At 40.6% G+C, this 57,671-nt stretch carries 56 protein-coding genes (1 of these 56 only partly in view); 8 read left to right on the top strand and 48 right to left on the bottom strand.

Annotated elements, in window-relative coordinates; all coding sequences use genetic code 11:
- Positions 1–17: 17 nt before the first annotated feature.
- The 10 genes from G4417_RS05895 to G4417_RS05850 all read right to left on the bottom strand — a co-directional run bounded on the left by G4417_RS05895 (position 18) and on the right by G4417_RS05850 (position 10,254).
- Entirely contained in the window at positions 18–1,571 is a 1,554-nt protein-coding gene (locus G4417_RS05895; RefSeq protein ID WP_173682948.1) for a peptidoglycan DD-metalloendopeptidase family protein, read from the bottom strand.
- 109 nt (positions 1,572–1,680) lie between these two features.
- Positions 1,681–3,138: an AI-2E family transporter gene (locus G4417_RS05890; protein ID WP_173682947.1), complete on the bottom strand. Its 1,458-nt coding sequence runs from the start codon at positions 3,136–3,138 to the stop codon at positions 1,681–1,683.
- Between the two features lie 245 nt (positions 3,139–3,383).
- Entirely contained in the window at positions 3,384–4,022 is a 639-nt protein-coding gene (locus G4417_RS05885) for an AAA family ATPase (protein WP_173682946.1), read from the bottom strand.
- Positions 4,023–4,088: 66 nt separating this feature from the next.
- Positions 4,089–5,003, bottom strand: a complete 915-nt coding sequence (locus G4417_RS05880) for an RluA family pseudouridine synthase (protein WP_173682945.1) — start codon at positions 5,001–5,003, stop codon at positions 4,089–4,091.
- Between the two features lie 4 nt (positions 5,004–5,007).
- On the bottom strand, positions 5,008–5,532 hold the full coding sequence (gene lspA / locus G4417_RS05875) for a signal peptidase II (protein ID WP_173682944.1): 525 nt from the start codon (positions 5,530–5,532) through the stop codon (positions 5,008–5,010).
- Positions 5,529–6,620, bottom strand: coding sequence for a 3-dehydroquinate synthase (gene aroB / locus G4417_RS05870; RefSeq protein WP_173682943.1), 1,092 nt, complete (start codon positions 6,618–6,620; stop codon positions 5,529–5,531). The genes lspA and aroB overlap by 4 nt, the downstream gene beginning before the upstream one ends.
- 27 nt (positions 6,621–6,647) lie before the next feature.
- A complete protein-coding gene (locus tag G4417_RS05865; RefSeq protein WP_173682942.1) occupies positions 6,648–7,400 on the bottom strand; it encodes an RNA-binding protein in 753 nt (250 codons plus the stop codon).
- A 6-nt stretch (positions 7,401–7,406) separates the two neighbouring features.
- Complete coding sequence (locus G4417_RS05860) at positions 7,407–8,066, bottom strand: cell division protein SepF (RefSeq protein ID WP_173682941.1); 660 nt, start codon at positions 8,064–8,066, stop codon at positions 7,407–7,409.
- Between the two features lie 19 nt (positions 8,067–8,085).
- A complete protein-coding gene (locus tag G4417_RS05855) occupies positions 8,086–8,787 on the bottom strand; it encodes a YggS family pyridoxal phosphate-dependent enzyme (RefSeq protein ID WP_173682940.1) in 702 nt (233 codons plus the stop codon).
- A gap of 15 nt (positions 8,788–8,802) precedes the next feature.
- Positions 8,803–10,254 carry an HlyD family efflux transporter periplasmic adaptor subunit gene (locus G4417_RS05850; RefSeq protein WP_243268865.1) on the bottom strand — a complete coding sequence of 484 codons (1,452 nt, stop codon included), beginning with the start codon at positions 10,252–10,254 and terminating at the stop codon, positions 8,803–8,805.
- 304 nt (positions 10,255–10,558) lie between these two features.
- On the opposite strand from G4417_RS05850, the gene lexA reads away from it, so the two are divergent.
- The gene (gene lexA, locus G4417_RS05845; protein ID WP_173682939.1) at positions 10,559–11,179 is read left to right on the top strand and encodes a transcriptional repressor LexA; all 621 of its coding nucleotides are present in this window, start codon (positions 10,559–10,561) and stop codon (positions 11,177–11,179) included.
- A gap of 195 nt (positions 11,180–11,374) precedes the next feature.
- Here the strand turns inward: lexA and rsfS are convergent, their stop codons facing one another.
- The 14 genes from rsfS to G4417_RS05775 all read right to left on the bottom strand — a co-directional run bounded on the left by rsfS (position 11,375) and on the right by G4417_RS05775 (position 24,041).
- Entirely contained in the window at positions 11,375–11,734 is a 360-nt protein-coding gene (rsfS, locus tag G4417_RS05840; RefSeq protein WP_118330926.1) for a ribosome silencing factor, read from the bottom strand.
- Between the two features lie 170 nt (positions 11,735–11,904).
- Positions 11,905–12,495, bottom strand: a complete 591-nt coding sequence (yqeK, locus tag G4417_RS05835; RefSeq protein ID WP_173682938.1) for a bis(5'-nucleosyl)-tetraphosphatase (symmetrical) YqeK — start codon at positions 12,493–12,495, stop codon at positions 11,905–11,907.
- 7 nt (positions 12,496–12,502) lie between these two features.
- On the bottom strand, positions 12,503–13,138 hold the full coding sequence (gene nadD, locus G4417_RS05830; protein ID WP_118409229.1) for a nicotinate-nucleotide adenylyltransferase: 636 nt from the start codon (positions 13,136–13,138) through the stop codon (positions 12,503–12,505).
- Positions 13,139–13,151: 13 nt separating this feature from the next.
- On the bottom strand, positions 13,152–13,448 hold the full coding sequence (yhbY, locus tag G4417_RS05825; RefSeq protein ID WP_008703127.1) for a ribosome assembly RNA-binding protein YhbY: 297 nt from the start codon (positions 13,446–13,448) through the stop codon (positions 13,152–13,154).
- Between the two features lie 82 nt (positions 13,449–13,530).
- Positions 13,531–14,826 (bottom strand): GTPase ObgE, encoded by a 1,296-nt coding sequence (gene obgE, locus G4417_RS05820; protein ID WP_020993902.1) that lies wholly within the window; start codon positions 14,824–14,826, stop codon positions 13,531–13,533.
- Positions 14,827–15,062: 236 nt separating this feature from the next.
- Entirely contained in the window at positions 15,063–15,350 is a 288-nt protein-coding gene (gene rpmA, locus G4417_RS05815; protein ID WP_008703124.1) for a 50S ribosomal protein L27, read from the bottom strand.
- Between the two features lie 4 nt (positions 15,351–15,354).
- On the bottom strand, positions 15,355–15,675 hold the full coding sequence (locus G4417_RS05810; protein ID WP_118566057.1) for a ribosomal-processing cysteine protease Prp: 321 nt from the start codon (positions 15,673–15,675) through the stop codon (positions 15,355–15,357).
- 12 nt (positions 15,676–15,687) lie between these two features.
- The gene (gene rplU, locus G4417_RS05805) at positions 15,688–15,993 is read right to left on the bottom strand and encodes a 50S ribosomal protein L21 (protein ID WP_020993901.1); all 306 of its coding nucleotides are present in this window, start codon (positions 15,991–15,993) and stop codon (positions 15,688–15,690) included.
- A gap of 263 nt (positions 15,994–16,256) precedes the next feature.
- On the bottom strand, positions 16,257–17,486 hold the full coding sequence (locus tag G4417_RS05800; protein WP_330598179.1) for a ribonuclease E/G: 1,230 nt from the start codon (positions 17,484–17,486) through the stop codon (positions 16,257–16,259).
- On the bottom strand, positions 17,470–18,177 hold the full coding sequence (locus tag G4417_RS05795) for a TIGR03936 family radical SAM-associated protein (protein ID WP_118566058.1): 708 nt from the start codon (positions 18,175–18,177) through the stop codon (positions 17,470–17,472). Before G4417_RS05795 ends, G4417_RS05800 begins: the two co-directional genes overlap by 17 nt.
- The gene (locus tag G4417_RS05790; protein WP_173682937.1) at positions 18,161–20,032 is read right to left on the bottom strand and encodes a TIGR03960 family B12-binding radical SAM protein; all 1,872 of its coding nucleotides are present in this window, start codon (positions 20,030–20,032) and stop codon (positions 18,161–18,163) included. The genes G4417_RS05795 and G4417_RS05790 overlap by 17 nt, the downstream gene beginning before the upstream one ends.
- 121 nt (positions 20,033–20,153) lie before the next feature.
- Complete coding sequence (locus G4417_RS05785) at positions 20,154–21,578, bottom strand: ATP-binding protein (RefSeq protein ID WP_173682936.1); 1,425 nt, start codon at positions 21,576–21,578, stop codon at positions 20,154–20,156.
- A 178-nt stretch (positions 21,579–21,756) separates the two neighbouring features.
- Complete coding sequence (locus G4417_RS05780) at positions 21,757–22,131, bottom strand: RidA family protein (protein ID WP_008703111.1); 375 nt, start codon at positions 22,129–22,131, stop codon at positions 21,757–21,759.
- A gap of 161 nt (positions 22,132–22,292) precedes the next feature.
- Positions 22,293–24,041 carry an alpha-amylase family glycosyl hydrolase gene (locus tag G4417_RS05775; protein WP_173682935.1) on the bottom strand — a complete coding sequence of 583 codons (1,749 nt, stop codon included), beginning with the start codon at positions 24,039–24,041 and terminating at the stop codon, positions 22,293–22,295.
- A 371-nt stretch (positions 24,042–24,412) separates the two neighbouring features.
- Between G4417_RS05775 and G4417_RS05770 the strand changes: the two genes are divergently transcribed.
- Genes G4417_RS05770 through G4417_RS05760 form a run of 3 tightly spaced genes read left to right on the top strand, consistent with a single transcriptional unit; the run spans position 24,413 to position 27,592 of the window.
- Complete coding sequence (locus tag G4417_RS05770) at positions 24,413–24,931, top strand: hypothetical protein (RefSeq protein ID WP_173682934.1); 519 nt, start codon at positions 24,413–24,415, stop codon at positions 24,929–24,931.
- A gap of 41 nt (positions 24,932–24,972) precedes the next feature.
- Positions 24,973–26,451, top strand: coding sequence for a helix-turn-helix domain-containing protein (locus G4417_RS05765; RefSeq protein ID WP_173682933.1), 1,479 nt, complete (start codon positions 24,973–24,975; stop codon positions 26,449–26,451).
- Between the two features lie 13 nt (positions 26,452–26,464).
- Positions 26,465–27,592, top strand: coding sequence for a ComEC/Rec2 family competence protein (locus G4417_RS05760; protein WP_173682932.1), 1,128 nt, complete (start codon positions 26,465–26,467; stop codon positions 27,590–27,592).
- A gap of 33 nt (positions 27,593–27,625) precedes the next feature.
- On the opposite strand, the gene G4417_RS05755 is transcribed toward G4417_RS05760, so the two are convergent.
- Positions 27,626–28,105, bottom strand: coding sequence for an acyl-CoA thioesterase (locus tag G4417_RS05755; RefSeq protein ID WP_008703099.1), 480 nt, complete (start codon positions 28,103–28,105; stop codon positions 27,626–27,628).
- A 367-nt stretch (positions 28,106–28,472) separates the two neighbouring features.
- Here G4417_RS05755 and G4417_RS05750 point away from each other — a divergent pair, with 367 nt between their 5' ends.
- Complete coding sequence (locus tag G4417_RS05750; protein WP_020993894.1) at positions 28,473–29,858, top strand: citrate/2-methylcitrate synthase; 1,386 nt, start codon at positions 28,473–28,475, stop codon at positions 29,856–29,858.
- A gap of 189 nt (positions 29,859–30,047) precedes the next feature.
- Positions 30,048–31,904 carry a serine hydrolase domain-containing protein gene (locus tag G4417_RS05745; protein WP_173682931.1) on the top strand — a complete coding sequence of 619 codons (1,857 nt, stop codon included), beginning with the start codon at positions 30,048–30,050 and terminating at the stop codon, positions 31,902–31,904.
- A gap of 125 nt (positions 31,905–32,029) precedes the next feature.
- Here G4417_RS05745 and eno read toward each other — a convergent pair whose 3' ends face one another.
- From eno to G4417_RS05695, 10 genes are all read right to left on the bottom strand, one after another.
- Entirely contained in the window at positions 32,030–33,334 is a 1,305-nt protein-coding gene (gene eno, locus G4417_RS05740) for a phosphopyruvate hydratase (RefSeq protein WP_044952547.1), read from the bottom strand.
- Positions 33,335–33,835: 501 nt separating this feature from the next.
- Entirely contained in the window at positions 33,836–35,137 is a 1,302-nt protein-coding gene (locus tag G4417_RS05735) for a M56 family metallopeptidase (protein WP_173682930.1), read from the bottom strand.
- A 13-nt stretch (positions 35,138–35,150) separates the two neighbouring features.
- Positions 35,151–35,537, bottom strand: coding sequence for a hypothetical protein (locus G4417_RS05730; protein WP_173682929.1), 387 nt, complete (start codon positions 35,535–35,537; stop codon positions 35,151–35,153).
- Positions 35,538–35,831: 294 nt separating this feature from the next.
- Entirely contained in the window at positions 35,832–36,092 is a 261-nt protein-coding gene (locus G4417_RS05725) for a heavy-metal-associated domain-containing protein (protein WP_022380708.1), read from the bottom strand.
- Between the two features lie 72 nt (positions 36,093–36,164).
- Positions 36,165–37,667, bottom strand: a complete 1,503-nt coding sequence (locus G4417_RS05720) for an FMN-binding protein (RefSeq protein WP_173682928.1) — start codon at positions 37,665–37,667, stop codon at positions 36,165–36,167.
- A gap of 131 nt (positions 37,668–37,798) precedes the next feature.
- A complete protein-coding gene (locus tag G4417_RS05715; RefSeq protein WP_173682927.1) occupies positions 37,799–39,688 on the bottom strand; it encodes a penicillin-binding Tp47 domain C-containing protein in 1,890 nt (629 codons plus the stop codon).
- A 99-nt stretch (positions 39,689–39,787) separates the two neighbouring features.
- A complete protein-coding gene (locus tag G4417_RS05710; protein WP_243872080.1) occupies positions 39,788–40,705 on the bottom strand; it encodes an FAD:protein FMN transferase in 918 nt (305 codons plus the stop codon).
- 248 nt (positions 40,706–40,953) lie between these two features.
- The gene (locus G4417_RS05705; protein WP_173682925.1) at positions 40,954–41,724 is read right to left on the bottom strand and encodes a 4Fe-4S binding protein; all 771 of its coding nucleotides are present in this window, start codon (positions 41,722–41,724) and stop codon (positions 40,954–40,956) included.
- Positions 41,721–42,317 carry an FMN-binding protein gene (locus G4417_RS05700; protein ID WP_173682924.1) on the bottom strand — a complete coding sequence of 199 codons (597 nt, stop codon included), beginning with the start codon at positions 42,315–42,317 and terminating at the stop codon, positions 41,721–41,723. Before G4417_RS05700 ends, G4417_RS05705 begins: the two co-directional genes overlap by 4 nt.
- 213 nt (positions 42,318–42,530) lie before the next feature.
- Complete coding sequence (locus G4417_RS05695; protein WP_173682923.1) at positions 42,531–44,507, bottom strand: Ig-like domain-containing protein; 1,977 nt, start codon at positions 44,505–44,507, stop codon at positions 42,531–42,533.
- 386 nt (positions 44,508–44,893) lie between these two features.
- Here G4417_RS05695 and G4417_RS05690 point away from each other — a divergent pair, with 386 nt between their 5' ends.
- Positions 44,894–45,376 (top strand): Gx transporter family protein, encoded by a 483-nt coding sequence (locus G4417_RS05690; RefSeq protein WP_008703072.1) that lies wholly within the window; start codon positions 44,894–44,896, stop codon positions 45,374–45,376.
- Positions 45,377–45,427: 51 nt separating this feature from the next.
- Here G4417_RS05690 and G4417_RS05685 read toward each other — a convergent pair whose 3' ends face one another.
- From G4417_RS05685 to G4417_RS05675, 3 genes are all read right to left on the bottom strand, one after another.
- Positions 45,428–45,790, bottom strand: a complete 363-nt coding sequence (locus G4417_RS05685; RefSeq protein WP_008703071.1) for an ArsR/SmtB family transcription factor — start codon at positions 45,788–45,790, stop codon at positions 45,428–45,430.
- Between the two features lie 59 nt (positions 45,791–45,849).
- Positions 45,850–47,715: a heavy metal translocating P-type ATPase gene (locus G4417_RS05680; protein WP_173682922.1), complete on the bottom strand. Its 1,866-nt coding sequence runs from the start codon at positions 47,713–47,715 to the stop codon at positions 45,850–45,852.
- Between the two features lie 114 nt (positions 47,716–47,829).
- Positions 47,830–48,048, bottom strand: coding sequence for a cation transporter (locus tag G4417_RS05675; protein ID WP_008703069.1), 219 nt, complete (start codon positions 48,046–48,048; stop codon positions 47,830–47,832).
- A gap of 323 nt (positions 48,049–48,371) precedes the next feature.
- Here G4417_RS05675 and G4417_RS05670 point away from each other — a divergent pair, with 323 nt between their 5' ends.
- Positions 48,372–48,746 carry a metal-dependent transcriptional regulator gene (locus G4417_RS05670; protein ID WP_173682921.1) on the top strand — a complete coding sequence of 125 codons (375 nt, stop codon included), beginning with the start codon at positions 48,372–48,374 and terminating at the stop codon, positions 48,744–48,746.
- 95 nt (positions 48,747–48,841) lie between these two features.
- Here G4417_RS05670 and G4417_RS05665 read toward each other — a convergent pair whose 3' ends face one another.
- From G4417_RS05665 to G4417_RS05620, 10 genes are all read right to left on the bottom strand, one after another.
- Positions 48,842–50,938, bottom strand: coding sequence for a heavy metal translocating P-type ATPase (locus tag G4417_RS05665; protein ID WP_173682920.1), 2,097 nt, complete (start codon positions 50,936–50,938; stop codon positions 48,842–48,844).
- Positions 50,938–51,273, bottom strand: a complete 336-nt coding sequence (locus tag G4417_RS05660; protein WP_008703066.1) for a DUF6110 family protein — start codon at positions 51,271–51,273, stop codon at positions 50,938–50,940. Before G4417_RS05660 ends, G4417_RS05665 begins: the two co-directional genes overlap by 1 nt.
- A 355-nt stretch (positions 51,274–51,628) precedes the next feature.
- Complete coding sequence (locus G4417_RS05655) at positions 51,629–52,039, bottom strand: transcriptional repressor (protein WP_008703065.1); 411 nt, start codon at positions 52,037–52,039, stop codon at positions 51,629–51,631.
- A 149-nt stretch (positions 52,040–52,188) separates the two neighbouring features.
- Positions 52,189–52,320 carry a FeoB-associated Cys-rich membrane protein gene (locus tag G4417_RS05650; RefSeq protein ID WP_008703063.1) on the bottom strand — a complete coding sequence of 44 codons (132 nt, stop codon included), beginning with the start codon at positions 52,318–52,320 and terminating at the stop codon, positions 52,189–52,191.
- A 213-nt stretch (positions 52,321–52,533) separates the two neighbouring features.
- Complete coding sequence (gene feoB / locus G4417_RS05645; RefSeq protein ID WP_173682919.1) at positions 52,534–54,693, bottom strand: ferrous iron transport protein B; 2,160 nt, start codon at positions 54,691–54,693, stop codon at positions 52,534–52,536.
- Between the two features lie 165 nt (positions 54,694–54,858).
- The gene (locus tag G4417_RS05640; protein WP_022380698.1) at positions 54,859–55,080 is read right to left on the bottom strand and encodes a FeoA family protein; all 222 of its coding nucleotides are present in this window, start codon (positions 55,078–55,080) and stop codon (positions 54,859–54,861) included.
- Between the two features lie 97 nt (positions 55,081–55,177).
- Positions 55,178–55,387: a FeoA family protein gene (locus G4417_RS05635; protein ID WP_008703058.1), complete on the bottom strand. Its 210-nt coding sequence runs from the start codon at positions 55,385–55,387 to the stop codon at positions 55,178–55,180.
- 193 nt (positions 55,388–55,580) lie between these two features.
- Positions 55,581–55,856 carry a DUF2325 domain-containing protein gene (locus G4417_RS05630; RefSeq protein WP_008703057.1) on the bottom strand — a complete coding sequence of 92 codons (276 nt, stop codon included), beginning with the start codon at positions 55,854–55,856 and terminating at the stop codon, positions 55,581–55,583.
- A gap of 333 nt (positions 55,857–56,189) precedes the next feature.
- Positions 56,190–57,134, bottom strand: a complete 945-nt coding sequence (locus tag G4417_RS05625; protein ID WP_173682918.1) for an SH3 domain-containing protein — start codon at positions 57,132–57,134, stop codon at positions 56,190–56,192.
- A protein-coding gene (locus tag G4417_RS05620) for a hypothetical protein (RefSeq protein WP_173682917.1) crosses the window boundary here: on the bottom strand, positions 57,131–57,671 show its 3' portion. The gene runs 86 nt beyond the window's last position; only the last 541 of its 627 coding nucleotides appear in the window; its start codon lies off the right edge, out of view; its stop codon occupies positions 57,131–57,133. Before G4417_RS05620 ends, G4417_RS05625 begins: the two co-directional genes overlap by 4 nt.

Below are 57,671 nucleotides of genomic sequence, written 5' to 3'. Positions count from 1 at the left end.
ATTTTATCCGCCTGACTTTATGAAGGCTTCTTCACATAGTTCAGAGGGTTTTGATTTACTCCGTTTACCATAACTCCAAAATGAAGATGGGGACCAGTACTGTTTCCGGTGCTTCCTACATATCCGATGATATCACCTTTTTTGACCTTATCTCCTGCGCTCAGATTCGGGTTAAATTTAGACTGGTGCATATATTCTGTGATAAGTCCCTTTCCATCATGATTGATTTTTGTATAATATCCGGCACCGCCTGATGCTGATGGTGAAAGCATGGCAACAATGGTTCCGGAAGCTGCCGCATAGATGGGTGTGCCTGTAGGTGCAGGAATATCAATTCCCTTATGATTGGTGGAACCAATTCCACCAGGTGATTCCCGGTTGCCAAAATAGCTGCTTATGTAAGAGTAACTGGAATTTAAAGGCCATCTGAAAGAAATATTATTATTATAACCGGGAATAAGCACGCCGTTTTCCCCAACATAATTATCATCATCAATCCACTGATTTACAGCCAGAACACCTGTGGAAGTATTAAGATAATACTTCTCTCCGTCTACGGAAATCCATCCGGTTTTTCGTTCACCTGTGGACGGATCCATATAATATTTTCTTCCATTTACTGTCAGCCATCCAAAGGCCAGTATGCCGTCAGATTGCGCATAATAATAGGCATTATTTTTAATGATCCATTTGCTGCAGGCAAGCTTTCCATCGGATTCGAAATAATACTTTTTTCCGGAAGACGATTTCAGGATAACATCATCATAACGGATACCATTTGACTTTTTGAAATAGTATTTATTGCCGTTGATTGTCTGCCAGCCTGTAAGTAGTTTGCAGTCTGACTCCCGGAAATACCGGTAATAGGAATCCGGTTTGTAGAAACCTTTCACAAGCTTGCCGCTGGAAGCCGCATAGTAATAAGAACCATCTGTTTCCTTATACCATCCACTTCTGACCAGTTCCCCGGTAGTTCTGTGAAAGGAATACCAGATTCCCTTTATCTTCAGACGACCTTTGGCCATAGTACCTTTCGCCTGAAGATAATAGGTGGAATCTCCGTTTTTATAGAAACAGTTTTTATACATCTTTCCCTTTTTATTAAAACAGTAATACACATTATTGACCTTATGAAGACCGGGGCGTATTACTCCGTCATTCCAGAAGTAGTATCTGTTTCCGGCAGCTGTGGTGACCCAGCCGGTATGCATATATCCTTTTTTTTCATCAAAGAAATAAGTTTTTCTATTTACTGTCTGCCAGGCAGTAAGCATCTTTCCTTTTTCATTAAAGCAGTATTTTTTTCCGCTGATGGTCAGGATTCCGGCTTTTGCAGCCCCTGTCTTTCCGAAATAGTATTTATTTCCTGCAGCACTTTTGTACCAGCCGGTAGCTTTTTTTCCGTTTTTATCGTAATAATACCAGCTTCCGTTTTTTTTCACAAATCCTGTCTGCTTTTTGGAAGCTGTTGCAGCCTGGACTGAGACAGAGAAAACGGAAAAGATTTCACTCTGAAGAGCCAGTGCCAGGACTAAAAGAAAAATTGTTAGATATAACTTTTTTTTCTTCATAATACACTCCTGTTTTTGTAGTTGTGAAGATCGGGAACAGTTATGCCTTTTCTGTAAGCTATAGCTGGATTAAGATGCATTATTTTAGAGGATTGCTATAAGTTGCAGTTTACTTATTTTGCTCACGCTTATTCTTTAATTCAACATATCTGTTCTTCAGAAACATCCCTGCTTTTTTGACGTATTCCCATATCACATGTAAAATCCTTAAAAGATATTTCCATACGGTTATGACAAGCCTGGAAAGAGGATTCCATATTTTCATAAAGAAATTGTTTTTTCTTGCTTCCAGTTCTTCCGGTGAAACCTTGTGTTTTTCTTCCTTGCAAAGAGGAAGTACTTCACCTGTCTGTTCATCCAGACAGTCAATATTTATATATGTCTCCTCTTCTGCCGGCATTTTTTTGTCATTAAGAGAATGATTGATCAGTCTCCAGATCAGAGCATAAAGTACGGCAAATACAGGAACTCCTGCAATCATTCCCGGAACCCCAAAGAGACCGCCCCCGATCATGATGGCAACAATAACCATAAAACTGGAAAGTCCGGTAGATTCTCCGAGAATTTTCGGACCAAGGATATTTCCATCAAACTGCTGAAGAAGCAGGATAAAAATTGCAAAATACAGACCTTTTATAGGATCTACTACTAAAATAAGCAAAATACATGGAATGGCTCCGATGTAAGGACCAAAAAACGGAATGACATTTGTCACACCGATAATTACACTGATAAGAATTGGATACGGCAAATCCAAAAGCAACATTCCAAAATAACACAAAACTCCAATAATAGCAGAATCCAGAAGTTTTCCGTATATGAAACTGCCAAAAGTCTTGTCTGTAAAACGCATAACGCGTATAAGCATATTTGCCCATTTATGAGGCAATATGGCATATACCATCATTTTGCTTTTGGCAACAAATTTCTCTTTGTCTGCAAGTACATACAAAGCTACAATGGCACCGATCAGAAAATTCTTCATAAAGATCAGGATATCAAAAATACCTGCTGAAACATTTTTGAGCATATCCTGCATCTGCGGAAGAATATCGGTAGTAAGATACTCCTGTGCTTTTACAGAATACTGGTTGATCATATCGAGCATTTCAGGATTCAGTTTCCATCCATGCTCAACAAATGAATTGAGCCACTTTTCAATAACTTTTACATAGTACGGAAAACTGTAAATAATACTCATGATACTTCGGATCAACTGAGGAAGCACCATCATCAGTAATGCGTAAATGATAATCCAGAACAGGAACATGGAAAAAAGGACACATCCCCATCGAATAGCCCGTTTTCCTTTTTTCTGTAACTTAATATTATGCTTTTCCAGCTGCGGATAGATCAGCTTCTGCTCAAAGAGATTGATCAGCGGACTGAGAATATAAGCAAGGATTACACCATAGATAATAGGCGCCATAATTCCCAGAAAAGTTTTGATTCCCACGATCAGGGTTTTCATGTGAAATATGCCATAATAAAACAGCATACTGGCGGCAATTACCAGAAAAGCGGTTACACCCCAGTGTAAATATCGGTTGTCCCAACGAAATTTCATAATGTCCTCCTTTTTAACATGGTATGATTATAGCATATATTTTGACAAATGTCATGAAAATTTAATATATATTAAAAAAAATTATAGCAGTCTTGTTACTGTTCATACACCACTATCCCGAGGCATACAAGCCAAAATTCCATTGCCGCAGGCAATCTGGAATGAATTGAAAAGACTGTTATAAATTCATCCAAAAAACAGATACTTTACCAAGGATGTGGTAAAGTATCTGTAAAAATATAATCCTATTTATTTTTTATGGAATCAAAAATCTCAATTGCCTGAATGATTGCTTTTGCTGCACCATCAATTCCAAGTTTGCTGCTGTCTACGCAGAGATTGTAGCTTGAAGCAGCTCCCCATTTCTTATTAGTGTAGTAATTATAGTAACTGGAACGGCTCTTGTCTGTCTTATTGATCATGTCTTTTGCTTCTTTGGCAGTTTTATTATGTTTCTGGGAAAGACGGTTAATCCTCCAGTCTGTATCTGCATGTACAAATACACTGAAACAGTCTTTATACTCTGCCAGTGCGTAATCTGCACATCTTCCGACCATGACGCAGGGACCTTCAGAGGCCAGTTTCTTGATTGCGTCAAACTGTGCAAGAAATACTTTGTGGTTCATAGGCATATCTGTAAATCCTGAAGAAGAATAGCCAAATGAGTAGGTATCCATTACCAGTGAATATAAAAAGCTGTTGGTTGGCTTTTCATCATGATTCTCAAAAAGTTCTTTGCAGATTCCACTTTCATTTGCTGCATGTTCGAGAAGCTCTTTATCATAACATTTAATACCGAAATATTTGGCAACTTCCTGACCTATCTGTCTTCCGCCACTACCGTATTGACGACCAATTGTAATAATTGAACTTGTACTGTTCATAATCTGCACTCCCTTCTATTACGTATTAGATAGAAATATTATACAATATTTCAAAAAAAATGCAAACTATTTTCGTAATCTTTCTAATAATTTAACAAAATATTCAGGTAAAGGAGCTGTAAACTCCATATATTCGCCCGTTGATGGATGAACAAAGCCAAGGATCATTGCATGAAGTGTCTGTCCCTGCAGATGATAAGGATTTTTACCGGAACCGTACACTTCATCGCCCAGCAGTGGATGGCCGATACTTGTCATATGCACACGAATCTGATGCGTTCTGCCTGTTTCCAGACGGCATTCCACATAAGTGGCATTTTTGAAACGTTCCAGAACTTTATAATGTGTGACAGCATCCTTGCCGTTTTTGTAATTGACAGCCATTTTTTTACGGTCAACCGGATGACGCCCGATTGGGCCTTCAATCGTGCCTTCATCATCTTTCAGTACGCCTGCTACGATTGCACGGTATCTGCGCCTGATAGAATGTTCTTTTAACTGTTCTGCCAGATTGCGGTGTGCATTATCATTCTTACATATAAGAAGTGCACCTGTGGTATCCTTATCGATTCTGTGGACGATACCAGGACGCAGGACACCATTGATTCCCGACAGATTATCCTTACAATGAAACATAATAGCATTTACCAGTGTTCCGGAAGTATGTCCGGCGCTGGGATGAACCACCATTCCCTTTGGCTTATTTACGATAAGTACATCATCATCTTCATAAAGAATATTCAGAGGGATATCTTCCGGAAGTATGTCCGGTTCTTTCATGTCAGGAACCATTACAGAGATCTCATCTCCTTCCTGGACCTTGTAGTTGGCTTTTACAGCAAAACCATTAACCATTACTTCCTGCTCTTTAAGCAGCTTTTGAATATAAGAACGTGACAGTTCTTCGTTTTTTTCAGAAAGATAGCGGTCAATCCGGATACCGGACTGACCGTCAGAAACCTGATAATTAAGAATTTCCATAATACTAATCCTTTTTTATTCTTAAGAAGTTATAATCTTCATCATTTTTGTATCTGAAACACACCAGTATGACAAGTAATATACCACTGCATACCACATACATATCCGCTATATTAAATACCGGAAAATCAATCAGTGAAAAGTAGATAAAATCCACAACATAGCCTCTGCATACTCTGTCAATAAAGTTTCCAAGAGCACCGGAAACCATTACCAGCGCAGTTACTGACAGCGGCAGATAATATCTGTTTTTCGGGATTCTGGCATATACATAGATAAATACACCAAAAAACAAAAGGCACAAAATCACAAACACCGGAATTTTACCTTCAAACAATCCAAAGGCCATCCCACGATTTTCGAGATACCGTAATTGAAGAACACCGGGAATGAGAGAGATATCAGGCTGACCTTTTAAGCGAATCAGAACAAGTGATTTGCTTCCCTGATCTAACAGTGTCAGCAAAAGGATAATAATACAGCCTTTGACCCAGTGCATACATGAAGACCCGGAAGAAGTGGCTGTCATATCAGAATCTCCCGGATTGCCTGAAGCAATTCCTCATCTGTGACAGTTTTGTCTATAAAACTTTTACCGATTCCGTTCATAAGGATAAATTTAATATGACCGGCCTCCATTTTTTTGTCTTTTTTTGTTGCTGCCAGGACATCTCCCGCATTCAGTGAATTAACAGAAAGAGGAAGGTTGTAAGAATGGCATCCTTTTCTGATCTCTTCATATTCTTCTTTGGTCAGTAATCCTCTCATCATGGAAAGATAGGCAGCAGCGATCAGACCAACTCCAACACACTGTCCATGAAGCAGCTGAAAGTCTTTTAGTTTTTCGACTGCATGTCCGATTGTGTGACCAAGATTTAAAAGTGCACGTTCTCCCTGCTCCTTCGGATCACGCTCTACCACACCTGCCTTGATCTCACAGCATCTTCGGATCATTCTGGAAAGCATACTCAAATCCAGTTTGCTGATTTCAGGCTGATTTTTACATACAAAACGGAAGAACTCTTCATCGCAGATCAGTCCTGTCTTAAGAATTTCACCCATTCCACAGGTGAATTCCCGGTCCGGAAGAGATTGCAGGGTACTCATATTCATATATACAAGACGCGGCTGATGGAAAGCTCCTACCATGTTTTTGTACTGAAGGAAGTCAACACCTGTTTTACCTCCTACGCTACTGTCAACCTGTGCCAGAAGCGTAGTAGGAACCTGGATAAAATCAATCCCTCTCAGGTAAGTGGAAGCTCCGAAACCGGTCAGATCACCTACAACACCGCCACCCAGCGCAACCAGCAGACCTTTTCTGTCCATTTCATTTTCAATCAAAGTTTTATATAATTCCTGTACTGTATTCAGGTTTTTGTTCTTTTCACCAGCTTCAAATACAAAAGAGAATACTTCAGAGGAAATTTTCTGAAGAGCTGATTTAACTGCATCATGATAAAGAGGTGCAACATGACTGTCTGTCACAATACAGATTTTCCGGTTTTCCAGTCCTTCTTCTCTGATCGCGCCGGCAAGATCCTGAAAGTCATTTTTAAAATAAATAGGATAATGGAAATCTCCTTCCCGTTTTACAAGTAATTTCTGTTCTGCCATTTTCCTGTTCTCCTTTTATTACAAAATTTACACATAGCGCAAAATGCGCACACTGCAGCGTCCTTTTTTTGTCTGGTGAGAAACACCGTCAAAAATGAATCGTCCTTTTCCACGTACAGATATGATATCACCCTCTTTCGGTTCATATCCGTTGCTGGTGATCAGTTTTCCGTTGACAAAAACCTGCCCGCCTTCAATATAAGATACCATACTGCTTCTGGATGTCTTAAAAGCAAGCGAGATCAATGAATCCAGACGTACCGAAGCGCAGGTGCCGCTGACAGATTCAAGGGCAGGGCGTGGAAATTCATCAGAATTCTCCACTTTTGTGATCAGAATATTGGTATGACGGACGCGGCACAGATTCTCAAGAAAGAATTCCGTCATTTTACTCTGGCAGAAAAACCAGGCCGTTTTTTTCTGAACAACAATATCACCGATCACACTTCTGTCCACTCCAAGATTGAGAAGCGCACCGAGATAGTCACGATGAGAAAGCTCTTCAGAGAATTTAAGAGCTTTTGGTTCGATCTTCAGGCAGTCGATGGGATATTCCCATGTAAAAGCAAGAGCATCAGGATGAAATGCAACCATCTGACGCTCCGCATTCTCATAGCCTCCGGATGTCTCCATGACGATCTGGGGAAACTGATGTTTCAGGCTACTGACCATATTCTGTTCATTTAAATTAAGAAAATCCGAAAATGTAACGATATCTCTCTGCCAGGAGAGATTTGCCAATTCCCGGATTCTCTTAAGAAAAAATTCGTCTTTCTCCATCCGGGATCAATATCCTGCTCTTACAGACGGAGCAGAGCCTCCCAGAATATTCTGAAGGTCACCGGTAATATCCACATTGTACGGTCCAAGTACAAAGATATAGCTGGATACTTTCTGAAGGCTACCGCCTAAAGAATAGCATGCACCGGATGTGAAATCGATGATTCTCTGTGCCAGTTCCACATCAATTCCCTCCAGATTTAAAATAACAGTAGAATTATCTACTAAAGTGTCAGCAATCTCACGTGTATCTTCCATAGAAGATGGTTTGATCACACACACTTCCATATTGGGACCCTGATTTGATTTGCGGCTGCTTCTCATTGGAGTAATCTTGGAAGATGCTGCAGGACGTGTCTGGCGTTCGGCGCGTTCCTGTTTAACCGTAACCTTAGACGGAGCCGAAGCGGTCTGTTTTGGAGCAGATGTCTGTTTCGGAGCTGCCTTAACTGCTTTCTCTTCTGCGTCATCAAAATCATCATTATCATCAAATTCTTTTTTCTTAGAGAATTTGTCGAAAAATTTCTTCTTTGGTTTCTCGTTGAAATCGTCATCAAGAAAGTCCTCATCATCTTCCTCATCTAACAGATCATCATCTAAGAATCCATCATCATCGTAATCATCGTTTAATTTGATGGCATCTAAAAATTTATCTAAAACGCCCATTTTAATCTCCAATCTTATTTTAATCTTCTTTTATTGAGTAATCTCTTTCGCCAAAGATACCCGTTCCTACGCGCACCATAGTGGCCCCTTCCTCAACTGCGACCTGATAATCATTTGTCATTCCCATACTCAGGACGCTCATATTAACATTATTAATGTTTTTGGCTGCAATGTCAACACTTAATTTCTTTAATTTTTGAAAAACTTCTCTGTTTTCTTCAGGATTTGCTACAAATGGTGCAATTGTCATCAGCCCCATTACCCGAATATGCTCATAAGAAGAAATTTCTTCCAAGAATGGTAATACCTCTTCGGCTGAAAGGCCAAACTTACTTTCTTCTCCTGCTACATTTACTTCAATTAAAACAGGCATGCAGATATCTTTTTTTGCTGCTTCTTTTTCGATGGTTTCTGCCAGACGGACGGAATCGACAGAGTGTATCATCGCTACTTTATCGATGATATATTTCACTTTGTTTCTCTGTAAATGTCCGATCATGTGCCACTGTACATCAGATGGCATCTGGTCATATTTATCTATGATTTCCTGAACCTTATTTTCTCCAAACACTCTTGCTCCTGCGTCATATGCTTCTTTCAGCATTTCCACTGGTTTGGTCTTACTGACTGCAATAAGAGTTACCTCTTTGGGAGAACGTCCGGCAATATTGCAGGCTTCCCCGATGTTCTTTTTTACAAGGTTTAGTTTATCAACTAACATATTAAGCCTCCTTAATTAGTATAAAATGTCTTCTTCTTTTACTTTATCAGCATTTCGAACAATATGATCGTATCTTGACAGGCCATAGGTGGTTTTTTTTGATACGATGGCATATTCTTCATTCTGATCAAGTATCTCAATACGGCGAAAAACCGCATAGCCTTTGTTAATACAGTAAACTCCCTCCAGGGTATCTGTTTCTCCAATCACATATTTTTCACCGGTATCAGTGTTGATAAGGGCATCTCCTTCCTTAAATGCACTCTTATCAACATAATAAATCTGGGGCTGTTGTGATCCTTCCGCTGTCAGTTTGGAGACAGACGTGTCGTCAATACTTGCATAAATGCTTACACTTTTAAAGGTTGTCTTATTTTTTCCTTCAGAAAGACTGAAACCTGTCTGGTTATTTTGTGTGGTTGCCATTCTGGATGGGATGACATAAAAATCCTTAGTTACGATAGAGGTAAGAGGGATTTTAAGACCTACAACAGTGTTAGTTACAAGCTCGATATCCAGAAAACGGTCAGATGCATAACGGATCAGACCCTTGTTGAAATCAATCTGTCCATATTTATTGCCCTCTATGGTGATAATGGAAAAATCTCCGGTCTGTGTCATATCATCTTTTAGAAATTTGACACGGATTGTAGAACGGTCTTTTAGCTTCTCAACCTGTCTGTCGCTTAACGGAATCAGGATACTCCAGCGTTCATCTGTAATAATAGTATAAATATTATCTCCGGCTTTTACCTTGCCTGATGTTTTTAAATCTGTTTCGTGGTAGGAATTCTGGTCAAAATCTTCTGCTTTCACAGTATCAACAGTCTTTCCTTCATAATTATCCATGGAATACAGAATGATACCATCAGACCTGGACTGGCATATGGTTTGATTTCCGGGATAAGTGTCGGTGGTTTTGGTGTCGTTACTGCTGTTATCATCAGTTGTGTTTTCATCTGAAGTAAGAGGAGCAGAGGAACTGTTTCCTGATTCTGCATATTGAAGGATATTTCCTTTAAGTTCATATTTAAAACTGTAGGTGCTGTTAAATTTGCTTGAACTGAATCCTTTGGAAAAACTCATCATATCCGTCCGGACTTTTGAAAGTTCTTCAGGGGTAAGGGAAGCAGGCGTGGAAGCTGTTTGTGTATCACTGAGCCCATATACGTTTCCGGAAGCATTGATCTTACTGCCCTCTCTTGCATAGTAAGTAATATAGCCTGACGAATCTGCTTTGCACAGGCTTTCTTCACGTATGGCAAGACCGGTATATGTTTCATTGCGGGATAAAGGTCCTGATGTAACCTGATAGGACTCAATACGAGTAGTTGTAAAATATAATATAGCACTGAATGCCATGTAGATGAATAGGATACCAAACATGATCGTTCCGATATTCAGACCTACGACCATGCGAAGCCTTGCCAGGATTCCCGGCATTTTTTTTGATTTATTATCAGACAATGGGATGTCTCCTTTTTGTATGCTTAATAATCATTTTGTAACTGTTCAGCAGCCTTGCAGTTACATCATTTTCCAAAATATTGTAACACTTTGCACAGTTAAAAACAAGTTTATTCATAAAGAATTCACAGTAAACGTGTAAGCAAGAACACATTTTCAGAATATAAGTTTGCTTTTTGACGGAAATTATGATATGATAAAAATAATTAATAAGGAACTGTTCAGTACTTCATAGTATAACAGACAGCTGAACAGTCATGAAAAATGTACGAACAGAAAAAACTCAAAAAGGGAGGTATAAATTATGCCATATGGAAGAATCACTCCGAAACAGCAGGAGATCCTTGATTACATAAAGAACGAGATTTTAAACCGGGGATTTCCGCCGGCGGTCCGTGAGATCTGCGAGGCTGTCAACCTGAAATCTACTTCTTCCGTTCATTCTCATCTGGAAGCATTGGAGAAGAATGGATATATCCGCAGAGATGCGACGAAACCCCGTGCGATTGAGATTATTGATGATAATTTTAACCTGGTCCGCAGAGAAGTTGTGAACGTTCCTATTATAGGAACTGTGGCAGCCGGACAGCCACTTCTGGCAGTTGAGAATATTGAAGGCTATTTTCCTATTCCTGCAGAATTTATGCCTAATGCACAAAGTTTTCTGCTGAAAGTAAAAGGGGAAAGTATGGTAAATGCAGGAATTTTTGACGGAGATCAGGTTCTGGTAAAACAGCAGTCTACAGCAGAGGATGGAGATATTGTTGTTGCGCTGATCGATGATAGCGCTACGGTTAAGACTTTCCACAAAGAAAAAGGATACTATCGTCTTCAGCCGGAAAATGATACCATGGAGCCAATCCTTGTACATGAAGGGCTGCAGATTCTTGGCAAAGTATTTGGCGTGTTCCGTTTGTATGAATAATGTAACTGATACAAGACAATACGTGAATTTGCTGCACAGTATCAGTATATAAAATGACAGATTGTATAGAGTAGCAGTATAGAAAATATCACTGAAATAACAGAGGAAATCAGGTATCTTTTGATGGTAATATCTGATTTCCTCTGTATTATTTTACAAATTCTCTAAGCTTGAAATAGCTGTAGATCCTTTTATTTATTTTTCAAGAAATTCGTTAACGTCAAGAACCTTTCCATCTCTCCAGATTCTTTCGAGGTCATAGAAAAGACGGTTCTCTTCGTCAAATACGTGGACGATCATATCGCCGTAATCCATAAGAACCCAGCTGGAGTTTCTGGTTCCCTCAATCTGTTTTGCTTCAAATCCGGCTCTGCCAAGTGTTTCATCTACATTGTCAACCATAGCCTGAACCTGATTCTGGTTGGAAGCACTTGCAATTACAAAATAATCGGCAATTACAGATACTTCATGGATATCTATCACCTTAATATCTTTTCCTTTTTTTTCATCAAGTGCATGGCAGGCAAGTTTTGCCATTTCAAGTTCTCTATTCATGGAAACATCCTCTCTTTCTATCTGCTTTTGTAACTGTTCAATATCTTCATGACCAACAGACTATTGAATAGCTACATATCTTCTCTGAATAAATATTTATATCAGCAATCTGTTTTCTCTGTTGTGCTGTCCCCTATATGTAAAACTCTGCTATTCGAGACAATTTATACTCAGGACTCTCTTTTCATATGTAGATCCCTGTAATACAAGAAGGCATCTTTCGTAGCATTATCAATATCTTTCGGATTTTCCTCCAGATAAGCCAGTGTATCAGCCAAAATCTTATACATACATTCGTCAAGATCCTGAAAAGCCAGTTTACGTACAATTGCAAGATTAGGAGCTTTATCACGTTTTGGTTCAATATAATCAGCAATATAGACGATTTTTTCCAACAGTGTCATCTCCGGCTTTCCGGTAGTATGCCAGGTGATGGCAGAAAGAATATTTTCATCTGTAACATCATACTTAGCCTTAGCTACGTAAGCTCCAAGCTTGGCATGAAGTAAAAAAGGATGTTCCTGTTCGAATTCAGATACCGGAATGTGATGCTGGCTGCACATTTTCAGCTTCTTTTTGTTTGGAATACATTTTGCACAGTCATGGAGCAGTCCGGCAGTCTGGGCTGTGATCAGATCACAGTCATGAACCATGGCAAGTGCTGCACATGTAAACATAACCCCCAGCGTATGTTCATAACGATCCTCATCCAGATATTTTGCTAATTTTTTCTGCATTTTTATAAAATCATACTCTGCCATTGGAAGATCATCCTTTCTTTTCGGCCAGACTGTAAATCTGGTTTTCTCTGATATATTCAATCACCGGATCAGGAATATAGTAACGCACACTTTTATCTTCGCTGATCCAGTTTCTGAGCATTTCGCTGGATACATCAAGGTTTGTGGTATTCAGTGTCAGAAATGTGCCATTATATTTAAGCGAAAGACGGTTCATTTCTGCTTCGAGCTCTGCAATTGTGGAATGATTTCTTACAGCAGTTACCAGAATGCAGTTTTTGCAGATTCTTTCCGGTTCACGCCATGTATCAAAGTCATACAGGGAGTCTGCGCCGATTATAAAATAATAATCAGTATCCGGATTCTTCTCTTTTAGCATTTCCAGCGTATGATAAGTGTAAGTATAACCATTTTCATGCATTTCAGTCAGCGACAGTTCAAAGTGAGGATTTCCGGTAATCGCCCTGCGGACCATTTCAACTCTTTCTTCATCTGTGGCACGTCCCTGACGGTTTCTCTTGTGAGGCGGATTTCCGGAAGGCATGAACAGTACCTTTTCCAGTCGGAACTGTTCGTATGCTTTCTCTCCCAGAATCAGATGCCCCATGTGGATGGGATCAAAAGTACCGCCCATAATACCAATTCTGTGTTTGATGTCAGCCATAAAAAACTCCGTATTATTTTCTGGGTAATTCAATTTTTTTCTTTTCGTTTTTGCCTTCGCGGTATAAAACAATTTTCTTGCCGATAACCTGTACGATCTGGGAACGTGTACGTTCTGCCAGAACCTCAGCCATCTGGCGCGGATCCTCCAGACAGTTCTGAAGAACACTGATCTTGATCAGTTCTCTGGCTGCAAGCGCCTCATCTACTGCGGCTGTGTTCTCAGGAGTAAGACCACCCTTTCCAAGCTGAAGGATTGGATCCATTGTCATTGCAAGACCTTTTAAATAAGCTCTCTGTTTACTTGTCATTTTTATTTTCCTCTGTTATTCTCTGCAAACGGACAGAATCATCCGTCCTACCACATCTGTTTCATTATTGAATCTATTTATACTATTTATAGTAATCAAAATCAAATCCGTACATACGCACAGTATCGCCTTCCTGAATGCCTGCCTTCTCAAGTTCTTCCAGGATGCCTCCCTCTTTCAGGAATTTCTGGAAGAATGCAAAACCTTTTTCGGAATCAAGATTTGTGTAGCCAAGCATCTTTTCAATCTTCGGTCCCTCGACAACAAAAATTGTCGGATCTTCAGGACTCTGCTCTACTGTATATGGAAGGTTTTCTCCGATCAACATATCTTCAGGGAAGAATTCCTGTTCAAATACTACAGGTTCCTGTGGACAGCTGTCAAGAAGTTCTTTCACATGGAATAAAAGTTCTCTGACACCCTGACCGCTGACAGCGGAAATCGGATATACCTGGATTCCTTTTGGCTCAAATTCTGCCTTAAGTTTGTCAATCGGGCTCTCTTCGCCGTCTTCTGTATAGATACAGTCGATTTTATTTGCTGCGATTACCTGTGGTCTTGCAGCAATTTCCGGATTATAAGCTTCCAGCTCTTTATTAATCTTGTAAATATCATCGATCGGGTCACGTCCCTCTGTAGATGCTGCATCCACAATGTGGATAATGACTCTGGTACGTTCAATGTGGCGGAGGAACTCATGTCCAAGTCCCACACCTTCGGAAGCACCTTCGATCAGACCTGGAATATCAGCGATCACAAAACCACCATTTTCAGTATCTACAACACCAAGATTTGGGCTCAGGGTTGTGAAGTGATAGTTGGCGATTTTTGGCTGTGCGTTGGTGACACGGGAAAGAAATGTGGACTTTCCGACATTCGGGAATCCAACAAGACCTACGTCTGCGATTACTTTCAGCTCCAGGAGAACTTCCAGTTCCTGTGCAGGCTGTCCTGGCTGTGCATATTTCGGAACCTGCATGGTTGCAGTTGCATAATGCTGGTTTCCTTTTCCGCCTCTTCCACCTCTTAATACGATCTGGCGTTTATTTTCGCCGGACATATCAGCGATTACTTTACCGGATTCTGCATCCATGATAACGGTTCCTTCCGGAACTTTTAATACAACATCTTTTCCATCGGCACCATGGCAGCGTTTTTTGCCGCCTTCCTGTCCGTCTTCTGCTTTATATTTTCTTCTGTGTCGGTAGTCGCCAAGGGTGTTCTGGCCTTCATCTACCTCAAATATCACGTCTCCTCCACGACCGCCGTCGCCGCCGTCAGGACCGCCATTCGGAACATATAATTCTCTGCGGAAACTTACATGGCCGTCGCCGCCTTTACCGGAGCGGATATAGATTTTCGCTCTGTCTGCAAACATATGACACACCTCTGTCCTTTACTAATGATTATTTCGTAATAGTAATCTTCTTAAATTAATGCATTTGAGACCGTTCAGCAGGATTTCACACTCTGATGAGTCGAATCAATATGCATTATTTACAAGGATTGCTATGGTTTCTTTTATATCATATAACTCTTTTAATCTATAGCAATTCTACTATAAAAGAAAGGCTCCAAACCCATATTAGATTTGAAGCCTTCCGCTTAACCAGATTATTCTGCTTCTACTGGAACGATAGAAACCTGTTTCTTATCGCGTCCTTTTCTGGTAAATCTTACGACACCATCTTTCAGTGCGAATAAAGTATAATCTTTACCGCAACCTACGTTCTCACCAGCATGGATCTTAGTTCCGCGCTGTCTGTAAAGAATATTTCCAGCTTTAACAAACTGTCCGTCTGCTCTCTTCGCACCTAATCTCTTGGATTCGGAATCACGACCGTTCTTTGTAGAACCAACTCCTTTTTTATGTGCGAATAACTGAAGGTTCATTTTCATCATGTTGTTACACCTCCTTGACTTTTACTGTCAAATATCGATTGTTATAACTATGTTCAATTTCTGTTAATCCGAGAATCAGCGAATCCATGAGAAGTTTTCCCCTCTCAGTAACCGGAGCCGTAAAATGAAAAGATACATAACCGTCATCTTGCTGTACTTCAAACTGATCATCTGTGAATGCATCAAGAGAATTCACAGTATTGATCACCAGTACAGAAACAGCAGCACAGACAATATCCTGTCCTTTCTCTGCATATCCGGCGTGACCTTTCGAAACAAATTCCAGATAATTTCCATTTCTCTTCTTAACTGTAATTGTAATCATAATGACACCAGATTAACCGTTAATCTTTTCGATTTTTACTTTAGTGTACTGCTGTCTGTGACCGTTTTTCTTGTGATATCCAGTTTTTCTCTTGTATTTGTAAACGATAACTTTTTTTGCTTTACCGTTCTCAACTACAGTAGCGGTAACACTGGCATCTTTTACATCTTCACCAGCTTTTAATCCGTCATTGCTTACTGCAATAACATTATCAAAAGTAACAGTTTCACCAGCTTCAACACCGAGTTTCTCAACTCTGATTACGTCGCCTTCAGCAACTTTGTACTGTTTACCACCTGTTGCAATAATTGCGTACATCTGTGGCACCTCCTATAATCTTTACTCGCCAGATATGGTGACCTTTCGGTGCTTGTACCTCTCTGTGCGGCATCTCATTTATAATAGCGGACAAAATTCGATTTGTCAATAAGTTTTTTTATTTTTTGTGAATTTCTTTGGGATTTTTTTTGCTTTTATTTTACAGGTACAATTTCAATCCGGTATCCGTCAGGATATACAAACTGCAGAGCAGTTATTCAGTTACAGATAAATAGCGTAGAGGATTACTATAGTTCACATAACTATATTATGGTAAACTGCAATTCTCTGATTTCCTCAATCACCGGTTTTCGTACTTTCTTTCTGGTAAGTTCCAGGATATGCAGTGGAGTGATGTCCACTGCCTTTGCCTTCACCGGATCTTTGCGCAAATATTTCTGCAGGACATGGAACAGTTCATCCTGATGATCCGGATTTTCCATATTAATAAAGTCAATCAGAATAATTCCGGACAGATTTCTGAGACGTAACTGTCTGGCAATCTCTTTGGCTGCTTCCAGATTGATTTTTCGGTAAGTTTCCTGCATTTTCTTTTTGCCTGTAAACTTTCCGCTGTTTACATCAATGGATACGAAGGCTTCTGTCTGCTGGATCACCAGAAATCCGCCACTGTTCAGCCAGACTTTCTCATGCTGTATCTCTTCTAAGACAGTTTCCAGGCGATGAAGTTTGTAAAGAGGGAGAAGTTTATCATCATAAAACCGCAGCTTCTCTTTTTCCTCCGGGCTGTTACTGTTAAGGTAGTCAGAAATCTGCCAGGAAATCTCCGGAATATCTGTTATGATTTCTTCCAGGTTCCGACTGTTGGTGTCGCGTACTGCGGAGATATAAAAAGGTTCTGTTCTGTATACGCAGCTGAAACAGGTACGGGATCTTCCGTCTACAGCAGCCTTATGATACAGGCCCTTCAGATATTCCAGTTCTTTCAGTATTTCTTCTTTTGATGCATCTGCTGCATTTGTACGAACGATGATACCAAACTCTTTATCCGGACGGTTAACTTCTGCTTCCATCCACTTACTGATACGGCTTCTGTCATCATTGGAAAGTTTGGAAGACAGACCAAATTTCTTATCGCCGGTTGTAAGAACCAGATATTTGCCTGTAAAATTTAGATTCGTGGTTACAGCCGGTAGTTTTCCCTTCATTGCTTCCCGGCTGATCTGCACAAGGATTTCATCTCCTGCCTTTAATGGGCGGTCACCTTTTTTTACAGAAGCATAAATCGCATTTGGAGCATCGGAAAGCTGCAGGTAGCATTTCTCTCCAGCAGAAATCTGTACGAATGCAGCACCGATATTGGCAGCGATATTCTCTATCTGTCCAACATAAATGTTTCCAAGAGAAGATTTCTCCCCAACAGGTTCGAAGCGCAGTTCCATTACTTTACCGTCTTCTTCATACGCACATACATAGCATGGAATCTGCCGGATATTCATTTGGGTAATAATCAGCTTACTCAACTTCTTCACCCAGTGCTTCCAGAGTTACAAATTTATGTTCTTCCTCTGTTCCTTTATCTGCGTATACTTCCAGACGTTTGATGGAATAAGCAAATTCCGGAAGTTCTATGCCAAGCCATGAGAAGAATGTATCTGTTACCAGTTCCGGTTTTGTGTAATTGGCACTTGCGGAAGCAAGCATCATAAAGATCTTGTCTCCCTGAAATTCCATTTTATAGATAAACGGGCGAATATCTATTTCCTTTTCGCTTCGTTTGGTCTTTTTCATTACCTTAATCTCCGGCTGCGCCAGGAAATCACTGATTTTGTCTTTCCAGGAAATTTCAGGCTCTTTTCCCGGACGGAATTCTACATAATAATCGGCTGCTGCCACCAGTGACATTGCCTTACCCGCCTTTCCGTCCTCAACCTGACGGGTACTGAGTACATGTACCCCTTCTACCATCACTGCATCCAGACGTCTTGTGATCTCTGAAGTAGGAACTGTCTCTGCCAGTTCCAGATCGAAGTACTCTCCCAGACTTTCCGTACCAACTCCTAATGGTGCGGCAAAGGACATGATCATATGCGGACTGTATCCACCGGAAAAAGCAACCGGAAGATTGGCTCTACGGATGGCCTTCTGGAAATAACGCATGGTATCCAGATGTCCCACAAATTTAACCGGACCCTCTTTGCTGAATTTAATTCTTACCTTCATAACATACACCTCCGCCATAACGCATAGCACCACAGCCGGAACATTTCTGACGGCAGTTTGGTGTTACAGTTTCTTTCTTTGCCTGTTCCCATTCATGGATCAGGAACTTCTTGGTCACTCCTGCATCAATGAAATCCCATGGAAGGATCTCATCTGTGGAACGTTCTCTGAGAGTATAGAAATCAATATCTGTGTTGGTTTCTGCAAAAGATTCTTTCCATATATTATAGTCAAAACTCTCTGACCAGGCATCGTAGATTGTACCTTTTTCATATGCTCTGAGGATAACTTTTGAACAGCGGCGGTCACCTCTTGCAAGGAAACCTTCAAGAATCGTTACATCCGGCTCATGCCAGCTGTAGCGGATACTTCTCTGGTTTAACTGTGCGCGGATCTCGCTTTTTACGACCTTTGCTTTCTCCACGAAATCTTCCTCTCTGTACATACCTGCCCACTGGAATGGAGTAAATGGTTTCGGTACAAAGAAAGAGGTACTTACATTGACCTGAACCTTGCCATTACGTTTTTCTTTCGGCACTTCTTCATAATAAGTTTCTGCAATTTTCTGAGCAAGATGAGCAATACCTTTCATATCATCTTCTGTTTCAGTTGGAAGTCCGAGCATGAAGTAAAGCTTTACCTGATTCCATCCACCTTTGAATGCTTCACCTGCACCATGAAGAATATTCTCTTCAGTCAGACCTTTGTTGATAACATTACGCAGACGCTGGGAGCCTGCTTCCGGTGCGAAAGTAAGACTGCTCTTCTTTACATCCTGTACCTTGCTCATAACATCCAGGGCAAAAGCATCGATACGCAGGGATGGCAGAGATATATTGACAGCATTGCCATGAAATTCTTCGATCAGGAAGTTTACCAGTTCCTTCAGCTCAGAATAATCACTGGAGCTTAGAGAACTTAAGGAAATCTCCTCATGTCCTGTATTCTGAAGCATTTCTCTGGCACTTGCCTTTAAATCCTCCACATTGCGCTCTCTGGTAGGACGGTAGATCATACCTGCCTGACAGAAACGACATCCGCGGATACAGCCACGCTGGATTTCCAGAGTAACACGATCCTGAGTAGCTTTAATAAATGGAACTACAGGAGCTTTGATCGCGCGGTAGTCTTTAGTGACATCGGTGATCAGCTGTTTACAGACTTTCTCAGGTACGCCCTCTTTTGCAGGTGTAAAGGAAGCAATGGTGCCGTCTTCTTTGTAGGTTACATTGTATAAAGAGGGAACATAAATTCCGGGAATCTGGGAAGCTGAAAACAGGAAGTCTGCTCTGGAGCCGCCTGCTGCCTTGTTTGCCTTATATGCATCAAACAAAGCATCATAGACAGTCTCACCCTCGCCAATATAAAACATATCAAAAAATTCCGCGATCGGTTCCGGATTATATGCACATGCACCGCCGCCGATGACGATAGGGTCATCTTCCTTACGATCCTTTGCCAGAAGTGAAACATGGCTCAGGTCAAGTACCTGAAGCACATTGGTATAGCACATCTCATATCCAAGGGTAATACCAAGGAAATCAAACTCCTTTACAGGCTCCTGGGATTCCAGGGCAAACAGTGGAATGTGCTCTTCACGCATGACCTTATCCAGATCCATCCACGGAGAAAAGACACGCTCACACCAGACATCCTCACGTTCATTGAACATGTTATAGAGGATCATCATGCCCAGATTGGACATACCGATCTCATAAACATCCGGGAAGCACATGGCAAAGCGGATATCTACGTCATTCTTATCTTTCATTACAGAGTTGACTTCACCACCGATGTAACGGGCAGCCTTGTCAACTTTCATTAAAATTTCATCGCTTAAAGCTAGAGTTCTCATAGTATTCCTTTCAGAGGTTATTGTATCAACATTGTGTTAAGCAGGGAAAATTCCCCACAATATTCCTATTATATACGGAATGGTGGGGGATTTCAAGGGAGAGTCGGATAGTTTGCAGTTTTTATCTGACAGTATCAGGCTGTAAAAGCGTGAGTAATGTTTCGTATACATATGCATTTTCTCTGACGATTATAGAAAGTTCCTCTTTGGCCTGATTTAGCTGGTGAAATAAATTACGGACATCAGATCTGCCTTCTTTGAAATGTTTTGAACGCAGATATCTGTTCTGATCATAGTAATATCGTTCGTCCAATATGATAACAAAACGTTTTATGTCTCTCTCAACAGTAATCTCATATTCATAGCCCTGATGTATATAATCTTCCAGTAAGGCAGCAGTCTCCTCTTCATTATTTGCATATACAACAGAAACATGCGGATAGGGTTTTGAGGTTTTTCTGTCTGTAAGGTGTATCATATTCTGGATAAATGAGGAAAGTTCCGCGTTGGTACGGATGCGGTTGGTTAAGTGAAACATCTGGATTTCCGGCAGGTTTTCTATAAGTTTTAATGTATTTACACCTAATTCTTCGGGACATATGGCATCTTCGGAATCACTGGAAAATATTACAGGAAACTTCCCCTCCGATTGCATTAACAAAATCTGCAGTTTTTCCGGAGAAAGCAAATGTGCTTCGTCTACCAGAACTGCACTGTAATGTTTCAGCTCTGTATTTTCGGTTAGCTGATTGTCCGAAAGAAAAGCAATACGCTGTAAACGTTTATGCAGTATTTTCCATTCTTTTCCTGCATTGCCGCAGTGAATCATGCATATCTGCTGACGCCTGGACAGTTTCATGGCGATATCATAGAGAAGCAATGTTTTTCCTGTTCCTGGAAGTCCGGTAAAACAGAAATATTCGAACCGGCTGATACGGAGTTTCTTTAAGATCTGGCGCTGGATATCCCGCTGCTGGGAGGTCAGGAAGTATTCTTTTTTCAGGAAACGAGCCGGTTCTGTAATTGGGGAAATCAGATATAGTTCAGCCTGAAACAGATCATCAATATTCCCCTGATAATCACTGCTCTCCTTTTGCAGCAATCTGCACAGCTCTGTCCAGTCGGCTTCTGCAATATGATCATGGTTGGTAAGCCTGACAAGGCGATTCTGACTGCTGATATACGTATAAGACTGTATGGAGCGTCCGAGAACGGAAAGGTAATAACGGTTCTGCATAAGCTGTTTACGAATTGCCTCCTCAGATACAGCTCCGCTTTTCAGTTCAATATTTATGATCTGGTCGTCTTTGATCTGGAGAAGATCAAATTCTTTCCCGAGTTTTGGAATCTGGTAGGAATAGAAAAAGCGCAGGGAACAGACTTTAGTCATATGTGATTCTAACTGGCGTACCAGTGCTTTCATACTCTGAAGTTCCCATTCACGTATTTTGAGGAAATATTCCCGACCGGATAACTGACGTTCCAGTTTTGGCAGAGAATCTGTATTCTGATTTCTCGTAAGTGCATATATGGATATTGATCTCATAACTTTTACCTTTCATTTTGCCAGAATTCTTTTATACCATTATAGCAAATATCAGTAATCACAGGTAGCCTGAAAACAAAAAAACAGCCAGGTAGATTTTTCCCTGGCTGTTTCCCCAATCTGAATCAGATTCAGAAATTGTTTTGGAATATTTATTTTATATTGTGGTTTGGCTGAATTACTCAGCTACAGCGATAGCTTCCACTTCGCAGAGTACGTTCTTCGGAAGCTGTTTTACAGCAACACAGGAACGAGCTGGTTTGCTTGTGAAGTATTTCTCATACACAGCGTTGAATGCTGCGAAATCTGCCATATCAGCAAGGAAGCATGTAGTCTTGATAACATTGTCAAATGTAAGTCCGGCTTCTTCAAGAATTGCTCCTACGTTCTTGCAGGACTGTTCTGCCTGTGTTTCGATTTTATCGCCTGCAACTTCACCTGTAGCCGGGTCTACCGGAATCTGACCGGATGCAAATAAGAAGTTTCCTGTCATTTTTGCCTGAGAATATGGTCCGATTGCTGCTGGTGCTTTTTTAGTTTCAAGTGTTTTCATGAGTGAATTCCTCCCGTACGATTTAGTGTGATTGATTGTCTGTATCTGTATCCATATCTTACCACCAAAAAAATATTTAGTCAACGGCAAAAAAATTGTCACATGGAGATTTCCTCTTTTATTACTGAAAGAAAAGAGGAAAAATACTGACGATAATCTGATCAGTGGAAGCTCTTGAGCCAGTTTACCAGAGAATCATGCCAGATATTATCATATACTGTTTTCTTCATCTGGTCTGTGACAGGACCATTGCCTGCCATTTTGGCAAGGATTGCCTGCTGTAATTCATCTACAGTCATGTCTTCCGGGGATTTATTCAGGTCTACAATCACTGTCTTTGCTGGTTCAGCAACGACCTCCGTATTTTCCGGAAAACTGCTTTCTGCTGATGTGGCTGAAATATCGGCAGTTTTTTCAGGCTGAATATCTTCTGCTTTTGCTGCTGCGGTTTCTTCTGCTGCGGTTATTGTTTTCTGTGCAGGAGACTCAGTTTGTGGGGAAATTGTTTCTTCTGTATCTTCCTGTACTTTTTTGACATCTGCAGTTTCTGCTTTTACTGGTATATATTCTGGCATTTCACCTGCTGGAACCCAGATTTCACCGCTGTTTGCGGCTACTGTTACATTGATATGTCCACCCTGAACAGGTACTTTACGACCTGTGAGGGTTCCGATATATTCTGCACAGTTTCCTGCCGGAAGGCTCATGTCTGCTGCATTATCATCGTTATTTACGGTAACGATTACACGGATTTTGTCAAGGTCACGGGCAAATGCAAACTGGCGGTTGGTAAGCTGAAGCTCTGCGTAGCTTCCATAGCTTAATGCAGGTGTATGCTGTCGTACCTTTCCAAGAGCTGCGATCAGGGCTGTACATGGATTCTTCTGTACTGCATCCGCATAGTCTTTGATATCCAGAGCCGGTCTGAGGCTGTCATCGGAGAATTTCTCTTTCTTTCCTTCAATACCGAACTCAGAACCGTAATAGATACTTGGTACACCCGGAAGTGTATAAAGTAAGACATGAACAGGTGCAAAATGTGCTTTATTTGAAAGCTTGGTGTAAATACGTTCTACATCATGGTTGTCCACAAAGTTGTAGAGATCAAGATTTCCCATATTCTGAAGATACTTTACAGTATGTGCGATCTCGAAATAGTTATGATCGTTATGTCCGCTGTAGAGTGCTTTATGCAGAGCATAGTTTGTTACACTGTGGAGCGTTTCTCCATTTACCCATCTACTGTAATCGCCATGGATCACTTCACCCATAAGCCAGAAATCTTCTTTTACTTCTGCTGCTGTACGGCGGAGAGCACGCATGAAGTCAAAATCAAGAACATCTGCCGCATCCAGACGGATTCCATCTACATCAAATTCTGATACCCAGAAACGGATTACATCACAGATGTAATTTTGTACTTCCGGATTTCTCTGGTTTAATTTTACCAGAAGGTTGTATCCACCCCAGTTTTCGTAGGAGAAGCCGTCGTTGTATTCCGTGTTCCCTCCGAAATTCACATTGCAGTACCAGTTAAGATATCTGGAATGTTCGCGGTTTTGCTGAATATCTTTAAATGCAAAGAAATCACGGCCTGTATGATTGAATACACCATCGAAAATAACTTTAATCTCTTTTTCATGACAAGCTGCCACGAAGTTCTTAAGGTCTTCGTTCGTCCCGAGACGGGAATCCAGCTTTTTGTAATCTGTGGTTTCATAGCCATGTCCTACACTCTCGAATAAAGGTCCGATGTATAATGCTGTACATCCGATTTCTCTGATGTGGTCGATCCATGGAAGTAATGTGTTCAGACGGGAAACAGGAGCACTGTAGTCATTGTGCTTCGGCGCACCGGTTAAACCCAGTGGATAGATGTGATAGAAAATTGCCTCGTTATACCAGCTCATAAATGACACCTCTGTTTTTAAATTTATAATTTCAATTATATAGGGATTTTGGGCTACGTTACTGCGAACGGAGTGAACAGTAACGATTTTTGCACCCTGATATCATACAGGAAAGAAAATAATTAGATAAACTGTATTAAAGTTGAAATTATATTCATACAATGCTTATAATAACAGATTTTTCAGACAGAATCCAGTTTTTTTCTATTTTAATGAAATAAGGCAAGTCCTCAGTTACTGCATCAACTGCGGGTGGTTAAAATTTACTCTACAAAAAAATCTACTTAAGGTATATAATATTGCTGTAAATAATCTGGATATGTATAGAAATAGAAAGAAACAAGCATAGATAAGCAAGGAGAACACAGACTATGAGACATATAGATGAAATTCAGATTGCCGGAACTGCAATCCTGCTTTGTGGCGCGATGTTTGCGGTTTCTGCTGTGGCACCAACCGGTAATACAGTGTCAAAAGCTGTTACAAACTTTACGGAAGCTCCGGAAACTGCTGCTGAGGCTCAGGCACAGGCAGAAGCGCAGGCACAGGAGGATGGATTTACCATTTATACCCAGGAAAATAACTATGATTCTGATTATGACAACAGTTATAATGACTCTTCTTACGATGACTCTTCTTACAATAATGATACGACTCAGGATGATACAGGTCAGGGAAATGATAATACAGATACGGGAGATGAATCTTCTGATGATGAAAGTAGCGATCAGATTCCGCCTGATGATACGCCTGATGATACAGGAGGTGATTCTTCCGATCAGATTGATTATCCCAGTGACGACAATTCCGGCGACGAGACAGATGGTTCTCTGGATAACTCTGACACATGGGAAGACAACGGAGAGGAAGCTCAGCAGATAGAATACTAATTACTATATCGAAAAAGAAACATATGAGGTGTATTTAAGTTATGTCCGAATTCTCCGATTTACTGAGTTCCTATATTGATGAAAAGAAAATCAAAGTTTATGCTCTTCTGGAATACTGTAATCTTGACCGTTCTACCATGTATAAGATCATAAACGGAAAACGAAATCCCAGTTCAGAAGCTGTATTTCAAAAAATCACAGAGTTTCTGCATCTGACCCCGGTTGAGTACCGTAGATTCAAGGAAGCATACCTTATTTCAAAACTTGGAAAAGATCTCTATTACAGAAGAAAGTATACAGAGAAATATCTGGTAGATTTTCCGAAAAATTTCTCAGAAGAACCAGTTCTGTTCCTGGATGATCTGCGAAAAATGAAAGATGATAATTACAGTGCAGATATGGCGCTGCGGGTATCCGGTAATACTTCCGGATGTATAGTAGTTTCTACTCATCTGGAATTAAATCATCTGCTGTATTATATGATTTCTGCAGAGACGCAGAAGCTGTCCGGTAAAATTGTACTTTTATTACAGCCGGATTATGAATTTCTGCTGAATATGCTTTCCAGTCTGAAGCCGACCGGAAATCTGAAGATTGAGCATACATTCTGTGTCAGTAAGACAAATCAGATGACAGAGAACCACGAAATTTATAATCTGATGTATCTGAATAAGATTCTTCCGTTGTATTTTTCAAATCTGGATTATCATCCGTATTATTTTTATGAGGATATCTTTTCGCATTATTACAGTATGAATGGACTTTCCTGTATGATACTGACCTCAGAGTTTGCAATTACCTGCAATTCAGAGTATACAATGGGAATTTTTTATAAAGATCCGGCTGTTGTTTCCATGCTCTGGAATCTGTATGATTCCTATCAGGATAAATGCCGGCCGCTGTTTTACGCAACAGATTATCTGTCCATGGATGGAAATGATTTTGACAGTCCGATTTATAGGGAAACACCAAGTTATGTGCTTCAGCCGGAAGCCTGCATGGTGCCATTTATTGACAGGCAGATTCTTGACGCAGCAATCGTACCGGAGTTTCCGAACAGAGAAGCTTCTATCAGGCAGATAGAGGCTTTGTCGCATGTGAATCAGGCAAAAATGGAAAAAGGTGTTTCCAATGTCTATTTTACGAAGCGGGGACTTGCAGATTTTGCAGCAAAGGGATTGATAAAAGAGATTCCTGACCATTTTTACAGACCGCTTACTGTTAAGGAAAGAATCCGTCTGCTGAAGCGTATTCTTCCGTGCTGTCGCAATGGAAATTACAGGCTTCTAAAAAAACCGCTGAATCAGCTTTCGGATAATCTGCATCTGTGCGTAAACAGCACCTTTGGATATTTGCTGTTTAACAATATCCATAATCGTACCATCTGCCTGGTCATCAATGAATCCAGTATTCTTACTACTTTTATGGATTATCTGTCCAGTCTGGATGACAATGGACTTTACAATGCCGAAGAGACTGCTGAGTTTGTACAGGCATTAATTGATGAATTGACGACATAATCAGGAGACTTTTATGAAAAGACAAAACAAGTTAATATCACTATTGTTATCGCTGTTTCTTCTGCTGTTTACGTTGATTCCGCAGTCGGCACTGACAGTAAAGGCTGAAGACAACCGTGAGATGGCAGTTCATTTTATTGACGTTGGACAGGGAAATGCCATCTTAGTACAGTCCGGAGGACAAAATCTTTTGTACGATGGCGGGGATCAGAGCCATGCTGATCTGATCATCTCCTACTTACAGGAACAGAATGTGGAAAACATTGACTATATGATCGCTTCTCACTATGATGAAGATCATATCGGAGGTCTTGTTCCATGTATAGATAATTTCTCTGTAAGTAATATATTCGGACCGGACTATGTACATACTTCTAATTTATTCAATAATTTTATGAATACTGCCACTGCAAATGCAATCATCGTACAGTATCCTTCTGTAGGTGAAACATTTGATTTTGGCACCGGAAGTTTCACTGTTCTTGCACCGAATGGTATCAGCCAGAACAGTAATGATAACTCTCTTGTAATCAAACTTGAAAATGATTCAAATAGCTTTATTTTTACCGGAGATGCAGAGGAAACCAGTGAACAGGATATGATCAGTACAGGTATGAACCTTGACTGCGATGTTCTTTCTGTTGGTCATCATGGGTCTGCAAGTTCAACTACCTGGGATTTCCTCGAGGCAACTTCTCCATCTTACGCAGTCATAAGCTGCGGAATCAATAATCAGTATAATCATCCGTCAGCAGATACAATGGGACGTTTGTCGGATATGGGAATCCCTGTATTCCGAACAGATAAACAGGGTACGATCATTGCAGTCTCCGATGGAACAACTATTTCCTGGTCACAGGAGCCATGCAATGATTATTCTTCCGGAGGCTCCTCTGCAAATGCTTCCACAGATGTCGCCGGAGGAAACTCTGGTCAGGAAGAAACTACCGCTTCTGATCCGGTAACTAAACAGGAAGAATCCAACAATACAGATGTAGGAACAATGGTATGGATCCCTGCAACCGGCGAAAAATATCACAGCATTCCCAACTGTGGAAGAATGAACCCGGCTACAGCCAGACAGGTATCCAGATCAGAAGCCGAAGCTATGGGATACGGGCCTTGCAGTAAATGTTACTGATTAAAAAAAACAGCCGCATTTGCGGCTGTTTTGTTAAAATCCTTCCTGTCTGCGGATTTTCCAGAGTTTTGCACGTTTCTGTGCAGCTTCATTCTCTATCTGCTGAGTAACTCCCTCAATGATAAGTCCCGGTACTTCCACAGGATGCTGATGTTCGTCTGTTCCAACCATAATGAAATATGCACGGTTGATCATAGTTCTGGTTCCATCAAGGGCTTCACAGTAAGTATCAATACGGACTTCCATGGAAGAACGTCCCACATGTGTAAGCCGTCCGATGAGAACGATGGTATCGTTCACTCTAGCTCCGGCTTTGAAATACATATTGTCTACTGCAACAGTTACCACATTCATTTCCGCATGACGCTTGGCAACAATACCTGCTGTTTCATCAATCCATGCAAGCAGCTGTCCGCCAAACAGATAACCTGCGGCATTCAGACACTTTGGCATTAATAAATGAGACTGCTCTGTTAAGGAGTCCTCAACTCGTTTCATTTTTCTTTCTGACATTTCTTTTCTCACTTCCCCTTTATCATGCTTTCTGTTGGCTATTATAGCACGTTCCATGATTTTGTGTTATATTTTTCATAATTTTCCTTCTGTATAATTTTAAAGCGTTATCACTTTAATATGAATGTATGAAAAAAAATACAATCTTTGTCTTGCCTTTCCCATCACTTTACTGTACAATGTTTAAATAGGTACAAATACAAATGTTCGCCATAGCAAAACACTGATCGCAAGGATGCATCTGCAATTCACTGTATCAGTGTTTTTTAATAAAATTCACTATAACATGCATTATTTACGAGTATTGCTATAAGTGAATTTGCGAATATTGCTGTAGATAAATAACGGGGAAATGAGGAATGATATTATGGAAAAACATGAAATGATGAGTCTGGAAGATTCCGGACAGCTTCGTGACAAAATAAGATTCTTTGAACAGGAACTGCTCAAGAATCATCATATCGATCCAAATCTGTATGTAGAATATAATGTAAAAAGAGGTCTTCGTGACTCCGCAGGTAAAGGTGTCCTGACAGGTCTTACAGAGATTTCTGATGTTAATGGTTATAATCTGATCAACGGCAGACAGATTCCGGCTGATGGACGTTTATACTATCAGGGAATCAATGTACAGGATATCATCAGTGGTCTGAACGGAAGACGTTTTGGATTTGAAGAAACAATTTATCTTCTGATCTTCGGTAAGCTCCCTGATAAGGAAGAACTTTCCAGATTTCTGGATATGATGTCTGATATGGAGGAGCTTGGCGGTCGTTTTGTCCGCGATGTTGTTATGAAGGGAACCAATGCCAATATTATGAATGCCATGCAGCGTTGTGTTCTGGCTCTCTATACATATGATGACAATCCGGAAGATATTTCTCCTGAAAATGTACTTCGTCAGTCTCTGGAACTGATTGCAAAGCTTCCTGAAATTGCCGTATATTCTTACCATGCATATCGCCATTTCAGAAAGGATGATACCTTATTTATCCGTAATCCGCAGAAGGGGCTTTCTCTTGCCGAGAACATTCTTCTTATGCTTCGCCCGGATGGAAAATACACAGAACTGGAAGCAAAAGTTCTGGATATTGCACTGATCCTGCATGCTGAGCATGGTGGCGGTAATAACTCCACTTTCACCACTCATGTGGTAACTTCTTCAGGGACAGATACCTACTCTTCTACTGCTGCATCCATCGGATCTCTGAAGGGACCTCGCCATGGTGGAGCAAACCTGAAAGTTCAGAATATGTTTGCTGATCTGAAGTCTCATGTAGATCAAGATCACTGGGATAACGAAGATGAAATCATAACTTACCTCAAGAAGGTTCTGAATAAAGAAGCATTTGACCATGCAGGGCTAATCTATGGTATGGGGCATGCAGTTTATACACTTTCCGATCCTCGAGAAGTGATCCTGAAACGCTTTGCCCAGGCACTTGCTGAGGAAAAGGGAATGACAGAGGAATTCGAGCTTTATAACAGAGTAGAAAATATTGCCGGCAAACTGATTATGGAACATAGAAAACTGTTTAAGAATGTCTGCGCAAACGTGGACTTCTATAGTGGATTTGTATACAGCATGCTTGGGATTCCGGAAGAATTATTTACTCCTATTTTTGCTATTGCGCGTATGCCAGGCTGGAGTGCTCACCGTCTGGAAGAGCTGATTAATGCAAATAAGATCATCCGTCCTGCTTACAAGTATGTAGGACATCATACGGATTTTGTTGCTTTTGACGAAAGGTAAACAGATGAAACTTATTACTGGCTGCGGTTCATTCCGCAGCCGTTTTATTATATCACTAATGCAATCCGCCACAGGAAGAGAATCCTACGCTACTGTTCACTGGAAATATCCTTTCTTGTAAAAATATAATTTGCATTTGTTGTATGAGGTCTGTATAATCAAAACAAATCCGAAAAAGGAGGTATTTTTATGGCAAAAGAACAGATTGCAGTTGCAGAACTGGTTTTAAATATGATCCTTGGAAAGACAGGCGGTACACGGGTAGATTATTTCCCACAGAAACCGGATTTTCCGTTTAATGCAGTTTATGAGCAGGCATTTGTGCGTGCCACACCGGAGAGTCAGGGAATCTCCTCTGATTTGTTTGCTGCCCTTCTTCGGGAACTGGATGCTTCCAAAGATACGGACATGCATCATTTTATGGCACTGCGTCATGGCAAGGTAATCTGTGAATGTAATTTTGCACCATACCCTAAAGGAATGTGGCATATTACACATTCCATGTGCAAGAGCATCACAGGTATGGCAATCGGTATGTTGATCGAAGAGGAAAAATTAAAGCTCGATGAAAATATTTATGACATTTTTCCGGATCATATAAATGCCTTTTCAAAGATTTTCCGCCCTGTGATCACAGTAGAGAATCTGCTGACCATGACAAGCGGTGTAACTTTTAATGAATCAGGTATCGTGTCCGGAAATGACTGGCTTGGAAGCTTTCTGAATGCATCTGTCAATGGAAAACCCGGAACGGAGTTTCAATATAACAGTCTGAATACTTATGTTCTTTCTGCAATCGTGACGAAACGTACAGGAGAAACCCTGACCGAATATCTGACTCCGAGACTGTTTGGTCCTCTTGGTATCACGAAATATTACTGGGAAACCTGTCCGAAAGGAATTACAAAAGGCGGCTGGGGACTGTTTCTCTGTGCAGAAGACATGGCAAAACTTGGCCAGCTGTATCTTCAGAGGGGAAAATGGAATGGTCAGCAGCTGGTGTCTGAATATTGGATAGAAATATCTACGGCACGACATCTGAAAACTCAGAATGACACTTATGGATATGGATATCAGCTATGGATGGAACAGCGCCCGGGAAGCTTTGAATATAACGGAATGTTGGGACAGAATGTTATTATTTATCCGGATATGGATATGGTTCTTGTCACAAATGCTGGAAATAAAGAAATGTTTCAGGACTGTATCATGCTGAATATCATTCGGAAATATTTCCCTGTTAATTATCATCCCGCCGATGTTCTACCTGAGAATCCGCTCTCCTATAGTCTTCTGAAACGGTTGTGCGGAGAACTGGAAAATGGAGAAAATAATAACAGAAGTACTTCTCAGCGCGGGAGATGGAAAAGAAATGTAGTTTCCAGAAGGAAGCATTCAGATAAAAAGTACAGCTACCGTATTTCAGCAGCCGTTGATCGCCCATCTGATCATCACGGTTTTATGCGGGCTGTAAGCGGCAGAACTTATGTTATGGAACAGCAGAATATTGGAATTGCGCCGTTGTTTGTGCAGGTATTCCACAATAATATGACAGATGGTATTTCTGAAATTTCTTTTACTTATGATGCGGGAAAATTTTACGTTTCTTTTACCGAAGGTGAGGTAATCCATAAACTTCCTGTTGGATTTGGAAGGGCTGCGGATGGATGTGTTGATCTTCATGGAGAACATTACCTTGTAGCTACACTGGGAGAATTTGCAAGAGATGAAAACGACATCCCTGTATTAAAACTGGAGATTACTTTTATCGAAGAATGTGTGAAACGAACGGCGCACATTTTCTTTCATGAAGATGATGAAATTGAGATCAGATGGAATGAAACACCCGGTAAAAAAATGATCCTGTCAGGACTGAGTTCTATTACTGAAGAACTGTCAGGAAACTTCCTGTATAATTCGCTTCTGGGAGATCATAATATTACGACAGAACTGCTGCACCGGTTTATGGAACAGACGATTGAGCCTGTTGTAAGGGGATATCTGAAGAGACCGGAAAAAACAGACAGTATTGATACAGATGAGTGAATATAATAAAGTCTCATATACAAAAATGCATTTCTCACTAAACGATTAAGATGAGAAATGCATTTTTGGCATTTTACAGGTTTATTTATGGTATGCGTTATTTACGAAGATTGCTATAGTTTTGTTTAGTCCTGTTTTACATTGAAGGCTTTCATTCCTGGATATACTGCGCTTGCACCGAGTTCTTCTTCGATGCGGAGAAGCTGATTGTATTTTGCAACACGTTCAGATCTGCTTGGAGCGCCGGTCTTAATCTGGCAGGTATTCAGTGCTACTGCAAGATCTGCAATTGTTGTATCTGCTGTCTCGCCGGAACGATGAGAAGAAATTGCAGTGTAGCCTGCTTTGTGGGCCATCTTGATTGCTTCCAGTGTTTCGGATACGGAACCGATCTGGTTTAATTTGATCAGGATCGCATTACCTGCGCCAAGACTGATACCTTTTGCAAGCCTTTCTGTATTTGTAACAAACAGATCGTCACCAACAAGCTGTACTTTGTCACCAAGTCTGGCTGTAAGTTTCTGCCATCCTTCCCAGTCTTCTTCATCCAGACCGTCTTCGATAGAGATGATCGGATATTTCTCACATAATTTAGCCCAGTGTTCGATGAGTTCTTCAGATGTATATTCTGTGCCTGCTTTTGGAAGTTTGTAGTATCCTTTTCCTTTTTCACTCTTCCATTCGGAGGAAGCAGCATCCATGGCAATCCTGAAGTCTTTGCCTGGTTCATATCCGGCTTTCTTCACTGCCTCGAGGATTGTCTCGATTGCTTCTTCATCGGATTTCAGTGCAGGTGCGAAACCACCTTCGTCACCTACTGATGTGGCAAGTCCGCGTTCTTTCAGGATAGAAGCAAGTGCATGGAATACTTCTGCACACCATCTTAAGCATTCTTTAAAGGAAGGTGCCCCAACTGGCATGATCATAAATTCCTGTACATCCAGACCAGATGATAATGCATGGCATCCGCCGTTTACGATGTTCATCATTGGTACAGGGAGACGATTTCCGGATACTCCGCCAAGGAAACGATACAGCGGAATTTCAAGAGAAGCTGCCGCTGCTCTGCAGCATGCGATAGATACTGCAAGGATTGCATTTGCTCCAAGTTTGGATTTGTCTTTTGTTCCGTCTGCTGCGATCATTGCTGCATCTACTGCATAAATGTCACTTGCATCGAGACCTTCGATTGCTTCGTTGATTGTTGTGTTGATGTTCTCTACTGCTTTCTGCACACCTTTTCCAAGGTAACGAGCTTTATCTCCATCTCTTAATTCCAGAGCTTCGAATTCACCTGTAGATGCACCGCTTGGAGCTGTTCCTCTTGCTACAGTGCCGTCCATCAGATATACTTCTGCTTCTACTGTCGGATTTCCTCTGGAATCCAGAATTTCTCTTCCAATTACTTTCTCAATTTCTAAGTACATGATAAATCCCCTTTCTGGTTTTGCATTTGGACTCCTGGTACACCGCAACTGGGATGTACCGGGTGGATCATATCTGAGGTACGGCCTTCAGCATAGCCGTGAGTTCAGCAAGCACAGATGCGATCCATTGTTCCGAAGGTTTCAGCAGGTCTTCGGATGGAGTTCAAATGATTGATTCGCGCTAGAGTTTGTGATTCCTAACTCTATGGTTAGTATATTCTAACTTTCATAAAAATGCAAGAGGGTAATTAGGGGGATATTGAGAAAGTATTTCAGAAATTGTTTTCTTCAAAGTCAATCGGATATTCGCAATCTGCTTCACTTTACTACTTGCTCATTATTGAATAACTGCTCTGCAGTTTATCAAAAAGAGCTTGCATTTCCCCTGATACAAGCAAGTCCCCATCCACTGCTTATTGCTTTTCTCAATTGAAGCAGCGGGTGAGGACTTGCTTGATTTTGTTATAATTTATAAATGGAATTTTAATATTATTTGTTATCGCATTAATGATTATGAGGGCATTTCGCATAAGAATGTGTTGCATAATATTTTTTATTTGCTAAATAACCACATTTTTCACACTTTTTACAAGTATATACTTTTACAGTACATCCACCTGATGAATTTTTTGCATGAGTAAAAAAAGTTCCGTCTACCATACTGTGTGTACATAACGCATAAGGCTCTATTGATGTGGTATAATTCTCCTGATTTCCATTCAAATCCACAAATATATAGTCACTTTTTGTAAAATCAAGCGTATCAACTATATCATATCCAATACAATTAGAACCAAAAGCATCTAAAGAATCATCAACAATAACATCACTAAAACTTCCATCTGACGATGGCATCGGCTGATAAGCCAACACTGTTCCAGCACTGGCCACAATCGTCAATGCGGATACAGCCATCATAATTCCTCTCTGTAATAACCCTTTTTTCTTTTCCTTCATCATGTAGTTAATCCTCCTCTTTAAGATTTTTACTTCTTTTCCGTCTTTCTTTTTGTGGACGGAAAGGTTATTTTTCCATACAACCGGACGTACATCCGAAGTTGAGGCTTGTAATACCAACAGAGTTGCATAATCTTTGCGCTTTTGTTCTGTACAACCATCTACGGCTATGCTGTCACTGACTATTTCTGCTGTATCTATGTAAAGGGAAAGTAAAAGATATGCCACAGGGTTCATCCAGTGCAGGCACAGGACGAAAAGGCATAATAGTTTTACTAAATTGTCATGATTTTTCAAATGCGTATGTTCGTGTTTATACACCATATCAAAATCCGGATAAAGCGGAAAACTTTCCGGAAACAGGATTTTCTGGCAAAAGAAACCGATTGTACATGGACCACAGATTTCGTCCGGAATCAGATAATAAACCTGTTCCCTATCCGGATCTTCTACTTTTTCGAATATAAAATTCTGAAGCGAATGAACCCCTTTCCAGTATCTGATAATTTCATAAATGGAAAAGAAAATAATTCCTGCCATCCACAATTTTGATACGATATCAAACCACTGCGGCATCCATATATACTCACCCTGTCTTTCACTCCAGAAAGATAAAGAACCTGATAAATATAACTGAGACTCATTTGTAAGCAGCTTAGACTCTGGAAAAGCATTTGGGGGTATCAGATATTTAATCAACTGCACAGGCACAAGATAAAAGAATACGCCTGTCAGTAGTAATCTTCTTCCAAGAATGTAATTATAATTTTCACGCTGAATCACATATAAAAGCAAGCAGATTACAACAGGAATACTTCCTGAAATGGACATACAGACTAACAGTTCCATTTAAAACATCACATCATTTCTTCTTAATGTATTCTAATAAAAATTCTTTCTCTTCCTCTGTAAGTTTCTTATCAGAGATTAGAGTACTGACAAGGGTTTTCATATCAGGGACTGTATATCCTGATATTGATGTTTTGGAAATCTGTGTAGATTTGACAGTTTCCGTCTCGCTCTTTTCTTCAGCAAGTTTGTTTAATTTATCATACAGATAACTGTTTCTCAGTCCAAGGATAAACATGGTTCCCGGATAAAGTAAAGATACTGTTGCAGCACCAATCATATATAAGGTAAATCTATGTGTATCATCTACAGGCGGTTTGCTCATAAAATTGATAAAGAAGCAAATACCGGAACATACAGTAAATAAAATCCAGCAGACAAGTTCTATTTTTCTTCTCATTCTTTCATCTCCTGATTAATCAGGCAGATAGAGTCATTTGTCTCACCTGATTCGGTTAAGTAATTGTAAATTTCTGTCACTTCTTAACTACAAATAGTCTACCATGTTTTGTACAAATTAAGCAACTGATTTTTTGGAATTTTTCAGACTTTTTAACGCCATTATTCGAGATTTGTCGAGAAATCAACTTGTTGGCACAGAGAAAGCCAGACAAAAACTGCAGTATAATCTGCAAAGTTTCTGCCTGGTTTTTTAATAGGTTTATGATTTAATGATATTTACTGAACATGTTCATTATTTATGAAAAAATGAAAACAAACCTTTCTTTTTTTCATAAGGTTGTGAACTGATACCTTTTACTTCATATCCTGTTGCGCTGATGGCTGTTTTTAGCTTTGCTTCGTCTACAGGTTTCTCTGAAATGATCACAGTTTCCCCTTTGCTGTGGGAAGAAGTAACTTTATCTACCTGAAAGACTTTTCTCACCGCATCGTTTACGTGAGATTCGCACATTCCGCACATCATACCGTCTACTTTTACAGTTGTTTTAATCATATTGTTGTCCTCCATTTTTACGTTATAAGTTAGAAATAGCCAGAGCATATGATTTTTTCTCTTACAATAATTTTATGCCAATGCCTGGGCAAGAGCTTTCTGAATTGCTCCAAGGATTCCTTCTGAGGAATAAGTGGCACCGCTTGCAGCATCAATTCCGTCTGCTGACTGATTTCCCATAATCTGAGGATAAATAGTTTCCCATGCATAATCAAAGTACTCAGGTGAATCACTGTTACTCTGTTCAATAGATGCAATCTGACCGCCCTGAATCGTTACGGTTACATTTACTCTTCCACTGTATCCGTAGCTTGAGCCTGTATAAGTTCCGTCAATATATGGTCCTGTAGGTTCCGGCGTAGGCTCCGGAGTCTCTTCCGGTGTTGGTGTCGGAGCCGGTGTTTCTTCTGGCGTTGGAGTAACTTCTGGAGTCGGAGTTTCTTCCGGTGTCGGGGTTGGGGTTGCCTCAGGAGTTGGCGTAACTGTTACTTCTGGTGTTGGAGTTGGTGTCACTTTTGTGGTGTCTTTTTCTGCCTGTTTCAGAATATCTTTCATTGCGTTTATGATACCCTTTGAAGAGTAGGTTGCACCACTGACAGTATCAATGCCATCGACAGACTGATTCTGAATGATCTCATTTTCCAGGATATCCCATGCTTTCTTAAAGAACATAGGCGTATCTGTATGCTCTGCTTCCAGAGACTTGATCACACCTTTTTTAATCTTAGCTGTCAACGTAATTGTTCCACTGTATCCTTTTCCAGTTCCCGTATAGGTTCCGTCTTTGTAAATCTGTTCGTCTCCCGGCTTCGGTGTTGGAGAAGGTTTCTTTGTAGGTTTCGGTGATGGAGTGGGAGTTGGCGTAACAACTGCCTGATTTCCTGATGGAATTGCCTGTGACAATGCATTCTGAACCGCAGTAATAATTCCGTTTGAAGAATAAGTGGCACCACTGACTGCATCTACGTTCGGAGACTGGCTTGCAAGAATTTTGCTGATCACACCCTGTGCATTTGCAAAATAGGAGGCTGTTTCATTTGATGCATCTACAATATTGATAGCTGCAATTTTATGGTCAGTGACAGTTACCTGAACAGTGATCGTTCCTCCGAAACCAGTTCCTGAGCCTGTATAGGTACCGTCTGCATATCCACCGGCAGGAACTTCTGTAGTTGGTGTGACTGTGCTTCCTGCACCACCCCCTGCTGTACCTCCATTTGCAGTGGCACCTGTAGATGAATTTTTCTTTGTTCCTGTTTTAATCTTACTTGTTTTTTTTGTCTTTTTTGATGTTTTTGAAATTGAGGTTCCATTGGTTTCAGAAGAGTCTTCTGAATCAAAATCCTTACCTGCAGTTCCTTGTGAAATCAATTCTTTAATCTCGTCAGTAGACATAACATTATTATCGGAAACCGATGTAGTCTCCACAGGACTTTTATCTGCCTGATAACAGGTTACACAGACTGCTGCAAAAACTGCTGCCGCAGGAATAAGCTTTAACCATGGACGGAAACTGTCCTGTTTGGGTTTCATTTCCGGAGTCTTATTATTTTTCTGCTCATTATTTTTGTCCATAAATTTCTCCTTCTTCAGTAGTTTCAGGAAATTATATTCAGGTGATTACTGTAATAACTGTATAAAGTTTTACAGTTGAAAAGAAATCCTGCCCTTTCTGTGGGATACAGGATTTCTTTTCTCAGCTCAGATTATTTTACAGTTACTTTAACTGTTTTGGTTACGCCATTGCATGTTACTGTGATCTTGGCAGTACCTTTTTTAATACCTTTAATTGTACCATTGGATGATACTGTAGCAATTTTCTTGTTGCCGGATTTGTATGTAACTTTTCCTGACGGAGCTGCTTTTGCTGTGATCTTAGTTGTTTTGCCGACTTTTACAGATGCAGATGTTTTGTTCAGTGTAAGAGTTGGATTTTTAACTGTTACTTTGCAGGTTGCCTTTACATCTCCGCATTTAGCTGTGATGACTGCACTACCTTTTGCTTTTGCAGTAACTTTACCGGTTGTTTTGTTTACGGCTGCAACTTTTGGGTTGCTGGAAGTAAATGTAACTTTTGGTGCATCTGCTCCTGTTACAGTTGCCTTCAGTGTAGTTGTTTTTCCTTTGTAAACAGTGGCTGTTTTCTTGTTGAGAGTTACTGTTACCTTCGTATCTGCTTTAACAAGAGCCTCTACTGCTGCGTTCAGATGAGTTGTAGCTTCATCAACCTCTGCCTGAGTTGGCTTTTCTTTTGCAAGAAGATCCTTTGCTTCCTGAAGCTCTAACTGCATTGCCTTCCAGGAATCTGCTGTGTAATCTGCTTCTTTTAAGGCTTCTGCTTTTTCTACTGCTGCTTTTAATGCTGTTGTATCTGCTTCTCCTGCTTCCGGTTTTACGATGTTTGCATCTGTTGCATTAACTTCAAATACAGTATCTGCATATCCCATTGCATATACGGTGATTTTCCATTTGCCGGTTCCATCTGTTCCTTTTGGAAGCTGGCAGCGGTAGGAATCTGTCAGACCAAGCTGGATTCCCATTGCCTTGTGCATCCAGTTATCTGCTGCAAATTTTGTTCCGTAAGATGCCAGAACTTTATTACCATTTCCGTAGTAATCCCATTTTACAGCATACATTTTAGCACCAAGAGCACCATATCCGTCACCTGTAATATCTACTCTTAAGAATTCGCCGTAACTTCCACTTGCTTCTTTTACTGTTGCGGTAACATTGGATGCTGTCTGGAGTGCCTGGTCTTTAAGTCCGGAACCTGTACCGTTTGTTCTGGCCTTGAATGTGAATGTTCCATCGGAACCTTTTACAGCTTCTTTTAAGCCGTTTGTTTCAGCGGTAACATCAGCAACTGCACTATAGGACTGCAAATTGTTTTCTCCAAATCCTCCGGCAACTGTGCTTCCGTCTTCCACAACCTTGAACTGGGATTTGAAGGCTTCATAATCTTCTGCCTTTACTGCGACAGGCACATATTTCAGACCTACAACGCTGTAATGGTCGAATTCTGCAACGCTTCCGTCAGCTTTTGTGATCTGTCCTCGCTCAGGCTGATTCAGTTTTACAGTTGTTCCGTCCGTAAGAACTGCATCATTAGCTGAGGTCCAGTAGGAAATCTCATAAGAACCGCCGTTTTTGTCATACATGATTGCTTCACACTGGTAGCTTCCTCTGTGCAGGCCATGGTTTACAGTAGCTCTGGTTACTGTGTCGAAACCGCCTTTGTCAAATTCATCATGGCTGTCTTTTGTTCCATTGGAAGCTGTGTTTGCAGCATTATAAACTCCCTCAGATGCCCAGTACTGTGCCCATGTCAGACCTGCATAGACATATTTGTAGCCTGTTTCTGCTGTTGCAGCGAATTCATCTTCTGCTGCTGCCTGATCGTCAACAAAAGGTGTTTCCTCATCGCCTGCAAAAGCATCAGCGGTGTCATCTGCTGCATCAAACTCATCTGTCTGTGCCTCAGTCTCCACAGCAGCATCAGATGTAAAATCCGCAGCCATAACCGGTAATCCTGAAACCATCATTGCTGCACTTAAAATTGCAGGAGCTGCCATTTTGATTAAATTTCCCTTGCGCATACCTTTAAATCCTCCTGAATATGAGTTAATAAATATATTTCCAAACTGCCCGGAAAACTGAAATTTTTGACAGTTCAGAGATCTTTATATAAGATAAACCTATTCACCGATGGAATAAGTATCTTTCAGTAATTGAACTCTTTCTTTCATGCCTTCCGTCATCCAGACATGATCAGAATCATCTACGAACAGACCGTCTGCATTGTATTTCTTCAAAAGTTCTTCTGCCTTTTCTTTTCCCAGTACAAAGCATGCAGTGGAAAGTCCGTCTGCGTTCAGGCCGTCATCACACACAACCGTCACAGATGTAAGACCGCTTCTTGCAGGATATCCTGTAGCAGGATCCAGTATATGATGATATCGAACACCATCTTCTATAAAGTATTTTTCGTAATCTCCGGAAGTAGATAAAAATTCAGTACCATTCAGAGTAACTACTCCCAGGTAATCACCTTCTGTATCCCGCGGATCAGTGACAGCTACCTGCCAGGCAGAGCCGTCGGGTTTGCTTCCATAGCTCATAACACTGCTGCCGCCCAGATTCAGGATCATGCCTGATACATTTTTATCTGCATCAAGAATTTTCTGTGCTGCATCACAGCCAATTCCCTTACCTGCAGCCCCCAGATCAAGAGTTACTCCCTTTGGCATGGTAACTTTATTTCCATCCAGAGTCACCTTGTCATATCCTACATTTTCAAGCAGGGAATTCAAGTCATCATCTGAAGGAATATGCGGATCTTCTCCGTCAATATCCCACAGGCGGATCACTCTTCCCATGGTAGGATCCATGGCTCCGTCAGAAGCTTTCGACAAATCCAGTACCTGTTTTAAACAGGTGGCCGTTTCATCAGATACCGTTGTTGTATTTCCGGCATTTTGATTGATCTGGTATATCTGAGAGCTTTCTTTTGTCCAGGAAATCCAGTTTTCTTCCACATCTTTTAATGCAGAGATTACGTCTGCTGTGATATCCTCACCTGTTGTGTAAAGAGTCTCTGATACTACGGTGTCCATAGCAAAGTCTGTTTTGGTGTATGTGTTTATTTCAGAGTTTCCCCATACGGTTCGGGATGTGCATAAAAGAGAGGCTGTAATAAAAAGTCCCAGTACAAAAGAGCGTCTGTTTGTCATATATTTTCTGATTCCTTATCCTCTTATTGTTGTTGTCAACTAACTCTATAGACTATATCACTGTACGGAGTGTATGTCTACCAATATAGTTAGTTCTTACTAATCAAATTTTCTCAATAAGTTAGCAGTTGCTAATTTTTATCAACAACTGTATGAATATTTCTCCTTGGGCAGACAGCAGTGCAGGCGTGACAGCAGATGCATTCCCCTGAATGTGCAGTATCGCCGTCAATATCCAGGTGTGCGGGGCATCTCTTCTTGCAGAGAGTGCACTTTGGTACACAGTTTGAACGATTTCGTTTGAAAAGTGCTCCCGGAATAATCGGCATAATTGCAAATACTGCTCCCATAGGACAGAGAAACTGGCAGAAGAAACGCTCCTGTGTACACATTCCGACCATAATCAGGATCAGCAGAACTGTTCCCACAATGTAGGTAGATTTCGGCAGTCTGCCTGTTGTAAGCATGGAGAATACATCCCATGGACTCATTCCCTGTAATTTGGAATAGAATCCTGTTATGCAGGAAAGAAGCAGAAATGCAAGAATCACATATTTTACTTTCTGTAATCTGTGCACCCATTCTTCAGGATATCCATGTTTTTTCTTTTTTCCAAAGCATTTCGTGCGGATAAACGCGGTAAGCTCATACAGAGCGTCTCCCAACGAGCCAAACGCACAGGCATAACCGCAGAAATGGCGTCCGAACAGAATGGTAATGATCAACAGTAATGCCGTGATATCCAGAAAAGAGTTCCAGGTTACACTCTGCTGTCCTCCGATTGCAAGAAAGATGGATTTGATTCCTGCAAATGCCGTAGAAAAAAGGGAGGGCGCTGCTATAAAAAATATAAGCTGTATGGCGGCACGGATCAGCCGTACCTTTCGTTGTTTCTTTTTCATGCGTTTTCCGCCTTTGATAATGCGTCATTTACTGCTTCTAAGATACCCGTAGAACTGAAAGTTGCTCCGGAAATGGTGTCAACATCTGTGCTCTGCTCGCTGATAATGCTGTTGATCACGTTTTCTCCCTGAGACAGATAGGCACTGTCCTCTCCCGGTGCACTGACTACACTGACTGCTGTAATGGTATCGTCTTCCAGAGTTACCTGGACAGTGATCGTTCCACCGTATCCGGTTCCGGAACCTTCGAAAGTGCCATTTTTATATACATTGTCAGAATCATCAGCTTCTTCAGAATCTGCCTGCTCTGTATTTTCTTTATCCTCTGTGGAATCTTTTTCGGATTTATTATCAGCTTCCGAAGATACATCAGAAGAAGCATTACTTTCTGCTGCTGTTTTCTGTTCCTCATAAGTTTCCTTTAATGCTGTAAGGATCTGGTCCTGCTGTTTCTCCAGACTCTCTGTTTTTGCAGTCAGGTCTGCAATATCTTGGGCCTGTTCCTTATCTTTTACTGTTCCGTTATAGAAAAATACCGCCATGATAATCAGCAAAAGTGCGATCAGACGCAGATAAAAATTTTGATTATTCACGTTGTTTCCTCTCCTTCATTTTATTTTTGCCGGATATGATATCTGTTTTTGGATGAAGCAAAACTTAATCATAACTAACTTTAAAAGTGTATCATTTTAGTATATAAAAATCTATATATAACAGATTCTTCTAATGTTGTTTTTTTCTCATTAAGATGACCCCGGAGCAAAATCCGAGGTCATTTATTGTGTGAATTATTTACCTGTTATCGTTTATTTTACTTTTACTGTAAATACCTTCTTAACACCATTGCAGGTTACTGTGATTTTGGCAGTACCTTTTTTCTTTCCTTTTACAACGCCTTTGGAGCTTACTGTTGCAATCTTGCTGTTGCTTGACTTGTAAGTAACCTTTCCTGATGGAGTTGCCTTTGCAGAAATTTTTGTTGTTTTTCCAACTTTTACAGTTGCTGAAGATTTGCTAAGTTTCAGGGATGGATTTTTAACTGTTATCTTGCAGGTTACTTTGTATTCTCCGCAGGATGCTGTGATCACTGCTGTTCCTTTTGCCTTAGCAGTTACAACACCTTTGCTGTTTACAGAAGCCACTTTTGTATTGCTGGATTTCCATGTGATTTTATCTGTAAGGTTTGTTGTAACTTTGAGAGTAGTTTTTGTACTGCCTTTTGTATAAAGAGTCTTGGAAGAAGTATTTAATTCAAATGTATTTTCTGCTTCTTTGTAAGTAAAAGTAAGATTATTCTTATATCCTACAGCAGTTATTTCGAAAACAGTTGTGTCTGTCACCTGAAGATCTGTGAGATCAAGAGTTCCATCTTCTTTTACAATGACCTTGCTTCCTCTTCCTGTTGCGGCATATTCTGTATCATCAACTTTTACTTTGCTGATGCTCTTAATGTATGCAGAGAACTCTTCTGCTGTAATGCCTTTTGCTGCAACCAGTTTTGTCTCGTTACTGTCATAAGAAGCCGGCATTTTGTCTGTATTTACTGTAAATTCAGTTACAATGGCTGCATATTTTCCGCTGGCATCTGCAATTTCAACCTTATGTGTTCCCAATGCAAGAGCTCCAACTGCAAGTTTTCCGTCTGTGCAGGAAACCACTGTTTTGTCTACAGTATACTGTGCCTTGAAGTCTGCAGGCAGAGCCTGGTCAAAGGTAACTGCTGCAGATGAGTCTGTATTCATAATATCTGCTACTGTTGCCTTAATTCCTGTAGTTGTCTGCACCTTTACATCCGGAACATCAAAAATGATCATACCCTTATCTGTGTAATAAGTAACGCTGTCAATTGTTTTTCCCATGATTGATTTATAATGTGCAGAAGAAACAGGGCATCCGTGAACTTCTGTTGTATATCCGGTTCCCCAGGAAAGCATACTTCCACGCCAGATATTCTCCAGATGACGCAGGCCATAGTTGGTTCCGTCTGTAGTATTTACGGTTACACCATAGATTTTATCTGTATTTGTATCAATTACTGCTGCAAAAGCCTCATTGTTAAGATCAAGCTCATAATCACCGTAATTTGTTTCTGTTTTTAATGTAGCATCAATAGTAACGTTCTTTGTCTGGGCACCTTTCATTGCTGAGAAAGAATAGCTACCATCTGCATTTACAGTAAGTTCTTTGTAATAAGACGGTGTTTCACTTAAAATGTAATAAGAGTAAGAGGCATTTTCAATCAGGGAATCTTTTCCTGTATAGGTGTTGCTGCTTGTCTGTCCTCTGTTTGTCACTGTGATCGTTACAGAGTCGGAATCTGTGACCTGCTTCTGGTCTTTCAGAAGGGAAAGATCACTGACCTTTACAGGGAAAGTAACACCTGTTACATCGGTTCCATTGGGGTCTACGTGATAAGCGGAATTTCCGTTCATCATACCTGCGGTTCTTGATTTATTAAGAGTTGCAGATGTAAAGGCATCAACTTTTACATCATTATTTTTCAGTTCTGCCTTGTAGAAATCATCGTATGGAATATTCATAAGCACATAAGCTTCGCCCTGCTGTGCTTCTGCAGCAAAAGCATCCTGGACATCTTCGGTGGTAAATTCTTCCTGCGCATCCTCAGCGGCAAACTCTTCGGAAACAGAGAAATCTGTGCTGTCTGTAATTACCTCACTGTCTGTAAAATCAGATGCCAGAACTGCATATGGCATGCTGGTCATAGCAACTGCGGCACTCATTACAACAGGTGCTATTTTTTTCATAAGCTTTTTGTTTGTCATGGTTTTCTCCTCTTCTAAAATTTTTCTTTTTGCGGAATCACTCTTACCAGAGGGTTAATCAACTTATTAACCAAAGGGATTTTACTTTTACCAAAAGGGAGTGACTTCTGCCAAAGATATTCATATAGGATTGCTATAGGTATGCTGTCAGCAGTAATTATATAAATTAGTTACTACTAACTTATGAAATAGTAACATGTCTGTCTGAAAAAATCCACACTTTTTTGCCTGGGATATTCGTCATTTTTTCTCAATAAATGCTTTCAGTAAAAATCAGTATTAGTTACATCTAACTTATGGTTGCGGGAATATTTTTTCTATGTTAAAATGTCTGAGAAATTCTGAGAATTCCATTTTGGATTTTTTTGAGAGGAGAAAATAGATTTATGAAGCAAAAAACAGCCTGCCTTGGACTTTTTTCAGCTGTGGCAATCATTCTGGGATATGTGGAATCACTGGTGCCGGTTTTTGCGGGGATTCCGGGGATTAAACTTGGACTTGCCAATCTGGGAGTACTTTTTATTTTGAAGAAATATTCATTTAGGGAGGCTGCCCTGGTTTCTGTTGTCCGCATTCTGGTGATCGGATTTATGTTCGGAAATCTGTTCAGTATCCTGTACAGTCTGGCAGGGGCCGCGCTTAGTATGACAGTTATGACACTTATGCTGAAAAAAACCTCCTTCAGTCTGATCGGTGTCAGCGTTGCAGGAGGTGTTTCCCATAATATCGGTCAGTTGATCATTGCCATGCTGATCGTACAAAATGCAAGTGTGTTTGTATACGCACCGGCACTTCTAGTGGCAGGTGTTGCTGCCGGAGTAGTAATCGGCGGACTTACTAACGAGATTTTGAAAAGAGTTCATCTATAAAAAAGCATCAGTTATCTGAATTTATAATCTTTCAGATAACTGATGCTTTTTTCAATCTTCTTCTATATGTTCCCGTCCCTGGTTGATAATCGTGCGGACATGATCATCTGCCAGAGAATAGAAAATAGATTTTCCCTCTCTGCGGCTCTTTACCAGTTTATTCTGTTTCAGAATACGAAGCTGATGAGAAATCGCAGACTGAGTCATATTCAATGCTTTAGCGAGATCGCAGACGCATACCTCTGCCTCAAACAAAACAAACAAAATGCGTATTCTGGTAGAGTCTCCGAAAACCTTGAATAATTCGGCCAGATCATAAAGCTCTGTTTCTTCCGGCAGGGTTTCATCTACAATTTTAAGCAGATCTTCATGTATTTCATTACTCTCACATAATTCTTCTTTGCATACTTCCATTTTCTTACCTGTTACCTTTCCGGCTTATCACAAAAGGTTTCTGCTGATTTGCCTGTTTCTTATAAATTCTTTACAAATAATGTACGGATCGCGTTTAATACTGCCAGGATCATAACACCTACATCTGCAAAAATGGCCACCCACATGTTTGCAATACCTAAAGCTCCAAGGATCAGGCAGAGAATTTTAATGCCGATTGCAAAATAAATATTTTCATATACAATACGGATACATTTACGTGCAATTTTGATCGCTTTGGAAATCTTCAGAGGATCATCATCCATCAGAACGATATCTGCTGCTTCGATTGCTGCATCTGAACCAAGCGCTCCCATCGCAATACCAATATCGGCTCTGGATAATACAGGGGCATCATTGATACCGTCACCTACAAACGCAAGTTTAGCCTTTTCAGACTTCTGATTAAGAAGTTCTTCTACCCTGGAAACTTTGTCAGCAGGTAAAAGTTCGCTGTATACTTCCTGAATTCCCAGTTCCCCGGCAACCTGATCTGCAACACGTTTTGAGTCGCCTGTCAGCATAACGGTCTTGCTGATTCCGGCTTTCTTCAGTTCAGCGATTGCCTCTTTTGCATGAGGTTTGATGATATCGGATATCAGGATATGCCCTGCATATTTGCCGTCAATGGCCATATGCACAACAGTTCCTACATGATGGCAATCCTGATAAGCAATGCCAAGTCTGTTCATTAATTTGGTATTACCGGCAGCTACAGATACACCGTCAACTTTGGCAATCACACCATTACCACTGATTTCTTCAATATCAGTAACACGATTTCTGTCGATTGGTTTTCCGTATGCTTTCTGCAGGCTCTTGCTGATCGGATGGGAGGAAGAACACTCGGCAAGTGCTGCATATTCTAACAATTTCTCATCAGGCATTTTATTGTGATGAATACCACTTACTTCGAAGACACCCTGAGTCATAGTACCTGTTTTGTCAAATACAACATATTTTGTCTGAGCCAGTGTTTCCAGATAGTTGGAACCCTTGACCAAAATGCCCTGATTGCTGGCTCCGCCGATTCCTGCGAAGAAACTTAACGGGATGCTGATGACCAGCGCACATGGACAGCTGATTACAAGGAAGGTAAGAGCTCTGTAGATCCAGTCTCCCCACATGGCAGATTTTCCCATAATAAGAAGTACGATCGGCGGGATAAATGCAAGAGCAAGGGCTCCGTAACATACTGCAGGTGTATAGTATTTCGCAAATTTGGAAATAAAGTTTTCAGATTTTGACTTTCTGGAGCTGGAATTCTCTACCAGTTCAAGGATCTTGGATACTGTAGATTCACCGAATTCTTTAGTTGTACGGATCTTCAGCAGACCTGTCATATTGATACAGCCACTGATCACTTCATCGCCTGCTTTTGCATCACGCGGAAGACTCTCACCTGTCAGTGCACTTGTATTTAATGTAGAAGTTCCCTCGGTGATCACTCCATCGATCGGTACTTTTTCACCCGGCTGAACAACAATAATGGTTCCGATCTCAACTTCATCAGGATCAACCTGTTCCAGTGTTCCGTCTTTCTCTATGTTCGCATAATCAGGACGGATATCCATCAGTTCACTGATGTTTCGTCTGCTCTTTCCCACTGCATAGCTCTGGAAAAGTTCTCCAATCTGGTAGAAAAGCATAACTGCAACACCCTCGGAATAATCGCCAAGGAGAATTGCACCTACTGTGGCTACAGCCATCAGAAAGTTCTCGTCAAACACCTGTTTATTTAAAATACCCTTAAATGCTTTCTTCAGGATATCATAGCCGATAACCAGATATGGGATCATAAAAAGAACAAATCTCAGGTAGCCCTCTGCCGGCAGTAAGGAAAAGACCACGATCAGCACTGCTGCTATGATAATTCTGATCAGCATTTTCTTCTGCTTCTTGTTCATATCAATACCTCTCTCTTCTTATAAAAGCAGGACCGCTGCAAAAAAACTTTCCGGCGAAAAGCTCAGTGCCGGGATACGTTTTATGCAACAGTCCATTCTCCGGATAACTCAAAATTAAAGATAGATCTCACAGTCGTCTTCTACCTTCTTGCAGTTCTTTAATACGTCTTTCATAACTGCTTTTGGATCCTGTCCGTCTTCGAATTCAACGATCATCTTCAGCATCATGAAATTAACTGTTGCATCTTTAACACCGGCTGTATTCCTGGCAGCTTCCTCCATTTTATTAGCACAATTTGCACAGTCTACATCGATTTTATAAGTTTTCTTCATAATATTTTCCCTTTCCGCTCATCTCTTTTATATTAACATATGAGCACTTGTTCATTTGTTTGATTTTATTATAACCTTATTTTCTCTTCTGTCAATAGTTTTGAGGAGATTTCTTTACGGAAATAAAAAGTTATGTTATAATCCATGTTATTATAGTTTAACGTGTTGCTTTAATGTTTTAAAAAACAGGATATTATTATCCGGCAGGTATCAAAATCATAAAAAGAAATATGATACTCTTTGACAGAACATAACTGCCTGTACTTTTGCGTACAGCAGTTCACAGCAGCAATATCGGAAAGAAAAAAGGAGGGAGTATCAATATGGCGATACATGAATCAGGAGAAGATTATCTCGAAGCGATCCTTATGATCAAAAAAAGAAACGGTAATGTCCGCTCTATCGACATTGCGCATGAACTGTCTTTTTCAAAACCGAGTGTCAGTGTTGCAATGAAGAATTTGAAAGCCAGTAATTACATTACGATTGATGAGAACGGATTTATCAATCTGACGGAAACCGGGCAGGAAATTGCAGATAAGATTTATGAAAGACATACCTTTCTGACAGGATGGCTGACTTCTATCGGAGTTGACCCGAAGGTTGCAGCCGAGGATGCCTGTAAGATGGAGCATGCGATCAGCGCAGAGAGTTTTGCTGCCATTAAGAAGTCTATTGCAGGCACGCTTGAAAATTAAATAAAAACATAATAAAAACCATATCCCGGATTTTCAGAGACTAAGCATCTGTTGCTTTATCATGAAATCCCGGATATGGTTTTTTATGGTTATCTTTATGCTTCCTCTTCTTTTGGAAGAAGATTTCTCATACTTCTTAAACTGATAGTCAGTGTTGACATGTTATGAAGCAGTGCGGATGTTGTAGGCATAATGATACCTGTAACTCCAAGTGCGATCAGACCGCCGTTTATACCGATAATAGTTCTGTAATTATTATGGATACGCTTCATCAGCGCTGTACTCAGTCTCTTTAACGTAACAATCTCATGGAGATTATCTGCAGAAATTGTAACATCTGCGATCTCACGTGCAATAGCTGCGCCATCACTGATAGCAATTCCCACACTTGCAGAAGAAAGTGCCAGAGAATCATTGATCCCATCACCGATCATAATAACTTTATGACCCAGTTCTTTTTCTTTCTCTACAAAAGATGCCTTATCTTCCGGCAGAACTTCGGAGTAATATTCATCTACGCCTACACGTTTCGCAATAGCTGCTGCTGTACGTTCACTGTCACCGGTCATCATTACGACTTTTGTAATGCCGGCTTCTTTTAATTCACGTACTGCATCTGCAGCCTCTTCACGAAGCGGATCCTCTACACAGATAACTGCTGCAAGTTTTCCTTCGATTGCAAGATACAGGTGAGAACATTCTAATGGCAGGTGTTCAAATCTGTCTTCCATTCCTTCCGGAATTACACACTTTTCATCTTCCATTACGAAATGCCAGCTTCCGATCACTGCCTTTTTGCCTTCAATAGTTGTAGAAATACCATGAGCTACGATATATTCTACTTTTGAATGCATTTCCTCATGAACAAGATGTTTCTCTTTGGCTGCATTGACAACTGCTCTTGCCATGGAATGAGGGAAATGTTCCTCCATACATGCTGCAATACGCAGAAGCTCATCTGAACTCAGCTCTTCACTGAAAGATACCACATCTGAAACTACAGGCTTTGCTTTTGTAAGTGTACCTGTCTTGTCAAATACAATAGTCGTGGCATCAGCCATTGCTTCCATATATTTACCGCCCTTTACAGTAATACTGTGAGTACTTGCCTCACGTATAGCGGATAATACGGAAACAGGCATGGCAAGCTTCAGTGCGCAGGAGAAATCTACCATAAGTACCGCAAGGGTTTTCGTCATGTTTCTGGTAAGCAGATAAGTTATCCCTGTACCTGCAAGAGTGTATGGCACAAGTCTGTCTGCAAGATGTTCTGCATTACTTTCCACAGAGGATTTCAGCTTCTCAGAATCCTCGATCATGTTGACGATCTTCTCATAGCGGCTGGAGCCTGCTGCTTCTTTAACCTTAACAGTGAGTTCGCCCTCTTCCAGAACAGTTCCTGCATAGGCAAAGCTGCCTTCTGCTTTACGTACAGGCGCAGATTCACCTGTCAGAGAAGTCTGGTTGACCATTGCTTCTCCTGCTGCAACATTTCCGTCAAACGGAATCACATTACCCATATGTACGCGTATCAGATCACCTGCTTTAACAGAAGAAGCAGATATAAGAACCTCCTGTCCGTCTTCGTTTACAAACCATACTTTCTCTGCATTGATAGACATGCTTCTTGCAAGGTCATTGACGGATTTCTTATGTGTCCATTCCTCAAGAATCTCACCGATTCCAAGCAGGAACATGGTGGAACCTGCAGTATTGAAGTCACCGCGGAGCATAGATACACCGATTGCTGTTGCATCCAGTACAGGTACCTCCAGTTTTCCCTTCATCAAAGTACGTACACCTTGATAAATGTATTTCACTGATTTCACTGTAGTGATCGCTACACGTACCGGGTATGGCAAAAACATTTTATTTAATGTACGCATTACTACAGAGTTGATCAGTTTTTCTTTATAGGTTTCGTTTAATTCACGTCCGGAATTCTCAAGTGCTGATTCAGATACCTGAGCAGTTTCATAGGAAAATCTGCTCAGTAAACGAATCAGCCCATCTCTGCTGCCGGTATAGACAACAGCGACATCCTGAGTTCTTACATAAACCGATGCCTTGCTGATATTTGCCTCTTTCTCCAGATAACACTGCAGAATATCCGCCTGTCTGTAGGTCATGTGTTTCTGCGCAAGGTGGATACGAATTCGTCCTTTTATTTCATGCTTAATAGCAAATTTCATTATTCCTCGCTGCCTTCTTCTGTTTCTTCTGTCTCTTCTTTGAAATCTGTTGTCTCTTCTGTTTCTTCTGCTGCTTCGTCAGCTGTATCTTCTACCACTTCCTCAGCTGCTGCTCTGTCTTCGTTGATCTGCTGTGCTTCTGCATAAATATCCTCAGCATTCTCCTGAATTGCGGAAGCTGTTTTCATTACACATGCCTTTGCACGTAAAACGGCTGCTGTGCAGTTTGTGTATAATTTCTTTGCATCTTTACTTGTAAGAATCTTGATACCTGCTGTACCGAAAGCTACTCCTGCTGCAAAGATTCCTGTTTTTTTACCGTCAAATTTAATCATTGATGTATCCTCCTGTTGTGATTTTTAATTTATTGTAACCACTCAGCATCCTTTCGGTGCTGAACAGTTATGAACTGTTTTCAGATAAATATGATGGGCAAACGCATTATTGCGACATCAGCTTATTTATATTTCATGTATTATACAGCCAAAATTCTCATATTTCTACTTTTTTCTTCTTGTTGAGAAATGTTCTCATTTCAGATATATGATATATATCAAGAAGGTTGCCGGAAATTGTATTGCAAAAAGAGGATAAAAACCTGAAGAAATATAAGAAAGCCACCGGAAATTATACTCTTCAGTATTTCCCGGCGGTCATCAGTTCGTTCTCTATTTAAATTTTTACTTGTTTTCAATGTTTAAAATCACAGGAATTTACGAACATCCGCTCGATTTCCTGTTTATCAATGTATCCACAGGCCTTCAGTCCTGTCAGGACTACATTATTAAAACTGTCTTTTGATAATTTCTGGACTGTATTATCATCCAGCTCGATGGTGCATACACTTTCATCTTTACAATCCGGATTTCTCACGATTTTATACATATTTCTTCTGCTGATCGCACCAATTTCTTCCAAAAGGTTTACCATACGGTACACCGTAGCTGATCCGATGCCCGGATCCAGGCGGGATGCGTTGTAATAGATTTCTTTACAGCAGGAACACTCATTTTCAAGAATGACTTCCAACAGCATTCTTCTCTGTTTGGTAATCCTGCATCCTCGCTTCTTTAATTCCTGGATTACAACATCTTTCTGCATTCGGGTTCTCTGGTAATTGGGCTCTTTACAATTTTCCTGTCTCTGTAATGCTGCTGCTCCCAAAATCACATCATCCTTCCGCTTGTTAATTTCTGTTTCCTGACATATGGCTGCTGTTTGGCATCAGGTTTCAGTAATATGCCTGATTCTCAATGGCACCCTCTGCAGTGGCTGCAGTCTCCGCCACATGATGACTTGCCGCTTTTTTTGTCTCTGACGATTCCTCTTATGATCAGTCCGACAATTAAAATCAAAATTGCTCCTACAATCAATGTTCCCATAAATGACACCTCCTGCTTTATATCATTATCATACACATATAATCACTATACTGCAATCTGATAATCAGCAGTCCACTAACTGTGAAGATACGTTACTGTTCACTTCGTTCTCAGTAACACGCTCCGCGATGAAAAAGGTATGAAACAGTTGCAATTCTGTTTATCAGAACCCGCACCACCAGATGGGACGCAGGCTCTGATCTTATTACTGTTTTATCTGGCTTTTGCCATACCCTTTACCTTTACATTAAGGCTGCCGCTTTCCTTATAAGGTCTGAACAGCAGATATAAAAATCCGATGATAATTGCGAATGCAACCACTGTCCAGATACCGAAACCGCCGCCTGTAACCAGTGTACCGATCTGATAGATACACAGAGACACAAGATATGCAAGTCCACACTGATATCCGATCGCAAATAAAAACCATTTTGTATTGTTCATCTCTCTCTTGATCGCACCCATAGCTGCGAAGCAAGGAGCACAAAGAAGGTTGAATACCAGGAAGCCATAAGCTGCGATCGGTGTCATGGCTGCTGCAAGGTTACCCCAGATCTCAGCACCGTCTTCTGCAACTTCTGCGAATCCATAAAGCATACCAAATGTAGCTACTACATTCTCTTTTGCGATCAGACCTGTAACAGCTGCAACTGCCATCTTCCATCCTTCGCCGGCTTTTGTCCAGCCAAGAGGTGCAAAGATCCATGCGATTGCTGTACCGATCTTAGAAAGGATACTCTCGTTAAGCTCTTCAACCATACCGAAGCTTCCGCCTTCCCATCCGAAGCTCATTAAGAACCACAGAATGATTGTTGAAAGAAGGATGATTGTTCCGGCTTTCTTAATGAAGGACCAGCCTCTTTCCCACATACTTCTTAAGATGTTGCTGACTGTTGGCCAGTGGTATGCAGGAAGCTCCATAACGAACGGAGCCGGATCACCGGCAAACATTTTTGTTTTCTTTAAGATGATACCGGAGCAGATAATTGCTGCGATACCGACAAAGTAACAACTTGTTGCAACCCATCCGCTGTTTCCGAAGAATGCACCTGCGATCATGGCAATGATCGGAAGTTTAGCTCCGCAGGGAACGAATGTAGTTGTCATGATTGTCATCTTTCTGTCACGGTCATTCTCGATCGTACGGGAAGCCATAACACCTGGAACACCGCATCCACTGCCGATAAGCATTGGAATGAAGGATTTACCTGAAAGACCGAATTTACGGAAAATTCTGTCCATGATGAATGCTACACGAGCCATGTAACCACAGGACTCAAGGAATGCAAGGAATGCAAACAGTACAAGCATCTGAGGTACGAAACCGAGAACAGCTCCCACACCGGCTACAATACCGTCAAGGATCAGTCCCTGTAACCATGCTGCACAGCCAATCGCATTCAGCCCTGATTCAATTGCCGGAGGAATGATCTCACCAAACAGAACATCGTTTGTCCAGTCAGTTACGAAAGCACCAACTGTAGTTACAGATACATAATATACGATAAACATTACAACTGCAAAGATCGGCAGTGCCAGCCATCTGTTGGTAACAATACGGTCGATCTTATCAGATGTGGAAAGCTTATCTTTTCTTGCCTTAGTCACACACTGACCAATGATAGAAGAAATATAAACATATCTCTCATTTGTGATAATACTTTCTGTATCGTCGTCAAACTCATCTTCCATTTCTTTGATCTCGGCAGATACATTTACGGATGTATTCATCTGCTCAATGATCTTGTCATCTCTTTCAAGAAGCTTGATTGCGAAGAATCTCTTCTGTTCTTCCGGTACCACACCGGTCAGTTTATTCTCAACTGCTCCGATGATTTCTTCTGCTTTATCACAGAATTCATGGACAGGTGTTATTTTCTTATGGCTCTGGGCAATGGAAACTGCCTTATTTGCAGCTTCTGTGATTCCAGTTCCTTTCAGCGCAGAAATAGTAACAACTTCACAGCCAAGTTTCTTTTTCAGTTTATCAATATGTATTGTATCGCCGTTTTTCTCAACGATATCCATCATGTTGACTGCCATGATGACCGGAATCCCAAGTTCCAGAATCTGTGTTGTAAGATACAGGTTACGTTCAATATTGGTACCATCAACGATATTGATGATCGCATCCGGTTTTTCCTGAAGAATGTAATTTCTTGCAACTACTTCTTCAAGTGTATATGGTGATAAAGAATAAATACCGGGTAAGTCAGTGAGAACAACATCTTTGTGTCCTTTCAGCTTACCCTCTTTTTTCTCGACAGTTACACCTGGCCAGTTACCTACAAACTGATTTGAGCCGGTCAGTGCATTGAACAATGTCGTTTTACCACAGTTCGGATTACCTGCGAGTGCAATTTTTACTGACATAATCTCTCTCCTCTGATTTCTTGATCGCTTTTATTTTGATCGCTTTATCCAATCTTTCTGCTGTTGATATCACATTCAACAGTTATTAGTCATCACTAATACTTAGTTTTTATTAACTATTAGATGGCACTAATTGTTAGAAAGACCTAACATGATGTCAAAAAATTATTCCACAACAATCATTTCGGCATCTGCTTTACGTAAGGATAATTCATATCCTCTTACAGTTACTTCTACAGGATCTCCCAGAGGTGCAACTTTTCTTACATAAATTTCCACGCCTTTAGTGATTCCCATATCCATGATTCTTCTCTTGACTGGACCTTCACCGGTAAGTTTCTGGACTTTAACGGTCTCTCCAACATGAACTTCTTTTAATGTCTTCAAGTTTCTTTCCCTTCTTTCCCCGGAGCGTGTCTGAAAAATCATTTCCACAATCTGCACGCTCTAGAATTTTATTTTTCTTTCAGGAAGAAATTATGGTTCAGACCATAATCTTGCTTGCCATATCTTTTCCAATGGCAACCCTGGATTCTTTAACATTAACGATCAGGCTTCCGTTAATCTCAGAAACAACTGTGACAACTCCTCCTACTACGAAGCCGAGCTCCTCAAGATGTCTCTTCACTTCTTCTTTGCCTCCAATCCTTTTGATTGTAAAAGGTTCACCGGCATTTACCATTGATAACGGCATTTCTTCATCCCTTCCTTTGCATTTAATAAGTGATAAACATTATCTTTATCATGTGGTTAGTGTATTCTAATTTTGGTTAGATGTCAATAACTTTATTGAAATTTTTAATGATAAAGTTTTTCAGTTTAAAACATTAATAATTTTTTCATTAATTTATCACTATATTATGCAATATATACAAGAAAAGTATTTATCAGCAACGTGCTTCGAGAATACCGTTGAGTGCATTTCCGCTGCTGGTATGGCAGCGCACAATATCTGTAGAAGCGCCAACCTCGTCCAGTGCGCATTTTACCATCTTATGGGATACAGTATTTGTAAAAAGTACCAGAAGATCCGGACATCCTATCTTTTTGCCGAAGTCTGCCTCCATCTGTGTAAATACTTTACATTTACATTTATAAGATTTGCAGATTTTTTTGTACTGTCCTACCATTCTGTCATGTCCACCTACGATTACAATACTCATGTATTATCCTCCTTTTGTTTTCTCATCTTTTATGGATTGCTATAGGGTAATAATTAAGCATTTTCTGTGCTTTGTTTATAGTTATCTTTTGCTAACTATAAGTTAGTATAAACTAACATATAGGGTTTGTCAATATCTTTTCACAATTTTGCAGAAGTATAATCATTCGCAGAGTAAAAAAAGACTGCCATACAGTATTTATAACTGTACCGCAGTCTCTATATATGTTATTTTAGAGGATTGCTATACAATCATCATTCCGGCAATGCCACATATCCAGTATTCCGGTAAGATGTACGATGGTTATTCCTTAATTGGTCACAGGAACAATAATTAATATTCTTCGTAGGAAACGCTTCCGTCAGAATATGTAATCTCATAATAGCCGTGTCCGCTTCCATCGCAGTCATCATACTGCTGACGGCTTACTTCGTATGGCGCTGACGGCTGAGCTGCCGGTTCGGAGTAAGAAGGTTCCTGATAAGAATAATCGCTGGAATTATCATAGGATGAAGCCTGAGAAGCAGCGGCAGCCTGTGCAGCTTCTGCTGCAGCTTTTTCTTTTGCCTCTTTCGCTTCTTTTTCAGCTTTTACTTTAGCATCAGCAGCTTCTTTATTCTCAGTGATATAAGAATGATAAATATATCCTGTCACCTCATCTGTTTCAATTTTGATCCATTCCGGAACAATTGAGACAGCCTTTACCTCTGTGCCTGTTGAAAGAACTTTCAGAGATTTGCTTTCTTTATCTGCCTGCTCACGTACATTTACATTAGATAACAGATACATGGTAAGAGGGGAATCCCATTCTTTTTCGTCAGCAGTCTCAGCAATCTCCTGCTCCTTTTTATCCGCATCCTGATATTTAATATAAAGGAATCCATATTCATCGTAGATAACCGGGTCTGTCCAGGAATCAGGATCTACATTTTCAAAAACATGATCTGTTTCATCTTTGCCTGTTACTGTGAGTGTTTTTCCAACAGCATCTTCTTTTTTGTCAGCATCCTTATCAGCATCTTTGGCGTCTTTCAGATCTTTGGCAGTAAGTGCGTATCCTGTCTGATTCTTAACAGTTACTTCCTGTGTATCTGTTTTGACAGTTAAATCTTCTGCTGTTTCTTCTGCCTTATCAGCATCTTCAGTTTTCTCATCGGTGCTCTCTGTCTTGGCAGTCTGTGCAGCATCATCTGAAGCTGCAAACGCTGCTACGGGTGCAAATGCCATTGTTCCTGCTACAGAAAGGCTTAAAAGTGTTGTGATTATTTTTCTTTTCATTGTATGATGTCCTCCTCAATGATGTTTTTATAAATATTTAAATATTTATCACCTTTTGTTATCAGCACTTCCAGATCATTTCCATCGGCCAGTGCCAGCTCAGCAGGCATATAAAGACAGAAGCCATTGTCATCCAGTCTGTCTCCGTCTGCAATATCCATAGGAAATGCTTCATATACGGTTCCGTTTATCCTGAGATAAATCCGGGAATCTGTATCCAGATATCCCTCTTTGATGCGGCCGGAAACCTGAACCACGGTTCCCTGTGGTTTCATTTTTACATCCCAGGCTGCATCTGTCGCAGTACTTTCCTCCTCACCTGTCAACGAAACTTCTTTTGCAGTAAGAACAGGCGGAAACTGTGACATTTCCGGAAGAAAACGCTCTGCTCGCTCTATCACTACCGTATCAGCGTTCATTGTATCTACATCACTTAGCTGATACGGAATTCCTCTGGAAAAATATGCATTTGCATAAGCATCAGCCATATATGGAAGCAGCGCATTTCCAAATGAATCTCTGTACATGACAAGACTG

Source organism: Blautia wexlerae (assembly GCF_013300825.1).
Lineage (GTDB): Bacteria > Bacillota > Clostridia > Lachnospirales > Lachnospiraceae > Blautia_A > Blautia_A wexlerae_B.
Note: the sequence above shows the minus strand (reverse complement) of the source record. Positions and strands in the feature narration are given on the sequence as shown.

What these genes read in the sequence shown, in the direction of transcription:
- G4417_RS05895 (WP_173682948.1), bottom strand. Translation starts at nt 1,571, where the DNA reads ATGAAGAAAAAAAAGTTATATCTAACAATTTTTCTTTTAGTCCTGGCA.
- G4417_RS05890 (WP_173682947.1), bottom strand. Translation starts at nt 3,138, where the DNA reads ATGAAATTTCGTTGGGACAACCGATATTTACACTGGGGTGTAACCGCT.
- G4417_RS05885 (WP_173682946.1), bottom strand. Translation starts at nt 4,022, where the DNA reads ATGAACAGTACAAGTTCAATTATTACAATTGGTCGTCAATACGGTAGT.
- G4417_RS05880 (WP_173682945.1), bottom strand. Translation starts at nt 5,003, where the DNA reads ATGGAAATTCTTAATTATCAGGTTTCTGACGGTCAGTCCGGTATCCGG.
- lspA (WP_173682944.1), bottom strand. Translation starts at nt 5,532, where the DNA reads ATGACAGCCACTTCTTCCGGGTCTTCATGTATGCACTGGGTCAAAGGC.
- aroB (WP_173682943.1), bottom strand. Translation starts at nt 6,620, where the DNA reads ATGGCAGAACAGAAATTACTTGTAAAACGGGAAGGAGATTTCCATTAT.
- G4417_RS05865 (WP_173682942.1), bottom strand. Translation starts at nt 7,400, where the DNA reads ATGGAGAAAGACGAATTTTTTCTTAAGAGAATCCGGGAATTGGCAAAT.
- G4417_RS05860 (WP_173682941.1), bottom strand. Translation starts at nt 8,066, where the DNA reads ATGGGCGTTTTAGATAAATTTTTAGATGCCATCAAATTAAACGATGAT.
- G4417_RS05855 (WP_173682940.1), bottom strand. Translation starts at nt 8,787, where the DNA reads ATGTTAGTTGATAAACTAAACCTTGTAAAAAAGAACATCGGGGAAGCC.
- lexA (WP_173682939.1), top strand. Translation starts at nt 10,559, where the DNA reads ATGCCATATGGAAGAATCACTCCGAAACAGCAGGAGATCCTTGATTAC.
- rsfS (WP_118330926.1), bottom strand. Translation starts at nt 11,734, where the DNA reads ATGAATAGAGAACTTGAAATGGCAAAACTTGCCTGCCATGCACTTGAT.
- yqeK (WP_173682938.1), bottom strand. Translation starts at nt 12,495, where the DNA reads ATGGCAGAGTATGATTTTATAAAAATGCAGAAAAAATTAGCAAAATAT.
- nadD (WP_118409229.1), bottom strand. Translation starts at nt 13,138, where the DNA reads ATGGCTGACATCAAACACAGAATTGGTATTATGGGCGGTACTTTTGAT.
- yhbY (WP_008703127.1), bottom strand. Translation starts at nt 13,448, where the DNA reads ATGACAAGTAAACAGAGAGCTTATTTAAAAGGTCTTGCAATGACAATG.
- obgE (WP_020993902.1), bottom strand. Translation starts at nt 14,826, where the DNA reads ATGTTTGCAGACAGAGCGAAAATCTATATCCGCTCCGGTAAAGGCGGC.
- rpmA (WP_008703124.1), bottom strand. Translation starts at nt 15,350, where the DNA reads ATGATGAAAATGAACCTTCAGTTATTCGCACATAAAAAAGGAGTTGGT.
- G4417_RS05810 (WP_118566057.1), bottom strand. Translation starts at nt 15,675, where the DNA reads ATGATTACAATTACAGTTAAGAAGAGAAATGGAAATTATCTGGAATTT.
- rplU (WP_020993901.1), bottom strand. Translation starts at nt 15,993, where the DNA reads ATGTACGCAATTATTGCAACAGGTGGTAAACAGTACAAAGTTGCTGAA.
- G4417_RS05795 (WP_118566058.1), bottom strand. Translation starts at nt 18,177, where the DNA reads ATGAAGGTAAGAATTAAATTCAGCAAAGAGGGTCCGGTTAAATTTGTG.
- G4417_RS05790 (WP_173682937.1), bottom strand. Translation starts at nt 20,032, where the DNA reads ATGAGAACTCTAGCTTTAAGCGATGAAATTTTAATGAAAGTTGACAAG.
- G4417_RS05785 (WP_173682936.1), bottom strand. Translation starts at nt 21,578, where the DNA reads ATGAGATCAATATCCATATATGCACTTACGAGAAATCAGAATACAGAT.
- G4417_RS05780 (WP_008703111.1), bottom strand. Translation starts at nt 22,131, where the DNA reads ATGAAAACACTTGAAACTAAAAAAGCACCAGCAGCAATCGGACCATAT.
- G4417_RS05775 (WP_173682935.1), bottom strand. Translation starts at nt 24,041, where the DNA reads ATGAGCTGGTATAACGAGGCAATTTTCTATCACATCTATCCACTGGGT.
- G4417_RS05770 (WP_173682934.1), top strand. Translation starts at nt 24,413, where the DNA reads ATGAGACATATAGATGAAATTCAGATTGCCGGAACTGCAATCCTGCTT.
- G4417_RS05765 (WP_173682933.1), top strand. Translation starts at nt 24,973, where the DNA reads ATGTCCGAATTCTCCGATTTACTGAGTTCCTATATTGATGAAAAGAAA.
- G4417_RS05760 (WP_173682932.1), top strand. Translation starts at nt 26,465, where the DNA reads ATGAAAAGACAAAACAAGTTAATATCACTATTGTTATCGCTGTTTCTT.
- G4417_RS05755 (WP_008703099.1), bottom strand. Translation starts at nt 28,105, where the DNA reads ATGTCAGAAAGAAAAATGAAACGAGTTGAGGACTCCTTAACAGAGCAG.
- G4417_RS05750 (WP_020993894.1), top strand. Translation starts at nt 28,473, where the DNA reads ATGGAAAAACATGAAATGATGAGTCTGGAAGATTCCGGACAGCTTCGT.
- G4417_RS05745 (WP_173682931.1), top strand. Translation starts at nt 30,048, where the DNA reads ATGGCAAAAGAACAGATTGCAGTTGCAGAACTGGTTTTAAATATGATC.
- G4417_RS05735 (WP_173682930.1), bottom strand. Translation starts at nt 35,137, where the DNA reads ATGGAACTGTTAGTCTGTATGTCCATTTCAGGAAGTATTCCTGTTGTA.
- G4417_RS05730 (WP_173682929.1), bottom strand. Translation starts at nt 35,537, where the DNA reads ATGAGAAGAAAAATAGAACTTGTCTGCTGGATTTTATTTACTGTATGT.
- G4417_RS05725 (WP_022380708.1), bottom strand. Translation starts at nt 36,092, where the DNA reads ATGATTAAAACAACTGTAAAAGTAGACGGTATGATGTGCGGAATGTGC.
- G4417_RS05720 (WP_173682928.1), bottom strand. Translation starts at nt 37,667, where the DNA reads ATGGACAAAAATAATGAGCAGAAAAATAATAAGACTCCGGAAATGAAA.
- G4417_RS05715 (WP_173682927.1), bottom strand. Translation starts at nt 39,688, where the DNA reads ATGCGCAAGGGAAATTTAATCAAAATGGCAGCTCCTGCAATTTTAAGT.
- G4417_RS05710 (WP_243872080.1), bottom strand. Translation starts at nt 40,705, where the DNA reads ATGGACACCGTAGTATCAGAGACTCTTTACACAACAGGTGAGGATATC.
- G4417_RS05705 (WP_173682925.1), bottom strand. Translation starts at nt 41,724, where the DNA reads ATGAAAAAGAAACAACGAAAGGTACGGCTGATCCGTGCCGCCATACAG.
- G4417_RS05695 (WP_173682923.1), bottom strand. Translation starts at nt 44,507, where the DNA reads ATGACAAACAAAAAGCTTATGAAAAAAATAGCACCTGTTGTAATGAGT.
- G4417_RS05690 (WP_008703072.1), top strand. Translation starts at nt 44,894, where the DNA reads ATGAAGCAAAAAACAGCCTGCCTTGGACTTTTTTCAGCTGTGGCAATC.
- G4417_RS05685 (WP_008703071.1), bottom strand. Translation starts at nt 45,790, where the DNA reads ATGGAAGTATGCAAAGAAGAATTATGTGAGAGTAATGAAATACATGAA.
- G4417_RS05680 (WP_173682922.1), bottom strand. Translation starts at nt 47,715, where the DNA reads ATGAACAAGAAGCAGAAGAAAATGCTGATCAGAATTATCATAGCAGCA.
- G4417_RS05675 (WP_008703069.1), bottom strand. Translation starts at nt 48,048, where the DNA reads ATGAAGAAAACTTATAAAATCGATGTAGACTGTGCAAATTGTGCTAAT.
- G4417_RS05670 (WP_173682921.1), top strand. Translation starts at nt 48,372, where the DNA reads ATGGCGATACATGAATCAGGAGAAGATTATCTCGAAGCGATCCTTATG.
- G4417_RS05665 (WP_173682920.1), bottom strand. Translation starts at nt 50,938, where the DNA reads ATGAAATTTGCTATTAAGCATGAAATAAAAGGACGAATTCGTATCCAC.
- G4417_RS05660 (WP_008703066.1), bottom strand. Translation starts at nt 51,273, where the DNA reads ATGATTAAATTTGACGGTAAAAAAACAGGAATCTTTGCAGCAGGAGTA.
- G4417_RS05655 (WP_008703065.1), bottom strand. Translation starts at nt 52,039, where the DNA reads ATGCAGAAAGATGTTGTAATCCAGGAATTAAAGAAGCGAGGATGCAGG.
- G4417_RS05650 (WP_008703063.1), bottom strand. Translation starts at nt 52,320, where the DNA reads ATGGGAACATTGATTGTAGGAGCAATTTTGATTTTAATTGTCGGACTG.
- feoB (WP_173682919.1), bottom strand. Translation starts at nt 54,693, where the DNA reads ATGTCAGTAAAAATTGCACTCGCAGGTAATCCGAACTGTGGTAAAACG.
- G4417_RS05635 (WP_008703058.1), bottom strand. Translation starts at nt 55,387, where the DNA reads ATGCCGTTATCAATGGTAAATGCCGGTGAACCTTTTACAATCAAAAGG.
- G4417_RS05630 (WP_008703057.1), bottom strand. Translation starts at nt 55,856, where the DNA reads ATGAGTATTGTAATCGTAGGTGGACATGACAGAATGGTAGGACAGTAC.
- G4417_RS05625 (WP_173682918.1), bottom strand. Translation starts at nt 57,134, where the DNA reads ATGAAAAGAAAAATAATCACAACACTTTTAAGCCTTTCTGTAGCAGGA.